Here is a 57,671-nt window from a genome sequence, read left to right as displayed (position 1 = left end):
GAGCAGCGACGAGAGGACCTGCACCGGCAGTGGGTCGGCAGAATCGCGTACGGCGCCGGCGGCGATCACGACGTCGCGCATGTGGTTGTCCATGTCCTGGCCCGGGTCATACCCCCGTCGTTGCGCATCTACCAACCGTTCGACGCCCCGTACGACATTGGCCCGGGGTCCGATTCCACCAAGCTGCCAGTTGTCTTCTACAAGGGCGCCTACTACCTCGTCCGGCCTGCTGATCCAGACGATGCTGACCTCGCCGCCAGAATCGCCATAGGTCCCGAGCGGACGCCAATACCGGAAGATGAGAAGCGGCGACTGGATGGACTGTTCGACCAGGCGCTCGGTATGCTGCTGGCGCGAATCGACGCGGTGGAAGAGAAACTCCGAACGGCCGGCAGGCACTGGCCCGTCCAGCGGGAAGTACTAGAGCGTAAGCTCGCGGTCATCCGTCAAGGGGTCGGCGGGGTAGATCTCGCCGAGCGGCGACGCCCCGAATCGCCCCGGCAGCAGGCCGACACCCTGACGGAATACCGCCGGTACCTCAACAGCATTACCCAGGCCAGCGCGACCGGCTGGAGAGGAGAGGACCCAAGGCCTCAGGGAGGTCGGGTCACCCTCCACCTCCACGCCTTCAACCCAGGTGAAGGGCACGCAGCAGCGTTTGTCCAAGTGGAAAACAAGCGCCTGCGTGTCCGCAATCTGAATACTTTCGCCATGCCGGGCGACCGGATCTCCCTCGATTTCGGGATGGACGGTGAAGAGGTCTTCGCTGTTGCCAGAATTCCCTACCGGGCGCCCGACGGAACCGAGGAATTTATCTACCGGGACTATCGTACGGACTTTACTCCGGCAGACCTGAATACTCTGAATGCGCGGGCAGTGGAGGCCCGGCGGCGGAAAGTGGACTCGGCCCTCAGCCAGTTGACGAACATGAGAACCCAAAAAGGGTCGGCATTCAAGCGTTGGGCGTATGCGGTTTTCCGCATCGGTCGCGCGGACAGCGGCGCGGAGCCGCTCGACGCCTTCTACGGGACGGTGTTGAAAACCCATCGGGAACGGTTGGCGCAGTCGGGCGTCACCACCGTGGCTGGACTGGGCGTGCTGGTGGCCCGCCACCTGGACGCCGACCTCCGCCGGGGTGAGCAGTCGATGTTCAGAGCACTTCTCCCCTATCCGGAGGACATGTCCGAGCAGCGACGGGAGACGCTGCACCAGCACCTGCTCAACAAACTCCTACACCGCCAGCCGGGCTATCCCGACGTCGTGCACGTGGTTCCCCACATCGTGGCCTGGGGTTTGGGTCTGCCGATGGCGATCCACCATCCGTACGGTGCCCCCCCGTACGTCATCGGTCCACCGCCCGATGACGGTGAGGTCCCGCAACCAGTCGTCTGGTTCGACGGCGCCTACTATCTCGCCCAGCCTCGTGATCCACACGATGCCCGCATCGCCGAGGGTTTCCCGTCACCCGCAGCCCTCACCGAACTGCGCCGACTGGACGTGGTGTTCGACGAGGCGCTCGAGGTGCTGAAAACCGAAGTCGACACGGCGGAACAGAACACGGCGATCGGCCACTGGCCGCTCCTGCGGGACACCTTCCAACGGAACGTCGCGGCTATCAGCCAACGCCCCAGCTCCCCCCAGGGGCTCGCCGACGTGCTCGAAGAACACCTCCGATACCGCGACGCCCTCCGCGAGGAGAGCACCTGGGAGGACGAGAACCGTTGGAACCTGCAAGACCCGTTCACCATCCCCGTCCTCGTCGAGGACACCGAGGGTCGTCCAACTCTTCGGCTCCGGCTTGACGGGAACGACACGATCCTCGGATATGCCGATCGAGTCGCCGTCCTGGGCGACAGGGTCGCTGTCGATTTCGGAAAGGTTGACGGCGAGGGTGTCGGTATCGCCAGAATCCCGTACACCGCGCCCGACGGCACCGAGAGGTTCGCCTACAAAGAGATCGGCCGCAGGTTCACCGACAGCGAGCTGGCCGAACTGTGGAGCACGGCAGCCGGCTCAGTGTGGGAGACCGTCGACCGGTGGACGTTCGGCAATTCTTACCACATCACGGCGCCGGTGAGCGAAAGCGGAACATTTGACATCACCTTCGGCGGCCAGCGAGTCACGCTCCCACCGGTCGAGATGGCCGACGGACTTCCGCCCGTCATCGCCGCCGAACTGAGGGAGGGGCGTTTCCGGCTCGGGTACGGCATGGATAGCCGACCCCTGGCGGTCCTGGAAGCACCGGTCGGAAGGAACGGCATCGGAGCGCCCCTGTACCTGGAGCTGTCCTCGCCGGCCCCCACCGCCTACGACATCGAGCGGCTGCGTTCGATGGCGCTGTGGGAATCGGCCGAGCCAGCGGCGCTCCTCGACGAAGTATCCATCGATCTCGTCATGCAGGAGGACAGGCGCACGCCATACCCGCTGCCGCTCACGCTCGGCGATGACAACTCGGGCAGGACGCTGGACGGGCAGGAGGTGGATCTCTCTCCTGGGACGGAAGTCGCCCTGCGGGTCGGCCGATTCCTCCGGATGGAGGAGTCGAACGTCGTCACGAGCATCGTCGCCGCCGTCAAGGCGCCGTTGGCCGACCGGTCCGGATACGCCTACCGGCTCATCGACACGAACCTGTCGAACGAGTGGTTCGACGAGTTCAAGACGCAGTGGGAGACCACCGACAGCGGCAAACGCCCAGCCGTGCCGGAATGGCCGGCGGGCCCACTCGAGAAGCGTCGGCGTACCGGTCGCGGGTTGCCTGGGGGGTCGGCGGCCTTCGGTTGGGGGCCGGGGGAGGGTTCGTTCTCGGCTGGGGTGGGCGTGGAGGCCGGGTCGTCGTCGGGGTGGGCGGCTGGGGTGGAGCCGTCGGTGGAGTGGGTTGATGGTGGTTGGCGTGTGTCGTATCGCAGTGTGGAGGGTTTGCCTTCGTGGGGCGAGATGACGCGGGTGCATTCGGATCGGCTCACGTGGGAGGGTCCGGCGCCGCTGGAGTTCGTGCCGACGCCGGGGGGCGAGCGTCCGTCCCGGGTGGAGACGGCGGGGGAGGACGCGGGGGTCCGGGTCTTCGTCGATCATTGGGTGCAGCGTGGTGAGTCGGGGACGGTGGTGTTCCGTCTTCGGTTGGAGCCTGACGCGAACGTGACTGTGGGATCGATTCGGGGCACGTTGGGTGCGGTTGAGCAGTGGGTGGTGCAGACCAACGCGCGGTTGGGGTCGCGGGCGGTGGCGGTGGTGTTCGATCCGGCCGCGGAGACGGTGGTTCGGCTCAGCCCCCGCGGCAGTGACCTGAAGGACAGTCATCGTGTCTGGGTCAGCGAGGATGGTTCGGCGGGTCGGATCACCCAGTTGCACTGGCTTGCGGATCTTCCGTCCCGCGCTTATGGGCATGAGTTGAAGCACTTCGCCGGGGTGCCGCACCATGGTTCGCCGGGTGATCTGCTCAGGAAGCCCAGGAGCGTGGGTGACGATCATCTGCACGAGCCGGGGTTCACCGCCTGGGAACTCGACCAGATCCGCGATACGGCTGCTTCGTATGTGGCTCCCACGGTCGCGCCCCGGCCGGCCCGGTCGTCCGAGTCGGACTCGGCGTCGTCCGGGTCGGACTTCGGGTCGTCGGAGCGGGTCTCTGGTTCGCTGCCGGGCCGGCCGGCGGCGATGGAATGGCACCACCCGGCCGACTCCGAGGCAGATGCCGATGCCGATGCCGACGGGCAGCCGTCCGATTCAGCGGAATACTACGACCCGTATGGTCTTGTCCCGGAGTTCGCGGATCTGGCGTGGGCGGCGGACCAGTTCGGAGGACTGGACATGTCGACTCCGGCGCTCGACCCGGAGGGGCAGCCGTCGGACTTCGATAAGCAAGTAATTGCGGCGACCGCGCGGTTAGCGCGCTCTGCGTACCATGTCGAGAAGCAGTTCGACGTGTGGGTGGGCGAGGTGTTCGACACTTCCCGCGCGGCGCGAGAGAAAACGGCCAACGCCTTCTACCGTTCATTGTTGGGCACTCCGGAGGTGTCGGCGGTGCCGGGCATCACCGACGTGGCTGGGCTGCGCGTGTTGGCGGCCCGCCGGCTGGCCGAGGACCTTGCGCGGGGTGAGCAGTCGACGTTGAGGGAGTTCCTTCCGTATCCGGAGGGCGTGTCGGAGCAGCAACGGAAAGCCCTGCACGGGGTCTGGCTCGACAAGCTCTCGAACGCCCTGTCCAAAGATTACGAACTCGTGCCTGTGATTCCGCATCTCATGGCCGAGGCGTTGTCCATGTCGATGCGGATCCATCATCCGTTCGACGCTCCGCAGGACATCGGCCCGACGCCCGTTGCTGGTGCCGTCCGGCATCAGGTCGTCTTCTGGAAGGGTGCCTATCACCGCGTCGAGCCTCGTGATCCAGCCGATCCCCGCCTCGACCGTGGCTTCCAGCAGACAGCCGTGTCCGCCGACGACAAGGAGCGTCTGGATGCCCTCTTCCACGACGTGATCGATCTGCTGGAACAGCAGATCGCTGCGGCGGAAGCGAATCCGGCCAGCAGGCACGGACATATCCTGCAGCACGTCTTCCGCCGTAATCTCGCGGGCATCCGTAAGCAGCCCGTCTCCCTGAGCGGCCAGGCCCGCGAACTCTCAGCATATCGTCTATACCTCAACAGTCTCCACGAAGACAGCGGCTGGCGGGACGAGAGCCCGCAACTCGAGTCCTCATTCACCCTCCGCCTAACCGCCATCGAAGAACAGAACGCCAGATACCGCGCACATCTGAGGCTCTGGATAGGTGGCAAGTCTGATGATTTCATGAATGCCACCCAATTTGTCGCCCACGGCGATATGGTCTCTGTCGACTTCGGGAAGGTCGTAGACGGGCAGGGCGTCGGTATTGCCAGAATCCCGTACACTGCGGCCGACGGCACCGAGAGTTTCGTCTACCGGGAGTTGGACCGTAGGTTCACTGACAGTGAGCTGGCCGAGCTGAGGAAAAGAGCACCCGGCCACGCGTGGGAATTCCGCAAGCCGGTGTTCAGTGATTCCTTCCGGGTGAAGACGAAATTGAACAGCCTTGGGCAGTTGAACATGAAATTCAGCCAGGGTGACGAAGCCAGGACCGCCACCAAGAGAGTCTATATCGGACGGGCCAAAATCCCCGATGACATGAAAGATGTGGTTCTCGAAGTCGGGTATGACACTGATAGTCAACCCCTCGCGGTCGTGGAAATTCCGGCCGAGCGGAACGAGGGGCAGGCCCTGTATCTGAGGTTGACCGATCCCGCCCCCACCGCGCGCGACATCGAGTGGCAGCGCAAGAACTCCTTCTGGGATCTGGCGGATCGGTGGGCGCTTGCCGATGAAATCTCTCTCGACGACACCTTGAAGAAGGAAGCCAATGTTCCCGCACCCATCGATCTTCGAGTCGGCGGTCCGGGTAAGACAGTCGATGGGCTGGAGGTGGATCTGTCTGCGGGGGCGGCGATCACTCTGCGGGTAGGAAAGCGGCTGGTCGGGCCAGATGTCGTCAGCAATGTTGTCGTGGTGGTCAAGGCGCCGTTGAAGCCGTTGGATGACGAAGCCAAGGAGGCCTACCGGCGCGCCAATCCGTCGGTGGTCGAGGTGCCCACACATGCCTACCGGCTTGTCAACACGGGCAAGACGGGCGCCGAATTCGATGCGCTGATCGAGCAGCTTCAGGAACGGAAGGAGATGCTCGCCAAGCGCCGGGAGCGCTTCTGGGAGCTGGGGGATCGATGGGAGCTTGCCGACGAAATTTCTTTCGACGACGCATGGGGAAAGGGTGCCAGGCTACCCAAATCCATCGATTATGCGGCCAGCGGTGCGGGCGCGACAGTCGATGGGCTGGAGGTGGATCTGTCTGCGGGGGTGCCGATCACTCTGCGGGTAGGAAAGCGGCTGGTCGGGCCGGATGTCGTCAGCAATGTTGTCGTGGTGGTCAAGGCGCCGTTGAAGCCGTTGGATGACGAAGCCAAGGAGGCCTACCGGCGCGCCAATCCGTCGGTGGTCGAGGTGCCCACACATGCCTACCGGCTTGTCAACACGGGCAAGACGGGCGCCGAATTCAATGCGCTGATCGAGCAGCTTCAGAAACGGAAGGAGATGCTCGCCAAGCGCCGGGAGCGAGGCGAACCGGCAGACACCCCGGCCGCGAAGCGTCGGCGTACCGGGGGTGGGTTGCCTGGGGGGCCGGCGGCCTTCGGTTGGGGGCCGGGGGAGGGTTCGTTCTCGGCTGGTGTGGGCGTGGAGGCCGGGTCGTCGTCGGGGTGGGCGGCTGGTGTGGAGCCGTCGGTGGAGTGGGTTGATGGTGGTTGGCGTGTGTCGTATCGCAGTGTGGAGGGTTTGCCTTCGTGGGGCGAGATGACGCGGGTGCATTCGGACCGGTTCACGTGGGAGGGTCGGGCGCCGCTGGAGTTCGTGCCGACGCCGGGGGGCGAGCGTCCGTTCCGGGTGGTGACGGCGGGGGAGGACGCGGGGGTCCGGGTCTTCGTCGATCATTGGGTGGATGGTGAGTCGGGGACGGTGGTGTTCCGTCTTCGGTTGGAGCCTGACGCGAACGTGACTGTGGGATCGATTCGGGGCACGTTGGGTGCGGTTGAGCAGTGGGTGGTGCAGACCAACGCGCGGTTGGGGTCGCGGGCGGTGGCGGTGGTGTTCGATCCGGCCGCGGAGACGGTGGTTCGGCTCAGCCCCCGCGGCAGTGACCTGAAGGACAGTCATCGTGTCTGGGTCAGCGAGGATGGTTCGGCGGGTCGGATCACCCAGTTGCACTGGCTTGCGGATCTTCCGTCCCGCGCTTATGGGCATGAGTTGAAGCACTTCGCCGGGGTGCCGCACCATGGTTCGCCGGGTGATCTGCTCAGGAAGCCCAGGAGCGTGGGTGATGATCATCTGGATGAGCCGGGGTTCACCGCCTGGGAACTCGACCAGATCCGGGATACGGCTGCTTCGTATGTGGCTCCCACGGTCGCGCCCCGGCCGGCCCGGTCGTCCGAGTCGGACTCGGCGTCGTCCGGGTCGGACTTCGGGTCGTCGGAGCGGGTCTCTGGTTCGCTGCCGGGCCGGCCGGCGGCGATGGAATGGCACCACCCGGCCGACTCCGAGGCAGATGCCGACGCCGACGGGCAGCCGTCCGATTCAGCGGAATACTACGACCCGTATGGTCTTGTCCCGGAGTTCGCGGATCTGGCGTGGGCGGCGGACCAGTTCGGAGGACTGGACATGTCGACTCCGGCGCTCGGCCCGGAGGGGCAGCCGTCGGACTTCGATAAGCAAGTAATTGCGGCGACCGCGCGGTTAGCGAGCTCTGCGTACTATGTCGAGAAGCAGTTCGACGTGTGGGTGGGCGAGGTGTTCGACACTTCCCGCGCGGCGCGAGAGAAAACGGCCAACGCCTTCTACCGTTCATTGTTGGGCACTCCGGAGGTGTCGGCGGTGCCGGGCATCACCGACGTGGCTGGGCTGCGCGTGTTGGCGGCCCGCCGGCTGGCCGAGGACCTTGCGCGGGGTGAGCAGTCGACGTTGAGGGAGTTCCTTCCGTATCCGGAGGGCGTGTCGGAGCAGCAACGGAAAGCCCTGCACGGGGTCTGGCTCGACAAGCTCTCGAACGCCCTGTCCAAAGATTACGAACTCGTGCCTGTGATTCCGCATCTCATGGCCGAGGCGTTGTCCATGTCGATGCGGATCCATCATCCGTTCGACGCTCCGCAGGACATCGGCCCGACGCCCGTTGCTGGTGCCGTCCGGCATCAGGTCGTCTTCTGGAAGGGTGCCTATCACCGCGTCGAGCCTCGTGATCCAGCCGATCCCCGCCTCGACCGTGGCTTCCAGCAGACAGCCGTGTCCGCCGACGACAAGGAGCGTCTGGATGCCCTCTTCCACGACGTGATCGATCTGCTGGAACAGCAGTTCGCTGCGGCGGAAGCGAATCCGACCAGCAGGCACGGACATATCCTGCAGCACGTCTTCCGCCGTAATCTCGCGGGCATCCGTAAGCAGCCCGTCTCCCTGAGCAGCCAGGCCCGCGAACTCTCAGCATATCGTCTATATCTCAACAGTCTTCACGAAGACAGCGGCTGGCAGGACGAGAGCCCGCAACTCGAATCCTCATTCACCCTCCGCCTAGCCGCCATCGAAGAACGGAACGCCAGATACCGCGCATATCTGAGGCTCCGGATAGGTGGCAAGTCTGATACTTTCATGAATGCCACCCAATTTGTCGCCCCCGGCGATATGGTCTCTGTCGACTTCGGGAAGGTCGTAGACGGGCAGGGCGTCGGTATTGCCAGAATCCCGTACACCGCGGCCGACGGCACCGAGAGTTTCGTCTACCGGGAGTTGGACCGTAGGTTCACTGACAGTGAGCTGGCCGATCTGAGGAAAAGAGCACCCGGTCGAGTGTGGGAATTCCGCAAGCCGGTGTTCAGTGATTTCTTCCGGGTGAAGACGAAATTGAACCGCCTTGGTCAGTTGAACATGCGCTTCAGGCAGGGTGACGAAGCCAGGGCCACCAAGAGAGTCCATATCGGACGGGTCAAGATCGTCGACGGAAGTTCTTTTGTCGTCCCCGATGACATGAAAGATGTGGTTCTCGAAGTCGGGTATGACTTTTCTAGTCAACCCCTCGCGGTCGTGGAAATTCCGGCCGAGCGGAACGAGGGGCGGGCCCTGTATCTGAGGTTGACCGATCCCGCCCCCACCGCGCGCGACATCGAGTGGCAGCGCAAGAACTCCTTCTGGGAGCTGGGGGATCGGTGGGCGCTTGCCGATGAAGTTTCTTTCGATGACACTTTCTTGGCGGCCACCATGGGGATGGGCGTCAGAATACCCAACCCCATCGATCTTAAGGCTAACGGTGCGGGCGCGACAGTCGATGGGCTGGAGGTGGATCTGTCTGCGGGGGTGCCGATCACTCTGCGGGTAGGAAAGCGGCTGGTCGGGCCGGAACTCGCCAGCAATGTTGTCGTGGTGGTCAAGGCGCCGTTGAAGCCGTTGGATGACGAAGCCAAGCAGGCCTACCGGCGCGCCAACCCGTCGGTGGTCGAGGTGCCCACACATGCCTACCGGCTTGTCAACACGGGCAAGACGGGCGCCGAATTCAATGCGCTGATCGAGCAGCTCCAGAAACGGAAGGAGATGCTCGACAAGCGCCGGGAGCGAGGCGAACCGGCAGACACCCCGGCCGCGAAGCGTCGGCGTACCGGGGGTGGGTTGCCTGGGGGGCCGGCGGCCTTCGGTTGGGGGCCGGGGGAGGGCTCGTTCTCGGCTGGTGTGGGCGTGGAGGCCGGGTCGTCGTCGGGGTGGGCGGCTGGGGTGGAGCCGTCGGTGGAGTGGGTTGATGGTGGTTGGCGTGTGTCGTATCGCAGTGTGGAGGGTTTGCCTTCGTGGGGCGAGATGACGCGGGTGCATTCGGATCGGTTCACGTGGCAGGGTCCGGCGCCGCTGGAGTTCGTGCCGACGCCGGGGGGCGAGCGTCCGTTCCGGGTGGTGACGGCGGGGGAGGACGCGGGGGTTCGGGTCTTCGTCGATCATTGGGTGGATGGTGAGTCGGGGACGGTGGTGTTCCGTCTTCGGTTGGAGCCTGACGCGAACGTGACTGTGGGATCGATTCGGGGCACGTTGGGTGCGGTTGAGCAGTGGGTGGTGCAGACCAACGCGCGGTTGGGGTCGCGGGCGGTGGCGGTGGTGTTCGATCCGGCCGCGGAGACGGTGGTTCGGCTCAGCCGGTACGGCAGTGACCTGCGGGACAGTGATCGTGTCTGGGTCAGCGAGGATGGTTCGGCGGGTCGGATCACCCAGTTGCATTGGCTTGCGGGTCTTCCGTCTCGTGCTTATGGGCATGAGTTGAAGCATTTCGCTGGGGTGCCGCACCATGGTTCGCCGGGTGATCTGCTCAGGAAGCCCAGGAGCGTGGGTGACGATCATCTGGACGAGCCGGGGTTCACCAGGTGGGAACTCGACGAGATCCGCGATACGGCTGCTTCGTATGTGGCTCCCACGGTCGCGCCCCGGCCGGCTGGGTCGTCCGAGTCGGGCTCGCGGTCGTCGGAGCGGGTCTTCGGCTCGCTGCCGGGCCGGCCGGCGGCGATGGAATGGCACCCCCCGGCCGACTCCGACGCCGACGCGGGCGGGGAGCCGTCCGATTCAGCGGAATACTACGACCCGTCTGGTCTTGGCCCGGAGTCCGCGGACCTGGCGTGGGACCCGTTCGGAGAAATGAATATGGCGACTCCGGAACTCGCCCGGGAGGGGCTGCCGGCGGGCCTCGGGCAGGAAGTGCAAGGGGCGATCCTGCAGTTGGCGATCTCTGCGCACCGTGTCGAGGAGCAGTTCGCCGACTGGGTGAACAAGGTGTTCGACATCTCTGACGCGGAGAAAGTGCCAGCGGCCAAAGCCTTCTACCACTCATTGTTGAACACCCCGCAGCTGTTGGCGATGCCGCATATCACCAACGTGGCTGGACTGCGCGCGTTGGCGGCCCGCCGCCTGGCCGACGATCTCGCCCTGGGTGAGCAGTCGACGTTGAAGAAGATCCTTCCGTATCCGAAGGGCGTGTCGGAGCAGCAACGGAGAGCCCTGCACCGGATCTGGCTCGACAAGATCTCGAACGCCCTGTCCAGGGATTACGAACTCGCGCCTGTGATTCCGCATCTCATGGCCAGGGCGCTGTCCATGTCGATGCGGATTCATCATCCGTTCGATGCTCCGCAGGACATCGCGACGCCCGATGCTGGTGCCGTCCGGCATCAGGTCGTCTTCTGGAACGGTGCCTACCGCCGCGTCCTACCTGTTGATCCGAACGATACCCGCATCGCCAGTGGCTTCCAGCAGACAGCCGTGTCCGTCAACGAAAAGGAGCGTCTGGATGCCCTTTTCAACGACGTGATCAATCTGCTGAAACGCCAGATCGCCATTGCGGAAGCGGAGCCGTTCAGCAGGCACAAGCACATCCTGCACGCCACATTCCACCGTAACCTCGCGGCCATCCGTAAGCAGCCCGTTTCCCCCCGCAGTCAGATCCGCGAACTCGTAGAATATCGCCGGTACCTCAACAGCCTCCGGGAAGACAGCGACAGCGGCTGGCGGGACGAGAGCCCGCAACTCGAATCCTCATTCACCCTCCGCCTGACTCCCAACAGTGACAAGGGTGCCAGCAATAACGCAGATGTGACCCTCACGATGAGGGGCAAGAAATTTGCTGTTCTGAATACCGCCCGACTTGTCGCCCCCGGCGATATGATCTCTATCGACTTCGGCAAGGTCGACGGGCAGGGCGTCGGTATTGCCAGAATCCCGTACACCAACGCCGACGGTGACGAGAGTTTCATCTACCGGGAACTCGACCGTAAGTTCGATGACAACGAGCTGGACCATCTGAGGAACACAGCATTCAGTCTGAGTGATAGGGCATCCGGCCGAGTGTTGGAGTTCGACAAGCCGCTTTTGTTTGACTCCTTCCAGATGGTGACGCCAGTGGACAAAAACGGCGTTTTGGGCGCGCGGGTCACTAAGGGTGATGAAGTCAGGGCCACCCAGAGACTCCGTATCTCACGGACCACATTGGCCGACGGAACTCCGTTTGTCCTCCCCCGTGACGTGGCGAAGGTTGTTCTCGAAGTCGGGTATGACTCCGATGATCGACCCCACGTGATCGCGGAAATCCCGAAGGAGCAGAACGCGGGGCGGGCCCTGTACCTGCGGTTCACCGATCCCGCCCCCACCGCGCGCGACATCGAGCGGCTGCGCAAAACGGATTCCTTCTGGGAGTTGTCGGATCGATGGGAGCTTGCCGATGAAATTTCTTTCGACGACGCATTGGGGGAGCATGCCAGGTTACCCAAACCCATCGATCTTCGGGCCAGCGGTGCGGGCACGACAGCCGATGGGCTGAAGGTGGATCTGTCTGCGGGGGCGGCGATCACCCTGCGGGTAGGAAAGCGGCTGGTCGGACCGGAATTCGCCAGCAATGTCTTCGTCGTGGTCAAAGCGCCGTTGGACGAAGAAGCCAAGCAGGCCTTCCGGCGCGCCCACCCGTCGGTCGAGGTGCCCACGCACGCCTACCGGCTTGTCAACACGGGCAAGACGGAGGCCGGGTTCGATGCGCTGAAAGAGCAGCTCCAGAAGCGGAAGGAGATGCTCGACAAGCGCAGAGAGCGAGGCGAACCGATATACAGGCCACCCGCGAAGCGTCGGCGTACCGGGGGTGAGCCGCCTGGGGCGTCGGCGGCGTTCGAGTGGGGTCCTGGGAAGGGTTCGTTCTCGGCTGGTGTGGGTGTGGAGGCCGGGTCGTCGTCGGGGTGGGCGGCTGGGGTGGAGCCGTCGGTGGTGCAGGTTGACGGTGGTTGGCGTGTGTCGTATCGCAGTGCGGAGGGTTTGCCTTCCTGGGACGAGATGAACCGGGTGCACTCCGATCGGTTCACGTGGAAGGGGCCGGCGCCGCTGGAGTTCGTGCCGACGCCGGGGGCGGAGCATCCGTTCCGGGTGGAGACGGCGGGGGAGGATGCGGGGGTCCGGGTCCACGTCGATCATTGGGCGCACCGTGAGTCGGGGACGGTGGTGTTCCGTCTTCGGTTGGAGCCTGACGCGAACGTGGTGGAGAAATCCATTGTAGACACGTTGGGTGCGGTTGAGCAGTGGGTGGTGCAGACCAACGAGCGGTTGCGGCCGGAGGGTGGGCCGCCGGCGGTGGCGGTGGTGTTCGATCCGGCCGCGGAGACGGTGGTTCGGCTCAGCCCCCGCGGCAGTGACCTGAAGGACAGCCATCGTGTCTGGGTCAGCGAGGATGGTTCGGCGGGTCGGATCACCCAGTTGCACTGGCTTGCGGATCTTTCGTCCCGCGCTTACGGGCATGAGCTGAAGCATTTCGCCGGGGTGCCGCACGATGGTTCGCCGGATGATCTGCTCAGGACGTCCAGGACCGGCGGTGACCATCATCTCCACCAGCCGGGGTTCACCAAGCGGGAACTCGACGAGATCCGCGATACGGCTGCCTCGTACGTCGCGCCCCGGCCGGCGCCTGCCCTGGTCCCGCTCGGTGTGCCCCGCGACGGTCTCGACCTGTTGTCCGCGTTCGTCGCCTCCGAACCGGCCCTGGTCCGCACCGCGCTGGACGCGCGGCTACCAGCGGACCTGCGGGAGTTCCTCTCCGATCCGGCCGGGGTACGGGCCGCTGTCGCCGAATCGGTCCGTACCGGTGTGCCGCAGGGGTCCGAGCTCGGCCGGGTCACCGAGCTGTTGCGAAACCACGTGTCGGACTATCTGGCGGAGAACGCGGGGCGGTTGCCGGCGGACGTGACCGCGCAGCGGCTCGCCTTCCGGCAGCAACACGAGCGGGACGCGGCGGCGCTCAGCCCCGACCAGGCGCAGCAGCGCGTCGATGAACTCGTGGACGCCGGTCTCCTGGACCCGGACATCGCGCGGGCACGTCTCGACGAGATGCGGGTGAATCCGGCGGACGCCGGCCGTCACCTGTTCGAGGTGTTGACCGACCCCGATCGCCAGCTCGACTCCGGGGAACTGGCCGCGGTGAAGGCGGCCGTGCACGACTGGGCGAACCTGTCGGGCAGCGCGGCCGGCCGGTTCCTGGCACCGCTGCTGGCGCACGCGACCGATGCCCGGATGCAGGTCTCCCAGGTCGCCCCGGGCGGGGTGCGCCCGGTGGGCGGGTACGGCCCGGCCGGGGGCACCCCGGTCAACCTGGCCCAATCGGCCGCCGACCCGGAGCGACCGGGCGTCCACTTCGACGCGCTCGTGCCGGAAACCCCTGCGGCGGTCGAGCCGTCGGCCGTACCCCCGCAGCAGGTCGCGCTGACCCCGCAACCGCCGGCCCCGGCCGCCGACGACGGTCGACAGCAGGTCGTCCCGCTGGCCGCGTCCCCGGACGCGCCGCTGGTCCTGATGGCCGAGGGGCTGCCGGACGACCTGCGGCTCCAGCGCGCGGTGGGCGGTGTGCTGCTGCACGACAGGGACGCCGCGCCCGGCCCGATCAGCTCGCGGGTGTTGCCCCCGACCGGTCCCGGCCCGGCCATCCTGCTGCACTCCTCGGTGCTCGACCCGGACCGTCTCGGCGCCGCGCTGGCCGGGATGCGGACGCAGGACGCCACCATGGCCGTCCTGCACTGGCCGCAGGACCAGCCGGTCACCGTGGCCCGGGCGCTGGAGGTCACCGCGCAGGCACTGGGACCGCAGTCCCTGGCGATGCTGTCGGTGCCCCGGTCGGCGCTGCGGGACCGGCCGACGCCCAGCCCGCAGATCGTGCCGCTGGACGCCAACGGTGAGGTGACCTTCTTCAGCGGGCGGCCCGAGCGGTACCTCTTCCTGCCCGAGGTCACCGGCGCACCGCGCCGTCCCGCCCCGTACGGCCTGCCCGAGCAGTCGCCCGGCGTGTACGGGCTCGGCGACGGCTGGGTGGTCTGGGACGGCGGTAGCCACCTGTGGATCGGGCCGGCGACCGAGCTGGACGGGGCGCGGCGGTTGCTGCCGGACACCGGTGGCTGGCTGGCCGAGCCGGTGGTCTTCCTGGGCTGGGCAGCGACTGCGCTGCCGGTCGAGGTGGGTCACCGGGTCGGTCGGATCTTCGGGGGCATGCCCGCTGCCGCGCCGACGCACCTGATCACCTCCGGGATGGGGCTGGACCGGCGCACTCTCGTCCCGTCGGAGGTGTCCGGGCTGCCGGCCGGCGTCCAGTTGAGCCACGTTCCGGGTGGGGTGCTCGCCCACGCCGGTCCACGGCCGCCGGCCGGTGCCACGACCCTGAACTGGTCCGACCTGACCAGCCCGGACCGGCCCCGGCTGGTGGTGGACGAGTCGGTCGGCGACCCGGTCGCCGTCGTGGAGGCCGTTGATCGAGGGCTTCCTTCGGGTGCCGGCCCGCTCCAGGTGTTCGTCGCGCCACCGGCCGCCGGCACCCCGGGCACGCCGTCCGGTGCGGTGGACGCTGCCCGGGTGGCGGAGGTGTTGCGGGAACGGTTCGGCGGGCGGCTGGAACTGGTGCTGCCGGTCTCCGTGGTGGGCCGGCAACCGGCCGGTGCCGACGAGCTGGTCCCGGTCGACGCCCGGGGGCAGGAGACCTTCCCGGCCGCCGCGCACGCCTGGCGGGTGCCGCTGCGTCCGGCACCGCCCCGGCAGCCGGGGCCGCTGGACCTGCGACCGGCTGCCACCGACGGGTACGAGGTGTACCGGGGTTGGACGGTCCGGGAGCAGACCGGGGTCGTCCTGTTCGCGCAGAACGGCACCAGCCCGAACACGCTCTCCCCCGACGCCCTGGCGGCCCCCGCGAGCGGGGTGGCCGTGGTGGTCCAGTCCCGGGGCGGTCCCATCCCGCGCGAGGTGGCCGACACGGTCGCCCGGCTGCTGTCCGGTGTCCCCGAGGTTGACCGGGATGTCCGGGTCTTCGGTAACGCGGCCAGCGCCGGACCGGCCGCGCCCGATCCCGGCGGGTCGTCCGCGTCGGCTCCGGCGCGGCCGGCCGCCCCGGACCGGCGGGCGCTGGCGCTCGGCGATCCTAAGGCCAACCTGCCGGACGTCGACCGTATCGAGCAGGGACTGCGTGCGGAGGTGGCCCGCCGGGGCGTCACCGTGCGGGACAACGAGTGGGAACAGTTGCGTGAGCGGCTGCTCAACAACTACCCGCAGTTGGTCTCCGCGGACGGGCACCTGTTCACGCTGGGCGGCATCGAGGTGCGGGCCCGCCTGCGGCCGGAGGACCCGCAGCTGGTGTCGAACCCGGCCGGCTCGTTCGACACGGAGACGTCCGGTCCGTCGCTGGACGACACCGAGGGCCGGACGAGCGAGAACGGCCGTTTCCACGCCAACCAGTTCACCCAGGGTGTCTTCCAGACCGGTGCGCACAGCCAGTCCGACGGCACCACCACGCGGGCGATGCGGTTGCGGGGTGATTTCAACGTCGACGTGCCGCTCGGCCCGATGACCCGCTGGGGGCCCCGCTTCAACGCCACCCTGAACAAGGTCGACCAGAAGTCCGCCTACCTGATCGACGTGGAGAAGGGCCGGGTGCTCGACACCCGCGCGGATTCGACGTTCTACTCGTACGAGCCGGGGTGGTTGATCGAGGCACGCGGCGACGGGCAGCCGTGGCAGGCGGTGGAGGTGCCGGAGCCGGCGGACGGGCAGGAGGCCGCCCGGCTGGTGGTGGCGATCCCCGACCACCTGCTGGAGAACGCCGGCGAGCAGGTGGTCGCCGACCTGCCCGAGCACCTGCGGGACACCCTGACGCGGGTGCCGGAGCTCTTCTCCGCCAGCAACATCACCGGTCTCAACGAGCTGTACGACCACATCATCGACCGGCTGCGCGCCGACGGCTTCGACATGTCCATCGAGAGCCCGATGCGCAACGAGTTGCAGCGCAAGCTGTGGAACCTGGAGACGCACTTCGACGAGGCGGTGAACAACCGGCGTACGCCGGAGACGGACGGTGACGCCGGCGCGCTGACCCGGGGCTACCCGTTCACCTTGCACGACGACGGGCACGCGGCGGCCAGCATCCGGGTGTACGGCCGTCGTCTCGGCGGCTCCGTGCAGGTGGGCCTCGGCGGCGGCTCCACGCGGGTGGGCGCCAGCAGCGACAAGGCCCACATCGAGCAGGTGCGTAACGGCATAGTGGGGCAGGGCGGCGAGTTCACCCTCGGGCAGTCCGCCGGGCTGTCCCTCGGTGGCGGGGTGGACCTGCCGTTGGCCCGGCGTCTCGACGATCCACAGGCGTACAAGGAGAACGCCAAGCTCGGTCTCTCCGCCCGTGCAGGGATGAGCTGGACCAGCAACGACGGTGGTGGCGTCACGGTGGCGTCGCTGAACGTCGTGGTCAACCGGTACACCGGTCAGACGGTCGGCCACGAGGTGCCCTTCGAGTGGCACGCCGAGGTGGCCACCTCCCGCCGCCCGCGCGAGTGGCCGCATCCGACGCCGGTGGTGAACGGGTCGGCGGTGCTCCGGATGTCCGAGCCGGACGCCTTCGACTACGGGTTCAGCGTCGACGCGGACGCCTTCGCCCCCGATACCGTCCCCGGTCTCGCGGACGGTGACCTGGCGGTGGTGCCCGCAGGCGGACGACCGCGGTCGGTGCCGCACGACCAGTGGCGGCCGAGGTTGCGCAACACCGGCGTGCACCCGGAGGACACCGGCGGCAACCTGCTGCCCCGGCACGTCATCCAGGGGCGGGGTCTGCTGGGTCAGGCCCTGCCGAGGATCGACAAGCCGGCGGTGCGGCGGCTCCGGGCCGGTCTCATGCAGGTGCTGGGCGGTGAGGGGTTCCTTCCGGCGGACGGGGACCGGCCGTGGGCGCACGGGGAGCAGAGCCGGCCGGCGACCCCGGATCCCGGTACGTCCCTCGCGGAACGGCCGCTGCTGGGCCGGATGGTCGACGGGGCGCGGGACGCCTACGACGAGGTCGTCCACCGCGACACCGACGCCACGATCGACAACCTGGACCTGTTCAACAAGATGGTGAGCGGCGACGGCCTGGAGTCGCACTTCGACTCGCTCGTCCAGGACGGCGCCGCGCTCGTCGACGACCCGGACGCGCCCGCACCGGAGGCGGGCATGTCCTTCACCCTGCACAGTTGGCGCAACGCGGTGATGCGTACCGCCGAGGTGACCGTCTTCGCGATCCCCCGGATCACCGCGGACGTGGACGCGGACGGCAACTCGGTGCACTTCGAACGGCTCAGCGACGAGGTGAGCACGGTCACCCTCGGGATGTCGCTCGGCATCGCCGGCCAGGGCGCGAGCGGCAACCAGGGCTGGTCGGTGGAGGGCGGGGTGAACACCGCGCTGCCGCCGAGCGTCAAGGATGTCCGGTCCGTCGGACTCCTCGGCGGGTCGGCGAGCCGCAACGTCGGCGCCGCCGAGCGGGTGACCCGGGTGGTCAACCGGCCGGAGCTGAAGGAGTACGGCGGCCGGGTGATGTTCGTCAACGCGCCGTACGACCTGGGCTACGTGGTCCGGATCAGCGACCGGGACGCCCCGATCGTCTCGCCGGCGCTGATCCCCGCCAACGTGCACGCCGCGCTGCTGAAGTTCAACTCCGACCCGGCCACCTTCAGCGAGGTGGCCCCCGGCGACATCGCACCGTCGGCGCTCAACCAGGGCATCGTGTACTTCGTCGACGCGCACGGCCTGCGCGCCGCGGCGCAGAACCAGTTGCCACGGGACCTGACCCTGGCCGGCCGGCCGATGACCGGGCCGGTGGCCAGCCTGACCAACCACGTCACCTTCCAGGCACGGTTCAAGGAGGCCATGCTCGGCCAGTACGGCGCGACCACCCTGGTCGAGCCCGGCTTCTGGGCGAACACCAACGCCGCGCTCTCGGTCAAGGTGCCCCGGATCCGGGGGGCGCGGTTCGTCGGCGCCACCCCGGACCAGTACGTCACCGGTGCGATCGAGCTGTACCTGGCCGAGACCGTCAACGTCGCCACCGAGTCGTTCGCGAAGGTGTTCAACCTGCCCAACATCGGCCTCGAGCGCAAGTTCGGCCCGCTGAGCGTCGGCTTCGGCGAGTCGGCGGGCGTGCGAATCAGCGAGAGCGAGTCGGCGGAGACCAAACGCGTCGGCGGCCTGGAAATGCTCAAACTGGCCTTCGGCCTGGGGTACGCCTATGAGGCGGAATTCGACGCCAACGTCCGCGCCGGCGTCCGTACGCAGGTCGGGTTCGCCGCCAGCCGGGTCAGCGTGCCACCCGGAGCCGACCTGCGGGACCGCACGATGCTGTTCATCCTGCCCGAGGCGGAGGCCCTGGCGCAGTACGCGGCCGGGAAGCTGCCGGTCAGCGATGTGCAGTTGGTCGACGCGATGGGCCGGTGGTCCCGCGGTGAGCTGGTGCTCAGCGGCAACACCGTGGCGGGGTTGCTCAGCCGGTGGCGTGGCGACCTGGCCGACCGCGTGGCCGGCGGTCTGCCCGACCTCGGCGCGTACCTGATCCAGCACCGGGTCCAGACGTGGGCGCTGACGCTCGCCGACCGGCACGTGGACCTGGCCCAGCGCGGCGCGGTGCTCGACCCGCGCCGCCGCGAGCGGTTCGCCACCGAATTCGGGATCACCCTGGACCCGAACGCCAACCCGTTCAGCGCGTTGACCATGCCGCCCTACCTGACCCGGACCGGTGACCGGACGCTGGGCCACGCGGGCGTCGACGATCTGGTGCTGTTCACCGGGCCGGCCCCGGCGGACGGCGGGCCGCGCCCCACCACGACCGTGCTGGACGCCGTTCGGGAACTGGTGGACGCCGGCCGACCCGGGCTGCTCGGAGCCAGCCACGACAACTGGCCGGGGGCGGGAAACAGCTGGGGCGTGCTGATGGTCTCGCCCGACGAGTCGGTGGTCGGTGCGCTGCCCGGCGGCCTCGAAACGCTCCAGTCCACGCTCGCCGGCCAGCGCGCCAACATCGTGTTCGCCGACATGCTGCACCGCTACAACGGCGTGACGTTCTACCTGGTCGACCAGCGCAACCCGGTGGCGGCCCGGATGTTCAAGCTGAAGGTCTCGGGCACCCTGGGCGGCCGACCGCGGTACACCGGCTGGAGGGCCGACTACGGCATCGAGAACTACGAGCACGCCTACGGCGCCACCGCTCGCATCGTCGGACAGGCGCTGGGCTGGAACCTGACGCCGGCCCGGTTCGGCTTCTCGGTCGACGGCGTCCCGGTGTCCACCGCCGCGTCGCTGTCGTTCGCGCCGGGCGGAGGGCGCGGCGTCAAGGGTGCCGCGCAGGTCGTCCGGGAACGCACCGTCTACGACTGGACGGGGAACTACGAAGCCGAAGACGACATCGGCCTGACCATGGAGCTCAGCCGGGTGCAGATGCACGGCTGGCAGCCGAGCTACCTGGTGAACCACGTGATGACGGGTCTGAACAACGCGGCGGACTGGGCGTTGCACCGCGCGCCCGCCGGTTTCGCCGACTGGATCTCCCTCGCGCCGGTGGAGCCGGTGCTGACCCGTCACTACGAGGGGCGGATCGACTTCAAGGTGCCCCGGGGACTGGCCGAGGCCACCCCCGTCCCCCGGTCGCCGCAGCTGGACCTGCGCGCGCTGCCGTCGCTGCCCGGCGACGCCTACGTCAGCGGCGCCCTGGTCGACGACCTCTACCCGGCCGCCCGGCACCTCATGGGCAAAGTGCTCGGCCCGCAGGCCAACGCCGAGCTGTACCGGGGCAGCGTGGCGCTCGACGGCCTGCTGTCCCGGCTCAACGTCGACAACCACCTCTCGGAAGGGCTGGACGACGGCGGATACCTGCTCGGCTCGCACCTCTTCGTCGCTGGCGCGTCCAACAACCGGGTCGCCATGCGGATGTACGTCAAGCTGCACTCGCTGGAGATCATCAGCGAGCTCGCCACCACCGGCACCGGCCGGTACGCCAAGTTCGCGTTCACCACCTCGGCCACCCAGTCGCGCAACCGGTGGCGGCCCAACGTCGACGTGGGGATATCCCACGGCGCGCCGATCGGGAAGACGAACATCGGCCCGCAGGAGGAGTCGACGGCCGCCGGCGGGATCTCCACCGGCGCGAACCGGACCGCGCCGGCCAGCCACAGCGCCACCTTCGACGACACCAAGCGGCTCGAGAACCACCTCAAGATGCAGGGGCGGACGTACCTGGTCCGGATCCGCACCCAGGCGCGTTTCGTCGCGGTCCCGCACCGGCACAGCGTGTTCGACCGCGACGCCGGCCTGGCCCCGATCGAGCCGGCGCGGTTCGAGGCCGACGACGCCCCCGGCACCGGTTGGATGAGCGGCGACGGGTTCTACGAGATGTTCGCCGACGAGGTACACGAGCTCCAGCGCGCGCTCTCCGAACGGTACGACTGGAAGGCGAACAACCCGGCCGACTGGCCCGCACCAGCGACCGACGCGCCCCCGATCGGTCTGGAGGGTCTGCTGCAACGCGCGACCCCGGCGGGCATGGCCGCCGCCCCGGTGGCCGGCCGGGTCATCGACGCCGGCACCTTCGACCCCGGCCAGGCGCCCCAGCACGTGGCTCTGCTGATCCGTGACCAGCTCGGCAACCACTACGACCCGGTCAGCCCGCTCCAACTCACCGCCAGTGCCGCCGAGCAGACCCGCCGCCGGTACGAGGTGGTACTGGACTGGGCGGTGGGCCACCTCCAGCGGCTCAACGCCACGCAGCAGGCCACCGCCGACCTCGCCGAGCTGACCGCCTGGAAGAACCGGGTCGGCAAGCTCGCGGTCGGCGCCGTGCTGCCCGCCACCGACGTGCGGCAGTTCGCCGAGCGGATCCCCCAGATCGTCGAGCGGGTGCAGGCGGTGCAGCCGCCCGGCTCCGCGCCGATCACCCCACCGGAGGAGGTGGAGCTGCTCGCCCAGGACCCGCGCACCGTGGCCCGGGTGGTGGCGTCCGAGCTGAAGACCCACCTCGACCTGACCGTCACCGATGACCAGGGCGCGGCCAGCCGGTACCGGATCGACCCGCAGGGCTGGATCGTCGAACTGCGGGAGGGCCCGGACGGCACGTTCGCCCCGGTCACGGCTGTCCAGGTGATCCACGGGCTCGACCGGGATCTGAAGTTGCGGGCCGCCAGGGCCGCGATTCGCGTGTCGCAGCAACGCGAGATCTACCGCGGGCTGCTGGAACGTACCCCGGTGCAGATGGACGCGGCCGCGGAGCTGGGTCCGGAGCTGGAGACGCACATCCGGCAGGTACGCGACGACGCCGACGGCCTGGCCCGTGAGTGGACCACCGAGGGCCTGCCCGCCCGATCGGCGAACCCCCTCGGGGCGCACGTCGCCCGGCACGACACCGACAGCCCGCAGACGCGGGCCGGTCAGGCGCGGCGGCTGCTGGCCTCCGTCCTGCCGCCGGGATGGACCACCACCGGGCCACTACCCGAGGTGCCCGCCACGCTGCGCCCCGGCACCCGACTGTGGATCACCCGCCCCCAGGGTGCCTTCGCGGCTCGTGTCGATGCCGACGGCACCTACCGGCTCTACGACCCGCTCGCCATCGAGCCGGCCGAGCGGACCCTCACCGCCGAGCAGTTCCAGGAGGCGGTGACCCTCGCCGCGTTCCCGGTGGTCAGCGAACTCGCCACGCCGAAGCCCGTCACCCTCGTGGAGCCCGACGTGCTGACGAGCTGGCTGCTCCAGGACGGCGACTGGGCGGCGTCCCGGCAGTTCGCGGAGGACAACCTCGGGGTGCTGCGCGCCGACCCGACCGCGGCGCGGCTGACGCAGGACCAGCAGCAGGCCCGGCCGGCGTCACTCCCGACCGCGCCGGCCCGGCCCGACGCGACCCGGCCCGAGACGGCCCCGGCACCTGCCGGCGATCCGGTCCTCGACCGGCACCGTGCCCTGCTCGACGCCATCCGGGCCGGACAACTGACCGCCGCGTACGACTACCTCGACGCCGCCGACGCGGCGGCCCGGCACCGCGTGCTCGCCGACGCGGTGGCCGCCGTGGTGCCGACCGACCCGAGCGCTCCGACCGACCCGGCCGCCCCGGCCGGGCTGCGGGCCCTGGCGGACCTCGTCGACGCCGACCCCCGGGTGACCCGACCCCGGCCGGGGCCGGAGGCCGTCTCCGACGCCGGCATCCTGCGGGCCGTGGCCGACATCCTCGACCCGGCCGTCGGCGCGCTGGACACCTTCCGGGCCATCGCCTCCGCCGCGTGGACCATCTACCCCCCGCAGAACTGGCCGGACACCCTGCAAACCCTGACCGAGTTGCCCGCGGCAGCCGGCCGGGACGCGGCGACCCTACGCGGCGCGCTCGACGTCGTCGAACGGATGCGCTACCACGGCGTCGCCGGACTGCTCGACGGCCTGACCCCGGACGAGGCCAGCCGGGTCGCCGCCGCCGTGACCGCGTCCGGGACGACCGCGACCGACCTGGCCCACGCGTGGCGGGACGTCTCCACCGCCGCCGACCTGATCCCGGCGCTGCCCCCACCAGCCGCCACCTGGGCCGGGACGGCGGACACCGTACTGCCGCCGGCCGACGTCGTGCACCATCCGATGCCCCCGGTCACCGCCGCCCTCGACGAGTGGCTCGCCATCGACAACTGGGACGACTCCCGCGCCTTCCTCGACGACCACGGGGCGGAGCTGCTCTCCGACCGGGCGCACAGCGCGCTGCAGATCCGCCGGGCGGGACTGCCCCACGACGTCGACCTCGCCGCCCGGGACGCGCTGCTCACCCTGGCCCGCTACGGCCACCTCGACGACGGATACCGGTACCTGCTCGGCCCCACCCCGCCGGCGTCGGCAGCGGCCGGGACCCCGAACCCGCTGCCCGGAGCGCCGACCGGGCGGCAGGAGTTGCTGACCAACCTGCTGGCCCGGCCGGACGTGGCCGACCCGGCCGCCGTGTCGGCCCTCGGCTACCTGGCCGCCACCCTCGACGGTCCGGTCGACGCCGTGGACGCGGCGATCCTGCACCTGACCGCCGACGCGCTCGCCGGCCTGAACATCGCCGACGCCGCCGTCACCACGCTGGTGCGGGACGCGCGTCAGACCCTCTCCGCGCCGCAGCGGCAACAGTGGGCCGAGACGATCCGCAACCTCGCTGACAACGCCACCGGCACCCGTGGGCCGGCACTGCGTCACCTCGCCGACCGGCTGTTCACCACGGCACCGGATCCCGATCCGGCCCCGGACGTTTCGGACGATTCGGACGCCGAGGTGGCCCGGGTGCGGCAGGTGACGCGGGAGCGCCTCCAGCAGGCCACCCAGGAACTCCAGCGCACCGTCGACGACCTCCACCAGGCCCGCCGGGACGAGGCCGTCGCCCACGGTGCCCGGGACGCCGCGGAGGCGTCGCTCGACGCCGCCAGGACCGCCGTCACCCGGGCCGAAGGCGAACGGGCCCGGCTCGAGGTGAACATCGACCACCTCGACCGGTCGATGCCGGAACTCGAAGGGGAGGTGACGCGACGGGAGAGGCTGGAGTCAGCGGCCCGGCAGACCGTCGACGACCCCGCCACCAGCCGGGACGAGTCACGGCTGGCCGCCGCCCGGGCAGAGCTCGACCAGGCGCGGCGGGAACTGGACGCGGCCCGGACGGCGCTGGAGAAGGCCACCGGCGACCTCCGGGACGCGGGAGCGGATCTCGACCGGGTCCGCGCGGAGCTTCCGGACCTGCGCCGACAGGTCGAGACCGCGAGCGAGGAGTTCCGGGCCCGCGACGTCTCGGCGCAGGCGCACACCAACACGGTACGGATGCTCGACGAGGCCAGGACCGCCCGCGAGGCCGCCCGGGACGCGGCACAACAGCAGGTGGACGCGATGGCGTTGCCGGTCCCGCCGGTCCCGCGCGGCACCCCGGTCGTGGACGTGGACGGGGCGTTGGCCGAGATCGCCCGCTCCGGCCACGGCCGGTCCGTCGTCCCGGAACTGGAACGCACGGTACGCACCCTGCACGGCGGCACGGTCCCGGCGCGCGTGGTGCTGAGCACCGACCCGACCCGGCAGGCCGACAACGCCGCGACCGCCCCGGCGGACGAGACCGCCGTACACGAACGGGACCGGGTACAACTGGCCCGGGACCTCGCCGCGACCCTGGCGGTCCCGGTCGAACTACGGGTCGACGGCGGCACCAGCGCCGAGCCGCCGTACCTCGCCTACCCGGGTGGAGAGGTGGTGCGGCTGGACATCACCGGCCGCCCGGAGACCCTCGACGACGCCCTGCGGCGGCTGCCGCAGCGCGTCCAGGACGACCTGGCCGCCCACCGGGGCCGGCCCGACGTGAACTCCCGGCTGGAGATCCTGCACGAGGCGGAGATCGAGTCGCGGCAGGACTTCGCCACGGCGGTGGCCGCCCTGGTGGAGAACCTGAACCGACACCAGGGATACCTGGCCCACCGGTGGGTCACCCAGGCCGTCCCGCCGGTCGACGCCGCCGGCCTCCGGGCCTTGGCCGACGGCCTGGACACCAGGGCCTGGCCGGAGCCCACCAGCACGCCGCCGGCCGGACCGGTGGAGACCGGCCGCCCCGACGCCGTGGCCGCCGCCTGGCTGGCGTACACCCCGCAGTACCGCGCCGACATGCTCGCCGACATGCTGGACGCCGTCCCCGGGCTCGGGTTCACCGTGAGCCGACCGACCCGTGAACTGCCGGCCGACCAACGCCCGGGTGCCCGGGTGCTGGCCGTGGCCGGGTCCACGGCCGCCGCCGGGGTGGTCCTGCCCACCACGCAACTGCACTGGTACGAACCCGCCCGCAACCAGATCCACACCGGCAGCATGCAGATGCTCGGCACCTGGGCCAAGGGCCGGGCCGGCCAGGGCGCCCGACCGGACGACATCTGGTACATCGTCCTGACACCGGACGGGACCGACCGCCCCCGTGACCCGTCGGCCCTCGCGCACCACGTGGACGTGGCAGCGCGGACCACGTCGACCCCGCCGGTCGAGCCGGACCCTTCGGCGGGCGTGGCCGGTGCGGTACGCGGTGACGTGTCGCTGCCGGGGGGTGCGGCGGCGTTCGAGTGGGCTGGTGCGGCTTCGGCCGATGGCGGGGTTGGGTCGTCGTCGGGGTGGGCGGCTGGGGTGGAGCCGTCGGTGGTGCGGGTTGATGGTGGTTGGCGTGTGTCGTATCGCAGTGCGGAGGGTTTGCCTTCGTGGGGCGAGATGACGCGGGTGGAGTCGGATCGGTTCACGTGGCGGGGTTCGGAGCCGTTGCGGTTTGTGGAGACGCCGGGGGAGGGGCGTCCGTTCCGGGTGGAGACGGCGGGGGAGGACGCGGGGGTCCGGGTCCACGTCGATCACTGGGTGCACCGTGAGTCGGGGAACGTGGTGTTCCGTCTCCGGTTGGAGCCCGACGCGAACGTGGTGGAGGGTTCCATCCTGCGCACGCTGCGTGCGGTCGAGCAGTGGGTGGCGCAGACCAACGAGCGGTTGCGGCCCGAGGGTAGGCCGCAGGCGGTGGCGGTGGTGTTCGATCCGGCCGCGGAGACGGAGGTTCGGCTCAGCCGGTACGGCAGTGACCTGAGGGACAGTGACAACGTCTATGTGAGTGAGGATGGTTCGGCGGGTCGGATCACTCAGTTGCATTGGCTTGCGGGTCTTCCGTCTCGTGCTTATGGGCATGAGTTGAAGCATTTCGCTGGGGTGCCGCATCATGCTTCGCCGGGTGATCTGCTCAGGAAGCCCAGGAGTGTGGGTGATGATCGTCTGGACGAGCCGGGGTTCACCGCCTGGGAGCTTGAGCAGATCCGGGAGACGGCTGCTTCGTATGTGGCTCCCACGGTCGCGCCCCGGCCGGCGGCGATGGAATGGCACCACCCGGCCGACTCCGAGGCAGATGCCGATGCCGACGCGGGCGGGCAGCCGTCCGATTCAGCGGCATACTACGACCCGCACGATCTTGGCTCGGAGTTCGCGGACCTGGGGTGGACGGCGGACCCGTTCGGAGGAGTCGACATGTCGACTCCGGTGCTCGACCCAGAGTGGCAGCGGGCTCAGACGCTCGACCCGGAGGGATCATCGTCGGCCCTCGACTACGAAGTGCAACTGACGATCCTGCGGCTGGCGAATTCTGCGCACCGCGTCGAGGAGCAGTTCGACGAATGGGTGAGCGACGTATTCGACATTTTTGACGCGGAGGATGTGCCAGCGGCCAGAGCCTTCTACCAATCATTGTTGAACACACCGGTGGTGTCGGCGAAGGGCATCACCACCGTGGCTGGGCTGCGCGCGTTGGCGGTCCGCCGGCTGGCCGAGGAGCTCGCGCAGGGCGAGCAGTCGACGTTGAACGAGTTCCTTCCGTATCCGGACGGCGTGTCGGAACAGCAACGAGACGCCCTGCACCGGATCTGGCTCGGCAAGCTCTCGAACGCCCTGTCCAGGGATTACGAACTCGCGCATGTGATTCCGCATCTCATGGCCAAGGCCTTGTCCATGTCCATGCGGATCCATCATCCGTTCGATGCTCCGCAGGACATCGGCCCGACGCCCGATGTTGGTGCCGTCCGGCATCAGGTCGTCTTCTGGAACGGTGCCTACCACCGCGTCCTACCTTTTGATCCGAACGATTCCCGCCTCGACGGTGGCTTCCAGCAGACAGCCGTGTCCGCCAACGAGAAGGAACAGTTGGATGCCCTTCTCGCTGAGCTGAAACGCCAGATCGACACGGCGGAAGCGAATCCGACCAACAGGCACGGACATATTCTGAAGTTCACCTTCAGCCGTAACCTCGCGGCCATCGGTAAGCAGCCCGTCTCCCCTCGCACGCAGGCCCGAGAACTCGTAGAATACCACCGATACCTCAACAGCCTCCGGCAAGACAGCGGCTGGCAAGACGAGAGCCCACAACTCGAATCCCCCTTCACCCTCCGCCTGACCGCCGCTGATTACAGGGGCGACAGCAACCACACGCATTTGAACGCCTCGGTGGGCGGCAAAGTTGTTTCTCTCCTGCTTACCACCCAACATGTCGCCTCCGGCGATATCATCTCTATCGACTTCGGCAAGGTCGGCGAGGAGGGCGTCGGTATCGCCAGAATCCCGTACACCGAGGCCGACGGCACCGAGAGGTTCATCTACCGCGAACTCGACCGTAAGTTCGATGACAACGAGCTGGCCGAACTGGGCAACAGAGCATCCGCTCTGAGGAATAGAGTCTCCGGTCTGAGGGATGGAGAATCCGGTCCGAGCAATAGGGCCTCCGACCGAGTGTTGGAATCCGTCAAGCCGTCGTTCGTTGACTCCTTCCAGATGTCGACATCATTGAGAAGCGGCGTCTTGGGCGTGCGGTTCGGTGAGGGTGATGTAGGCAAGGCCAGCCAAAGAGCCCTTATCTCACGGACCACATTTGCCGACGGGACTCGGTTTGTCGTCCCCGATGACATGAAGGATGTGGTTCTCGAAGTCGGGTATGACTTGGATAGTCAACCCCTCGCGGTCGTGGAAATTCCGGCCGAGCGGAACGGGGGGCAGGCCCTGTATCTGAGGTTGACCGATCCCGCCCCCACCGTGGGCGACATCGAGCGTCTGCGCAAGAGGGAATCCTTCTGGGAGTCGCGGGATCGATGGGTGCTTGTCGATGGAAACTCTTTCGACGACGCATTGACGGACCGTGCCCGGTTGCCCAAACCCATCGATCTTTCGGCCAGCGGTGCGGGCGCGACAGTCGATGGGCTGGAGGTGGATCTGTCTGCGGGGGCGGCGATCACCCTGCGGGTGGGAAAGCGGGTGATCGGACCGGAACTTGCCAGCAATGTCTTTGTGGTCAAGGCGCCGTTGAAGCCGTTGGACGACGCGGCCAAGGAGGCCTACCTGCGCGCCAACTCGGTGGTCGACGTGTCGGAGATACCCACACACGCCTACCGGCTTGTCACCACGGGCAAGACGGACGCCGATTTCGATACTTTGATCGCCCGGCTCCGCACGCGGCAGGCGATGCTCGACAAGCGCAGAGAGCGAGGCGAATCGATATACCAGCCATACGCGAAGCGTCGGCGTACCGGGGGGTCGTCGTTGCCTGGGGGGCCGGCGGCGTTCGAGTGGGCTGGTGCGGCTTCGGCCGATGGCGGGGTTGGGTCGTCGTCGGGGTGGGCGGCTGGGGTGGAGCCGTCGGTGGTGCGGGTTGATGGTGGTTGGCGTGTGTCGTATCGCAGTGCGGAGGGTTTGCCTTCGTGGGGCGAGATGACGCGGGTGGAGTCGGATCGGTTCACGTGGCGGGGTTGGGAGCCGTTGCGGTTTGTGGAGACGCCGGGGGAGGGGCGTCCGTTCCGGGTGGAGACGGCGGGGGAGGACGCGGGGGTTCGGGTTCACGTCGACCATTGGGTGCATGGTGGGTCGGGGACGGTGGTGTTCCGTCTTCGGTTGGTGCCTGACGCGAACGTGGCGGAGGAAGCCATTCTGGCCACGTTGGGTGCGGTCGAGCAGTGGGTGGTGCGGACCAACGCGGGGTTGGGGTCGGGGGGTGGGTCGCGGGCGGTGGCGGTGGTGTTCGATCCGGCCGCGGAGACGGAGGTTCGGCTCAGCCGGTACGGCAGTGACCTGAGGGACAGTGACAACGTCTATGTGAGTGAGGATGGTTCGGCGGGTCGGATCACTCAGTTGCATTGGCTTGCGGGTCTTCCGTCTCGTGCTTATGGGCATGAGTTGAAGCATTTCGCTGGGGTGCCGCATCATGCTTCGCCGGGTGATCTGCTCAGGGGTTCCAGGCGTGTGGGTGATGATCATCTGAACGATCCGGGGTTCACCGCCTGGGAGCTTGAGCAGATCCGGGATACGGCTGCTTCGTATGTGGCTTCCACGGTCGCGCCCCGGCCGACTGGGTCGTCCGGGTCGGGCTCGGGGTCGTCGGAGCGGGTTTCCGGTTCGCTGCCGGGCCGGCCGGCGGCGATGGAATGGAACCCCCCGACCGACGCCGACGCTGACGCGGGCGGGCAGCCGTCCGATTCAGCGGAATACTACGACCCGTTCGATCTTGGCCCGGAGTTCGCGGACCTGGGGTGGACGGCGGACCCGTTCGCCGGAGCCGACATGTCGACTCCCGTGCTCGACCCGGAGGGGCAGCCATCGGGCGGGCAGATGTCGGACTGGGAAAAGGAAGTGGAGGAAGCCACCAGCTACTTGAAGCGCGCTGGAGCCGCTGCCGAGGCGGCGTTCGGCAGGTGGGCGCGCGAGGTGTTCGAATTCGATCCCGCAAACCTTGACTGGAGGCCGAACTACGTCTTCAACGAGTCGGTGTTGAACACCTACCGGGAAGACTTGGGGAAGAAAGGCATCACCACCCCGGCTGGATTGAGCGGATGGCTGGCCCGCCAACTGGCCAAGGAACTCGCCCCGGGCGGATCGCCGAGGATCAGGGAGCTTCTTCCGTATCCGGATCCGGAGAACATGTCCGAGCAGCAACGAGACGCCCTGCACCGGATCTGGATCGACAAGATGGCAAACCCCCGATCCGTGGGTTACGAAGTCACCCATGCCGCTCTCCATCTGCTGGCCATGGGATTGGACCAGCCGATGCGGCTCTACCATCCGTTCGGCGACCCGTACGACGACATCGGCCCGCCGCCCGATGACGGTGCCATCCCACGCCCCGTCGTGTGGTGGAAGGGTGGTTACATCGTCCTCAAACCTCGTGACCCGGCCGATGCCGACATCCTCGCCCGCATCGCCAGCGGCTACCAGCGGGAGTGGCCCGACCACGCACGGTCGCGATGGGACAGCCTTTTCAGCGGGGCGCTCGGTCTACTGAAAGCCAGAATCGACACGGCGGAAGCGAATTCTCCGGAGCCTCACCGGTCCCTCCTGCGATACAACCTTGACCGCGACCTCGCGGCCGTCGGTAAGCGCCTCTTCTCTCCTCGCCGCCAAGCCGAAGAACTTGACGCATACCACCGATACCTCACCGGCCTCAGCGACGACGCCACCTGGGCAGGTGACTACCGATGGGAACTCAAAGACCCGTTCACCCTCCGCATCGCTGCCCACGTCAAGGCCAACAGTGGCGCGTACGCGGAATTGCGCTTCCGGCTGGGCGGCAAGGACGTGCAACTCACTCGTGTCGACCACGTGGTCCTACCGGGCGACATGGTCGCTGTCGACTTCGGGTCGGCCAACGGGGAGGGTGTCGGCATTGTCAAGATCCCGTACCTGGCCGACGGCGTCGAGAAGTTTGCCTACCGCGAGATCGAGCGCAGATTTTCTGACAGCGATCTGGCTGAACTGAGGGGCAGGGCGCACGGCCATGTGTGGCAACTCGACGAGCCGGCGATCAGCTCCGTCTTTCACATCGCGGCGGGCTTGGACCCCAAGACGGGTGTATTGACCCGCTCCTTCGGCCAGGGCTCGGAGGGCGACAAACTCCAGAGAGTCCGGATCCCGGTCGTCAAAGTGGCCGACGGAAGTCCATTTGTCATCCCGAGGAACATGAAGGAGGCCATTCTTCGACTCGGGTACGGCCCGGATGGTCGACCCATCGCGGTCGTGGTGATGCCGGCTGAGAAGAGCGGGGTTGGGCGGGACCTGTATCTGCAACTGGTCAATCCTGCCCCCACCATCGACGACATTGAGTTGCTGCGCAAAACGGCGCTGTGGGAACGTGGGTATTGGTGGAGCATTTCCCGGGCGAGATCCTTCGCTGACACAATTGGCTCGCACAGTCGATTGCCTGGTCCTCTGGGTTTTTCTCTCGGCGGCGGAACCTGGGCCAGGACGTCAGATGGGCGGCAGGTGAATCTCGCCCCTGGGACGCCGATCACCCTGGAGGTGGGGGAGCGGCTCCGGCCGGTCGGCAAGGACGACGTTGTCGAGAGCGTCAAAGAGGTTGTCGTCGTGGTCAGGGCGCCGTTGGTCCCTGAACCGAACGCGCCGGTGTCCGAACCCGAACACGTCTTCCGGCTCTTCGTCAGGGATGCGGCGGATTACGACGCTCTCGTAAAGCAGCTCGAAGACCGACAGACGATGCTCGACCGGCGCAAAGAGCGAGCCGAGTCGGGAGCTCGGCGGGCCCCGAAGCGTCCGCGCGTCCAGGATGGGTCGTCGCTGCCCGGCCCGGCGACCGCGCCACACCAGCCGCCACCCCCACCGGATGTGGCTGGTGAGGCGGGACGTGGTGGCGTGCTGCTGCCGAGTCAGTTGTCGCCGGCTGAGGTGTCGGTCTGGTTCCCGTGGCTGGGCAGTGTGAACCCGGGTCGTGCTGACGATCCGGACAGTCCGAACTCGCGGAGGCGGGATTCCGCGACGAACTGTGTGTTGGCGGCGGTCGGTACGGACATGTCGTTGGCGGATGGGGCGGGTTGGCAGGTGCCGCCGGAGGTGCCGTCGCCGGTGGTGTGGTTGCAGCGGTTTGCGGGTCGGCCGTTGGTGGAGGTGGCCGATTACGACGCGGTGGTGGAGGTGATGGCCGGGGCGGAGCCGGGTGCCCGGGGTGTGCTGGTGACGACCGGTGTGGGCGACGAGGTTTCCCATGCGGTGAACGTGGTGCGTACCTATGACGGGAAGGTGGTGTTCCTCGACGGTCAGCGGGGTGAGCTGGCGCGGGGGCCGGTGGAGCCTGGCCGGTTGCGGTTCGTGGCGACCACCGACGGCGTGGGCGTCCCGCGCCCGCCGGCGGGGGTGGCAGACGCCGCGACCGTGACCGTCCCGGAGCATGCGGATCTGGCCGGGATGGACGGGGCCGCCCGGCCCCCGTCGGAGTCCGTTCCGGTTCCTGCGCCGCTGCCGTCCCTGCCGGCCGGGCTGCTGCGCTCGGACGCGTGGGATCGGTTGTTCACGCAGTTCCTCGACAGGGCGGGGCACGAGGTCATGGTGCTGCTGGGTGAGCAGACACCGGACGGAGTCCGCCACCATCTGCGCGACTCGTTCGGCTACTTCATCGACAGAACCGACGTCCTCGACGAGGGAAGGGCCGGTCTGTCCCTGGACGACAGGGCGTTGTTGCGGCAGGCTCTGGATGCGCGGGGGACGTCGGTCCCTCGCCTCACGGGGGCGCTACCACACCTGCTGTCCGAGGCGTTCTCCGTCAACGTCACCGTGGCTCCGGTCGGGTCCGGACCTCACGGGAACGACGGTGTCGCACCCTGGCATGACCGGACTGTCGCACTGGACCTTCCCGTCGCCCACCTGTCCGCCGTGCCGGACAGGCGGGGCCCGCTGATCGGCCACTTGGGCGAGGTGTTGGCGGTGACGTCGTGGCAGGCGGTGGAGGGCCCGCGGGTGGCCTCCGTCGACGTGGCCGGGGCGGTGCGAATCTGGGACGTGGACGGTGAGGTGGTGCTCCGGAGGTTGGAGGGCCACCACTCCGGGGTGTTGACGTCGTGGCCGGCGGGGGCGGGCCGGCGGGTGGCCTCCGCCGATGTGGCCGGGGCGGTGCGGGTCTGGGACGTGGACAACGGTGTGGTGCTCCGGGAGTTGGAGGGTCACACCGGCGCGGTGGTGGCGTTGACGTCGTGGCCGGCGGGGGCGGGCCGGCGGGTGGCCTCCGCCGATGTGGCCGGGGCGGTGCGGGTCTGGGACGTGGACAACGGTGTGGTGCTCCGGGAGTTGGAGGGTCACACCGGCGCGGTGGTGGCGTTGACGTCGTGGCCGGCGGGGGCGGGCCCGCGGGTGGCCTCCGCCGACGCGGCCGGGGCGGTGCGGATCTGGGACGCGGACAACGGTGTGCTGCTCCGGGAGTTGGAGGGCCACGACGGCGCGGTGGTGGCGTTGACGTCGTGGCGGGCGGGGGCGGGCTCGCGGGTGGTCTCCGCCGACGTGGCCGGAACAGTGCGGGTCTGGGACGCGGACAACGGCGTGGTGCTCCAGACGTTCGAGGGCAACGACGGCTTGGTGCGGGTGTTGACGTCGTGGCAGGACGAGTCGGGCTGGCGGCGGTTGGCTGCTGGCGACGTGGCCGGGAGAGTGCGGATCTGGGACGTGGACCGCGGGGTGGTGCTCCAGACGTTGGAGGGCCACGACGGCGTGGAGGCGTTGACGTTGCTGCCGGAGGGGCCGGGCCGGTGGCTGTTGGCTGTCGGCCAGAGGCGGGCGGTGCGGTTGTGGTCCCTGTCGGACGGGGTTGCCTGGCCGGCGGGGTTGCCGCTGGTGTCGGGGGAACGGTTCCGGACAGAGTCGGGTCGTGGGTCGGTGGTGGTGTATCCGGAGGGCGTGAGCACTGGGATTGATGTGGAGCGTCTCGCTGCGGTGGCGCGGGAGCAGGCGGTGACGGATGCCGAGGCGTGGGCGGCGAGGACGGGGCAGGATCGGCCTGCGGGTGATGCGGTCTGGCGGGTGGTGTTGGCGTTCGAGGACCGTGCGCATGAGGACGTGCTGGCTCTGGCGGAGCGGTTGATTGACGGCGAGTTGGGCGTGGAGCTGCCGGAGGCGGCGGTGATCGAGCTGTCGCCGTACAGCGCTTACCCGTCCGGTGTTCCTGTGGTGCAGCCACGGACGTTGGTCGAGGTCGCGGCGTTGCGGGCAGCGCGTGGCGAGTCGGGGGCGGTGGCGATCCTCGGGCGGCATGTGGCGGACGTGGGCGCGGGGGTGCTCCCGCACGGTCTGGTCGCTGTCGATTTCTCGGGTCGGGAGACGTTCCCGGCGTTGTTGCGGGAGGTCCAGGCGCGTCCGGTGAATGAGGACGCTGACCTTGAATATCGGGGCCGTCGGAGGCTGGAGGGATTGCCCGTTCACCATGGGCCGTATCTCCTGTCTTTTGATCGGGATTGGGCGCGGTTGGGGCAGCGGGCGTTCTCGTATTTCCGGAATTGGGTGTTCCTTCCGGGTGTGCCGTCGGAGCGTGGTTTGCGGGTGACGCAGTTGCGGCGCGCGGAGTTGCTGGTAGGGGAGATCACGGAGGCGAGCCCGGCGGGGGTGCCGGATGTGGGTCCGGGGTGGGTGCCGGATGGCGCGCGGGTGTTGGTGGTGGGTGTGCCGGGGCCGTATCCGGGCGATCCCAAGGCGGTCGTGCCGTCTTTGTTCGACTTCCTGAATGGTGCGTTGCCGCCGGCGGCGTCGGGGTTGCGGGAGCCGGTGTATGTGGTGGTGCACGGGTTCGGTGGGTGGACGTCGACGGTGGTGTTGACGCATACGGCCGAGGATGACCTGTGGCCGGTGCGGATGGAGGAGTTGGCCACCGGCGAGCCGGCGGGTGGGGGCCTTCGGGCGGCGCGGGATCTGGTTGAGGCGGACGGGTGGACCCGCGTGTTGGCCGAGGTGGAGGGGATCGCGGCGGCGGTGGGGGCGGCGGCTCCGGGTCGGGTGGGTTGGGCCGGGGAGTTGAGGGCGGCGCTTCCCGATGTGGTGGGTGGTCCGGCGACTGTGGACGGGCAGCGCCGGATGGGTGAGCGGGTTGACCAGTTGGTGGCGTTGGGTGAACGGCTGGTCGGGCTCACGCGCGGGTGGACGGGTGAGGACGCGTTGCCGGTGGGGACGGATCGGCCTGATCTGCGGCTGGAGAGGTGGGTCGGCGACGAGCGCAACCGGCGGCTGGCGGTGGCGTTGGTGGCCACTGACGACGTGGTGGACGAGGAGGTGGTGGAACGGGTCGAGGATGAGATCGACCGGGTGTGGGAGACGGTGGTGGCTCCGGTGTCGGCGGTCCGGGCGGACGGGGGGGTGCCGGAGGCCGCCTCGGAGGTGTTGCGGGCGGTGTATCTGGGTGCCTGGGTCTTCTATACGGCACCGGGCCAGCCGGTGGTGACCGAAAGACCTGAAAACCCCCGCGAGAACCTGCCGGAGGGGGTTCAGAGCGAAAACGGTCGGCGGATTGTCGATCTGTCCGCTGTGCGGGATCTGGGATTGGCGGACTTCGACCGGTTCCTGACGGAGCATGGCCAGGACGTGGCGTCGTTGTGGTCGGCGGACGGTGCGGCAGAGCAGGTTTCCGAGCTGCGGGCGGCCCTTGGGGTGTCGCCGCCGCTGCCCCACCTGCGTGCGGTGGGGCGGGTGCCGGAGGTGTCCGAGCAGTGGCGGGCGGAGTTGTTCTCCGCGGTCAGCGCGTTCGGTCTGGCGCGGCAGTGGGTGGAGGAGCAGGTCTCGTCGTTGCCGGCGGCGGCGGTGCCGGGGCAGGCCGGGGACGGTGCAGCCGGGTCGGGTGAGCAGGCGGTGCCCGTTTCCGACGACGGGGTCGCCACTGCGCGGGCGGATCTGATCGGGCGGTGGCGAGATCTTGCCGACGGCCACGCGAGGCGGATGGACGCCGCTGACCGGGAGTTGCGGCGGATGACCGCCCCCGGTCAGGACGACAGCCCGGCGCGGTCCGCCCTGGCGGGGCTGTCCGACCGGTACCTCCAGGAGATGCAGGGTCTCAGCCGGGCGCGGATGCACCGCACCGTGGACGCCTACGTGGAATCGTTGCCCGCGACCGAGCTCGGGGGGCTGGGGGACCGGGTCGGTCAGGTCGAGACAGCGGCCGCAGAGCTGGACCAGCACCTCGGACAGGCGCCTGACCCATCTTCGGTGGACGTGGTCGACGGTGTGGAGCTCCGGACGTTGGAGGGTCACACCGGCGCGGTGTGGGCGGTGACGTCGTGGCAGGGGGAGCCGGGCCCACGGGTGGCCTCCGCCAGCGACGACGGAACGGTACGGATCTGGGACGCGCTCACCGGTGCGCCGCTCCGGACGTTGCGGGGCCACACCGACGGGGTGGTGGCGGTGGAGTCGTGGCAGGCGGGGCCGGACCGGCGTTTGGCCACCGCCGACATGCAAGGGGCGGTGTTCGTCTGGGACGCGGTCACCGGTGCGCGGCTCCTGACGTTGCGGGGCCACATCGGCCCGGTGTGGGCGGTGACGTCGTGGCCGGGGGAGCCGGGCCCACGGGTGGCCTCCGCCAGCGACGACGGGACGGTGTTCGTCTGGGACGCGGTCACCGGTGCGCGGCTCCTGACGTTGGGGGGCCACACCGGCGGTGTCGGGGCGGTGGCGTCGTGGCAGGCGGGGGCGGACCGGCGGTTGGCCTCCGCCGACTGGGCGGACGGGACGGTGTTCGTCTGGGACGTGGCCAGCGGTGCGCGGCTCCTGACGTTGCGGGGCCACACCGGCGGTGTGGTGGCACTGGCGTCGTGGCAGGCGGGGCCGGACCGGCGGTTGGCTTCCGCCAGTTGGGACGGGACGGTGCGGGTCTGGGACGCGGTCACCGGTGCGCCGCTCCTCACGTTGCGGGGCCACGCCGGCGCTGTGGTGGCACTGGCGTCGTGGCAGGCGGGGTCGGAGCGGCGGTTGGCCTCTGCCAGTGAGGACGGGACGGTGCGGGTCTGGAACGTGGTCACCGGTGCGCCCCTCCTGACGTTGGAGGGCCACACCGGCGGGGCGGTGGCCGTGACGTCGTGGCAGGCGGGGTCGGAGCGGCGGTTGACCACCGCCGATGCGCACGGAACGGTGCGGGTCTGGAACGCGGACAGCGGTGCGCTGCTCCGGACGTTGGAGGGCCACACCGGCAGGGTGCGGACGGTGACGTCGTTGCAGGGCGAGTCGGGCCGACGGGCGGTGGTCTCCGCCGGTGACGACCACACGGTGCGGTTGTGGTCCCTGCCCGATGATGCTGGCGGGCCGGCGGGGTTGCCCGGCGTGCCGGATGGGCCGGTTGATGGGGGGAACGACTCCGACGCGGGCGGGTCGGACTCGTCGGCGGATGTGGCTGGTGGGTCGGAGCGCGGGGATGTGTTGCTGCCGAGTCAGTTGTCGCCGGCTGAGGTGTCGGTCTGGTTCCCGTGGCTGGGTGGGGTGAATCCGTACCGGGGTCGGGGGGAGCAGTTCGCGACGAACTGTGTGTTGGCGGCGGTCGGTACGGACATGTCGTTGGCGGGTGGGGTGGGTTGGCAGGTGCCGCCGGAGGTGCCGTCGCCGGTGGTGTGGTTGCAGCGGTTTGCGGGTCGGCCGTTGGTGGAGGTGGCCGATTACGACGCGGTGGTGGAGGTGATGGCCGGGGCGGAGCCGGGTGCCCGGGGTGTGCTGGTGACGACCGGTGCGGGCGACGAGGTTTCCCATGCGGTGAACGTGATGCGCACCTATGACGGGAAGGTGGTGTTCCTCGACGGTCAGCGGGGTGAGCTGGCGCGGGGGCCGGTGGAGCCTGGCCGGTTGCGGTTCGTGGCGACCACCGACGGCGTGGGCGTCCCGCGCCCGCCGGCGGGGGTGGCAGACGCCGCGACCGTGACCGTTGCGGAGCATGCGGACCTGGCCGGGATGGACGAAGCTGCCCATGCGTCGCCGCATTCCCCCGGTCAGATCCCCTCGCCGGAGAGTTCCTCGTCCGAGGACCTCCCCGCGGAGGGCTCGACGATCGACTTCCGGAAGGCCAAGGAAGACTGGCACAAGATCGAGTACCGCATGTCCCGCTACGACAAGCTGTGGAACAACCCCGAACTGAGAGCCGCCTACGAGGACTTCAAGAAGCAGATGAAGCTCGAGCTCCGGCTGAAGGCTGAGGGCCGGACCAACGACCAGATCGACGCCGAGGTCGTCAAGCAGTTCGGCTCTGACCGGGTCGCCCCGTTCGCGCAGTTGATGGCGGACAATCACGCTTTCTCGGCCCCGGCCAAGTGGTGGTTCAACCACCAGCACGACAGCGACTTCGACGACCAGTTCCGGGAAGCCGTCCAGCAGTTCCGGTCGAAGCTCGCCCTCTGGGGCAAGATCGGCCCCGCCGTCGCCGAACGGATCACCGAGCAGAACGGCAACCGGATGCTCGAGGCGACGCCCGGTGGGCAGATCTTCGACAACATCATGCTCGGCACCGGCAGCTTCTTCAACTACCCGCCCGGCTTCAACCGGATGTGGGAACAGTTCTCCCACCAGCTCGTGGCAGTCACCGACGGGATGATCGACGCCCACGTGTACCGGGGGGTGATGGTACCGAGCGTCCTGCACAACACCGAGGCGAAGATCCTCTTCGAGAAGGTCGACCGGCGCGAGATCGAGGGTCTTCGGGTCGTCGCCTGGGAGTTCGTCGCCGACAACACAATCGAGAAGGCGGGTGAGTACGTCGTCCGTTCCCAGGGGTCCTACGACGAGCGGGTTCCGAAGCTCGAGAAGGGCAAGACCTCGAAGACGTTCGACATGCGCCAGCAACAGCTCTACGAACAGCTCACCTACCGCCGGGAGGAGTACAACCGGATCGGGCTGCAGGACTCGCTTCCCGAGCTCCCGCCGAACGAACGGAAGGACAGCAAATACATCTTCGTGGTGTCGGACGCGAACCAACCCCATGTCGACGAGAGCCCGGAGAGCCTCACCAGAAAATTGTCGATGGCGCGGGAGAGCCAGACCGCCGACAACCCGTTGGCCCGACTGGACCAGATGCTGGCCGTACTCGAGTACGCGCAGAACAACGAGGGGCCCTCGGATAGCGGATCCTCGTTCGTCGATCTCACCACCGGCCTCTCGCGGGCGAACACCGGCACGGCGGCTGGCAGCCTGTCCAGCTCGATCGCCAGCATTCTCGTGCCCCCGACCCGGCGCAACACCGCGCTGGACCCGACCGACGCCGAGCCCGGCCCGTTTCCGGAGGACCCGAAACCGAGCCCGTTCGGATCCGACTACTCGCCCAGGCTGGATGCCGTACCGGAGGAGTGGCCCCCGCCGGCCGACCCCGGCAGTCCGGTCGACGCCGAGGGCCGGGCCGCCACGTTCGGAGGTGGCGGCGCCACGTCATCCGCGACGGCGGACGCGACGCCGACCGGAAGCACGCCGAAGGTCGAACGGCCGCGGCTGACGAGAACACCCTTGCCGCACCCCCGGCCGAGGCCCAGAACGACGAGCGTGTACCAGCTTGAGGCATCGTCCGGTGGCCCGAGCGCGGGTCAGGTCGGGGCTCCGTTGCGGTCGTACCAGCGGCTGAGCGTCGTCAGCACGAGCCGGGACAGCCAGCCCACCGAGGCGGACTTTCCCGCGCACGTTCCGGCACAACAGGTGGTCACCCACAGGCATCCACCGCTGCGGCTGTCCGACGACGGCACGCTCGCCATCAACGGCATCGCCTCGGTCAGCGGTGCCCGCCCGGTGACCGAGGCGACGGAGTTCTACGCGACCGATGAGGTCATCGACGCGGCACGGCGCGGGCTGGCGAGGGCCGGGGCCAACGTCAGGCTGACGGTGGACAGTGCCGTGACCGTCACGGTCGACCACGGTGGTCGACCGGTGACGCTCCGCAGGGTGAGCGCGGACTTCGACAACCCCCCGCCGGACGTCTGCGTCGACTTCGCGAGCGTCGTCCTCGGTGGCGTACCCGACGGGGTGGTGTTCCGAGCCGAGGGCCAGACCTTCCTGGCGGAGACCGACGCCGGGAACGGGAGCGAGTTGCTGGGTGTGCATCATCTCGCCGAGGGGGTGGCTGCCGTCGCTGCCGGCGACCTCCCCCTCGCCGCCGTCGACCCGGGATGGGCGGCGGCCAGGATCGCGGCCGACCGGCGGTTGACCGGCGGCGTCACACAACCCCCACTTCCTGGTGCCGCGTACGGTGCCGCGCTCCGGAACGATCCGGCGAGCCGCGCCGAGCACGCCAGACTCAGCCAGGTCGCGAGGCGGATCGGCATCAACGAACATGCCTGGCCCAGGATCGGCGAGGCCTACGCCACCAGCGCCATCATGTCTCAGGGTGCCGACGGCGAAGCCTCGATGACGACGGACTTCGCCCGTGGCGGTACGGTCGCCAACGCCTACGGCTACCACTTCGGAGCGGTCGTCGCGCAGAGCGCCGACGGAAAGACCCAGATCACCTTGGAGAACTACGTCCGTCTCGGTGGGCGCAGACGTGCCGTCGACGAGGCGATCGAACGAACACTGGCCGCGTATCGCGGTCGGTTCGACACCGTCAAGGCGACGCTTGCACGGGCGGTGGCGGATGGTGGCGGCGACCCCCAGGCCGTCGACGCGCTGCAACGCAGATTGGACCTGGCGGAGGCACTCGCCATCGTCGAGAAGTCGGGAACCGAGGCGGCCGGGTCTGACGCGGTGGCGTGGCAGTCCGCTCGCGCCGCGATGGCGAAGTTGATGGATCTGCCGCGGGCGAGCGACATGTGGCATTTCAAGATGTTCAGCCAGCGCCCCGGCGAAACCTTCCACGAGCAGAGGGCGGTGCTCTACGACGCCGCCGTGCCGGTTCCGCTGACGAACCCACTCACCACCGTCGTCGTCGGCGGCTCCACCCTTCCCGATCCGATGCGGATCAGCTTCGATCCAGGGTCCAAGACTCCGGGACCGGTCGAACTCAACATGCTGCGATCGGTCTCGCGGCAGACCAGCAAGCTCGCGGTTTGGCGGCACGACAACGGCCTTCCCCTGCCCACTATCGGTGTCACCGGATACGGCAACGGCACCCGCCTGTGGCCCGGTAGCGCGGTGGCCACCGGATGGGAACGGGCGAACAGCGTCATCGACGTCCTCAGTCGGCACCTGGCCCAGGACCTGACCACGCTGCTCGATGGCGGGCAGGACGTGACGGCGGCCGACATCGTGCTCACCTCGGACTCTCAGGGTCGTGACCTGGGCGACACCGTCGCTGACCGGGTCACGGAGGCCGACGACCTCCGCCGGGCCGACGTCGTCGTCCATGTCCCGTCCCCGCATCCGGCGTCCGCCGGGTTGGCCGGCCGGGCGACGGGAGACGAGTTGCTGCCGGGTGGGTTGTCGCAGGCCGAGGCGTTGAGTCGGTTCCCGTGGCTGCGCGAAGTGAACCCGCACCGGGGCCGGGGGCAGCAGTTCGAGACGAACTGCGTGTTGGCGGCGATCGGCACCGACCTGTCGTTGGCTGATGGGGTTGGGCACCAGGTGCCGCCGGAGAAGGCCAGCCCGGTGGCATGGCTGGAGCGGTACGCGGGCCGGCCGCTGGTGGAGGCGGCCGACTACGCGGCGGTGGTGGAGGTGATGAAGGCCGCGGCGCCGGGGGCCCGTGGTGTGATGGCGGTGACGGGTGAGGGCGACCGGATCTCACACGCGGTCAACGTGGTGCGGACCGACGACGGGAAGGTGGTGTTCCTCGACGGTCAGGAGGGTGGGCTGGCCCGGGGGCCCGCCCGACCCGGTCGGGTGCGGTTCGTGGCGACGACCGACGGGGTGGGTGTGCCGCGGGCGCCCTCGACGGCGGGAGAGGACGCGACCGCGACGGTTCCGGCAGGGGAGGATCTGGCCGGTGCCGGCGGGGGCAGCGCCCCCGCGCCCTCCACGGCGGCCAGCCCCGCCGAGGGCGGCGACGTGGCGGCGACGCCGGCCGGCAGCACGCCGGAGGTCGACCGGCTGAACCGGGAACTGGCCGGCATCCGGGACAGGACCGCTGCCGTCGAGAGCGACCTCGCCGCAGCCCGGAGCGAGCTGTCGTCGGCGCGGGAGGCGGTGGCGCGTCAGGTCGAGGCCCGCCCGGCCGTGCCACCGGCGCCCGCAGCACAGGCGCTGACTGACGGAAACGAGACGCAGGCGGCGGAGCGTGCGGCGTGGGAACGGCTCACCCGGGCCCAGGACCGGGTGGCCGAGCTGGAACGGCAGCGCGGGACAACGCAGAAGCTGCTGGAACAGGCGGTGCGGGCGGCGGACCGGACGCGGCAGGCGCTGGAGCAGGACGCCGCCAGCCGGGAGGCGGACTGGCGGACGGCGGCAGAGCAGTGGACGGACGGCCTCCAGGCGTTGCAGGTGGGCCAGGCAGCGGCGGCGGACCGGGCAGCGGAGCGGAGCCGGCAGCGGAACGCGGCGCTGGTGGCTGCCGAGCAGCTCGCGGACCAGTGGGCCGGTGAGCGGGAGGTGGCCCGGCAGGAGGCGGCCACCCGGGCGGCCCAGCGCCTGGTGGCGGGGCAGGAGGCACGCGAGCGGGCGGCGGCACGCGAACAGGCCCGGCGGGACGAGCAGGCCCGGTGGGACACCTGGCAGGGCGTACAGGGGGCACTGGCGGCCCGGAAGGCGGTCCGCGATGCCGCGCGGGCGGAGGCCGACCGGCAGGAGCAACGACGCCAGGAGCAGGAGGCGCGGGCTGCGGAGGAGGAGACGCAGCGACAGCTGGCGGACCAGGACCCCGGGCAGCAGCACCTCGCGGCGGAACGTGCGCAGCAACGGCAGGTAACCGCTGCGGCAGCGCAGTGGCGCGCACGGGAGCGCGAGCTGGCCGAGGGAGCGGCGAAGCTCCGGCAGGACCAGCAGCGTGCCGACGACCAGTTGGCCGAGCAGGCGCAGCGGCGGTGGGAGGAGGACCGGCGGAAGGCCGAACTGGCGGAGGCCGAACGGGTCCGGGCGGACGAGGACGCGCGGCGGCAGGAGGACGAGCGGCAGCGGGCCGACCTGCGTGCGGTCGAGGCGGAACGCGAGCGCGTCGAGGCGGAGCGGGAGCACGCCGACGACGCGGAGCGCCGGGCGGAGACGTGGCGTCAGGCCGAGCTGAGGGACGCGGTCGACGCGGCGGCGCGTACGGCGGAACGCACCCGGTTGGCGCAGCACGTCGCCCACCACCAAGGGCAGCTCGACCGGGCCCGGAATGCGGCGGCCGACGCGCGTACGGCCTGGGAACGTGCGGTCGGGGAGCGGGATCAAGCCGACGCGGCCCGGACCGGGGCCACGGGAACGGCCAGGGACGTCGAGCCGGCGACGCCGTGGTACTTCGCCGCCGGTGCCCTCGGTGAGCTGAGTGTCTCGGCGGTGCGGCACCTGACGCCGCAGCAGGTGGCGGAGACCCTCGCGCAGTTGATGGACGACCTGCCGTCCGGGGTGCCGACCGGGGCCGCCGACGACATCGAGTTGGGCGCGACCGACTGGCTGGACCTGGGCAACGCAGCCATCCACGCACGGGTGTCGGCGGCGCTGTACGCGCTGCTGACGGCACCGGATCCGGCGGACTCCCGCGCGGTCGAGGAACACCGGGAGCGCTGGGAGCAGGTGCTGTTCTCCGGGGTGACCCTCAGCGCCGGCGGGCGACTGGTGTGGATCCGTCCGGTGCCGTACGGTCCGCGACCGTCGCCCGCAGGGGATGCCGGAGGCACGCGGGTGTACGGAGTCTCGTTCGGCTCGACCAAGGCCGGCGACGGCACGTCCGTGTCCAGCGGACGGAAGATCGACGGTGGGCTGGAGGAGACCTTCGACCTCTCGACCGGGCACGCGTCCAGGTTGCTCGCGAACCTCCCGTCCGTGTCGATCAAGAGCGAGCGCCAGCACGCGATGTCCCGGGAGACCCGGGTCATCTGGGGCCGGAAGATGTACGTGACCCAGTCGACGTCGTTCACCAGCGGAGTGTCCTTCCAGGTCTTCGTGAACGGCGTCGAGTGGGGACGGGCGTCGGTGCCGGCCGAGACCGGCCTCCTCGACATCTCCCTGCCCACCCTGTATGCCAACGGCAGCGCCGGGCCGAACCCGGCGGCCCCGCTCGCGCCGTCGCCACCCGAGCCACCGACACGGTCGACGTCGCAGGCCCGGGACGTGCTCAACGCGATCGACCTGACCCCACTCGTGACCGGCTGGCACCAGGCACTGACGGCTGCCCTGCCGGCCGACACCGCGGCGAGCATCGCCGACAAGGTCACCCGCCAACTGCTCAACGAGCGCACGACGCGCAACCGTAGTCGCTGGGTACTGTCGAACGGGGACATGACGGACACGATCGACGAGCGGCGCACGTTCCGCAGGTTCCGCGGCTACGTCGACACGAAGGCGGTCATGCGGGAGTTGCAGCTGGTGGGGATCACCGAGGGCGTCACGGTCCGGGACGACCTCGGGGTGATCGCGACCTCCGGCGAGGAGGTGTCGGACACCAGCGGCGCCGGCCTCGACGTGGACGCGGCGCTCCTCGGACTGACCCACGTGGCGGCCGACCCGGGTGGCCGGGAGGAGGCCGCCGACAAGACGGCCGGTGGCTTCTCGTTCGGCTTGGGCGGCGAGTCCGAACGCGAGTCCGCGCTGGAGGTGGGCGGCAAGGCGCTGAACCACACGGTGCTGAACCGTAGGGAGGACCAGGCGCGTTACCGGGTGGTGTTCGACCTGACGTTGACCACGCACGGCGATGCTACGGTGGCGCCGGTGACCCGGCGGGTGGTGGCGGAGCTGGGCGTGCCGGTGAGCGAGGCGCAGCAGTTCGAGCGCAGCGTCTTCGGGACGGTCTTCACCCCGGAGTTCGGTGGGCCGGGCACGGGGCGGCCACGGGCGCTGATCACGCCGGCCGCCGCGACCCCCGCACCGGCTCCGACCCCGGCGGACGAGATCGCCGTCCGGTTGTCGCCGCCGGTGCTCTGGGCGCCGCAGGCGCGGCAGCCCTACGTGCCGCCCGCCGGCCCGGCGCCCCGCGAGCCGCTGGCGCTGGCGATGCGGCGCGGCCAGGGTCTGGGCATCGCGGCGAACATGCCCGGGTCGGAACAGGTCGCCGACCTGGTGGAGTCGGTGCTGCGACAGAAGTCGGGGCGCGCCGACATCGGCGCCGTGGTGCGCCGCACCGTCCTGGCGAAGGTGGGCCGGGCCGCGATGGAGGCCGATCCGACGCGGACGCAGGCCGGGAAGAAGTTCACCGTGCGGGTCGGCGGCGAGCGGTACCAGATCCTGGTGACCGAGCACCGGCGGGAACTGCTGGACAGTCCGGAATACCCGATGACGGTCAACGCCCGTGCGTTGACCGGAGCCACCACGTCGGCTTCCCGGTCGACCGAGGGCAGCGTCGGCGGCCGGTTGGGCGGTCGGGTGTCCAAGCCGGTGGGCACCGTCGAGCAGTCCGACCGGAACGGGCAGACGCCGGAGAGCGGGACGGAACTCCAGGGGAGGGTGTTCTTCCCACGACTCGGCGTGACGGCGGAGCACACCCGGTCGAAGGAGCACGAGCTCAGCCAGGTGATGCAGGAGTACCGCCGGACCGAGACCCTCGGAGACGTCGTCGACCATCGCTACCGTACGGCGTTCGAGGTAATGATCCGCGCGCAGACGGAGAGCGGCTGGGGACCCCGCGAGACCTGGCTGGTCGGCGCGGGACACGGCGCCGAGGTGGCGACCCACATCGCGGTGCCGGTCGAGCACGTGCCGCGTGATCCGCGCACCGGCGAGGAGCGGACCGTCACGACGGCGCAGCTCGACGCCGCGGGCGTGACCCGCACGAGCCCGCGACCCGACTCCGCGTGGGCACCGGCCGGCCAGCCGCCGCACCTGCCGTTGGACGTCCAGGGCAGCGCCGGCATGTATGCGGCCTTCCGGTACGTGCCCGAGCTGCCCGCCACTGCGGCGCGGCTGTACCAGCAGGTGAACGGCCTGCCCGACGAGTGGTTCGACGAGCCGATGAACTGGCCCGACGCGATCTTCGATCTCGGCGCCGGCTCGGAACTGGCCGCCGGGTTCCCGGAGGCGGTCGAGGAGCACGGGTGGGAGCTGCGACTGCCCGCCCACGACGGGTACCAGCAGACCGTCCGGATCCGGGAGCGGTTCTTCGCGGCGGGCCTGACGTACCAGTACAGCAGCGACGGCATCGACAGCGCGGACGGTGTCGAACTCGAGCAGTACCGGCAGTCGGCGATCAGCCATGCCGCCGGGACGAGCAACGCACTCAGCCTCGGCGGCAAGGCCGGAGTCGGGGGCCAGTACCTCAACCACGCGACCGCCGCGAAGAAGATCGGCCCGGACAGCGACGGCCCGGACCGGGGCGGCTCGGACCGGGGCGGCTCGGACAAGGCCCACGAGCGCGGCCGCTTCGGGGGCGGCCTGTACGCCGAGGGCGGGGTGTCGTTCGGCGGCTCGGACGGTAGGGACTACGGCGCCATCGACATCACCCGGGCCACCTACAACGACGTCGTCCACGCCTATCACGGCCGGGTGGTCTTCGAGGTCACCGCCCTGCGTACCCGGGGCGGCGAGACCACGGCCACCGCTCCCGTCTACCTGGACGCCGACGACGCGGTGGATCTCCTGGTGACCGATCGTGCGGCCGAGGATCTGGGGCTGTACCGGCCCGGGCCGCAACCGCCCGACCCGCCGCCGTCCCGCGAGATCATCGACCCTGAGCTGTTGCCTGCCGTGGGGCACCCCGAGCGGCTGCGGGCCAACGCCGTGCTGGACACGATCCTGCAACGGCTGCGGCAGCGTGGCCTGTTCGCCTCCGGCGACGGTATCCCCGACCACCTGCGGCGCGCGCTGGTGAAGCGGTTCTCCTCCCGCAACCTGGAGACGCAGTACCTTCCCCTGTCCGGCGAGGGCGTGTACGGCTGGTTCCCGGTGCCCACGCCCTACCACACCACGCAGTACCTGTGGGTGCGGGTCAGCGCCACCCCGTCGGCCGCGCAGTCGAGCGACCGCCCCCGCGAGCGGGTCAGCCTCACCCTGCGGGGGGAGACGCACGACGCCCAGTCCAACACGGCAAGCTACGGAGCGTCGTGGGGCGGACTCGTCAACCTCTCCGGCCGGGCCGCGTTGAACGACGAGGGCAACGTCCTCGGCGGGCACGGTGACTACGGGCAGGAGAGCGCGAACTCCAGTGAACGCGGCACGCAGTCCGAGTCCAAGGACATCTTCCGGACCGGACCCAAGAAGTCGCACGAGGTCGAGTACCCGTTGGACTTCACCATCGACATGACGCTGACCACGGAGATGCCCCAGGCGGTCACGTACGTGCTCGACTCGGTGCGCAACGTGCTGTTCGGGGGCGCCTGGCTCGCCGGCCTCTGGCAGCCGAACCTGGAACGGTCGGTCCGCGACCTCTGGGACAACCTGCCCGGGATCGGCTGGCAGGAGCAGATCCAGGTCGCCGGGGACGTCCGGCTCATCGTGCCGCGCTACCTGACCCGGCCGACGGCCGAACAGCCGGGGAGCTGGCAGGGGCAGGGGCTGGCCCTCGTCGTGGTCCCAGCCACGACCGGCGCAGGCCGGCCGATACCTCGGTGGGCGGAACCCAGGCCTCACCGGCCCCGGTTGAACGACGACCTGGCCGGTGACCGCAACCTCCATCCGTGGCGGCTGCACCGGGTGGCCCGGGAGTTCGAACGCTGGGCGGCGCTGACCACCCAACCGCCACGGCTGCGGCAGGGCCTGGACCTGGGCACCGACGGCGCCTGGCGGGTGCCGGGCGTGCACGGGGGCAGCGACCTCGACCGCCTGGTGGCGCACCACGCGTCCGAGATGATGCTGCGATCGCGTCTCGAGCCGCTGCTCCAACACCGTTACCAGGTTCCGGGCACCGGCATCACTCTCGGGTTGGACATCCGGCGGGCGGAGCTCTACGTCGACAAGGACGGGCAACCGCTGGCCTTCGAGCAGAAGGCCCGGCGGTACCAGCAGAACGAGGCCGGCCCGATCAACAAGGGTGACTCCTCCTCGGGCTGGGAGTTCTCGTTCGGCCCGCAGACCGGCGATCGCACCGGCGGCATGAAGAAGCTCGGCTGGAACGGCGACGGCGTCGGTGTCGGTCGCGAGGACGGCGAAGCCCACGCGGCCGAGATGAGCGAGGTGAACGAGCGCAACGTGGAGGCGAAGCGGGCGTTCCACCAGTACCGCTACGACGTCACGGCGGTCATCTACGGTCCGTACGGGACCCTGCTGGTCGACGTGGAGCGGGGCCTCTACCTCATGCGTGAGCAGGCACTGACGGCTCCGGTTACCATCGCCGCCTAGACGGCCGGGCGCTCCGGCTCAGGGCCCTGCTGTCACCTCGTCACGGGATCACCGTCAACGACCCGTCAACGAGCGGTCACGACCGTGATGTAGCCGGTCGAGTACACGCTCGTCGCGCTGTTCGGTCCCAGCGTGACGTTTCCTGCCGGCACCTGCTTGGCGAACACGACGAAATAGGGCTGGGCCGTGTCGGTGGTCTTGATGGTCATGCTGGTGGGCGCGAAGCCCTGCTGGTTCAACCACGCCGGCCACCAGTTGTCGACATTCGGTGCCCCACGACTGTCCATGGCGACGTACACGGTGGCGTTGCGCGCGACATTGAAGACCAGGTAGTCCGCCGGCGACGTCATCCGCTTGTCGTTGCTGGAGCCGGGGATCAGCACTCCTCCGTTGAGCGGCCCCGGAATGCTCGAGATCTTGATTGTCCGGTCGACGAAGTGCTTGGCACCGACCTCTGCCGGGCGAACCGTGGACAGCTTCGACGGCTTGCCCACCCGGACGTCCGTGAGTGCGAGCACCGACTGGTTGGGCTGCGTGCTGGGGGTGGCGGACCGGGCGGGCGGAGGGCTGGAGGGCCGTGCCGTCGTGCTGCGCGGGGCGGAAGTGGCGCTCGTGGTCGGGTCCGGTGCCTGCGACGGGCTGTTCGGCGTGGTGGTCCTGGACGTCGCGTTGGGTGACGTCGGGTCATCCGGCGTCTCGGTCCCGAACACGACCGCCGCGCCCACCAGGGTGAGGACCGCGCCGAGCGCGACGGCGACGCGCGTGATCGCGAGCCGTGACCACCGTCGCGGCGCCGTGGGCGGTGGGGCCGCTGGGGGTGTGGGCCCGGCGGGGCCGCTGGCCGGGCTCACCGGCGCAGCCGCCGGCGGCTGCGCCGGCGCCGGCGGCTGCGCCGGGTGCTTCGCGTCGCGCCTGGCCTTGGGCGTCAGCACGGCCGTGGCTGCGGCCGTGGTTGCGGCCCTGGCCGCGGCGGCGAATGCGGCTACGGCTGCGGCTGCGGCTGCGGGCTTGCGCGCAGGCGCGGGTGCGGGTGTGCCGCTGTCACGTTCGGCTGTCGCGGGTGGAGCCTCGGCCCGGACCGCCGCCGCTGCGGTGACCGGCGCGGTCACGGGCCGCCGGGGTGCCGGAATGGCACGCGCCTTCGGGCGGGGTGCGGCGCTGAGCATCGCGGCACCCAGCGCGACCGCGTGCTTCGGATGGGTGTTGATCATGATCGGTCGCCCCAGGGTGTCCCTCAGCAGCCGGTTGACCAGGGGAATCTGGGACGAACCGCCGACCAGAAGCACGGCGGTGAGATCCTGCAGGGTGATTCCGGCGGCGGTCAGGGTCCGCCGGAACGTCTCGATGGTGGTCTCCACGGGCGGCGTGATCATGTGCTCGAACGCTTCCCGGGTCACGGTCACGTGCCGTACCGCCTCGGGCAGCGGCACCTTGATCTCCGCCTTGTCGTGGGTCGACAGTGCCTCCTTCGCGAGCATGCAGTTGCGCTGGAGGGCGGCCAGGACGGACGTGGTGCCGGGATCGGCCGGGTCCAGCGCGGTGACCGCACCGTCCAGTTGGCGGTCCACGTGGTCCATGAGCGCCTGGTCGAAGTCGGCGCCACCGAGCCATTCGATGCCCTCGGGGGTGCCGATGATCTCCAGCCCGTCCCGGCCGTTGCGGACCACCGCACTGTCGAACGTGCCTCCACCCAGGTCGTAGACCGCGAGCAGGCCGTCCGGGGGCAGTGGCTGGGTGGAGCAGTAGTACGTGGCCGCGGCCACCGGCTCCGTGGTGGTGATGACGGTCGGACCGTCCGTCCCGGCCACGGATTCCGACTCGGTCTGCGGACGGGACAGGCCGGCCAGGTGCGGGATGGCGGCGAACTGCTCGCGCCGGTACGGGCCCCACACGGCCGGATGGGTGAGCACGATCCGGTCGGGCGGGCCGCCCTGGGCCTCGCCGACGGTGTCCAGCACGGACCGGAGCAAACCGGCCATCAGGGCGGTGGGGGAGTACGGTGCCCCGTCCAGGACCACCGGGGTGGGATCACCCAGGCGGCGCTTGAACTCCCGCGCCGCCCGGCCGGGGTGCTGCAGACCGAGGCGGTCGGCGGGCTCACCGGTGAGCAGCACGCCCTTCTCGTCGAGAAAGGCGACGGACGGGGTGACGATCGCCTGCCCCGCCAGCGGAGCCATGTTCACAGTCCCGGTGGAGGCGACGGCTGCGGCGGTAAAGCTGGTACCCAGGTCGATACCCATGCTGTACATATTCAGGATCCCCCTCGCCGAGCCCGCTACCACGCAAACGTCATAGTCGGCTGCAACAGCGCCACCACGATACGCCGCTGTCTTCGGGGATCACAAGATCGTCCGCCCAGCCTGCTGGGCGTTGCTGCCGGTGGCGGAGCCTGCGCCGTCCACCGGATCCTGGCGTCCCACGAACTGTGACGACCACGAACCGGTCGGGATCGTGGCCGTCGTCATTGCTGGTCGTGCGGTGTTGCTGTCGGCGACAACCGACATCTCTGTCGGTGTTGCCTGGTTTTGAGAGGTGCCCCCGGCAGGATTCGAACCTGCGCCCCCGCCTCCGGAGGGCGGTGCTCTATCCCCTGAGCTACGGGGGCTCAGCGACCGGGAAAGCGTAGCAAACGCTTCCCGGAACCGCCCAATCGGTATCGGGCGATCCGTCCGCTGGCTGGTGTGACGTTACGTCGTACCTGGTCAAACACGGTGTCCCGGCAATCCGTGCCGGCCCGCCGCCGCCCGCGTCGAGGACACTGCCGTCGGCGGAAGCTCTCGGTCTCCCGCCCGCCCCGGGCGGCGGCGGGGTCGGGTCAGGCCGCCGGTCCGAGGCGACCGGGTCGGGCGGCCACGGCACGCCCGCAGCTGGGCAGCGGGTGCAGCACGATCCGTCGGGGCAGCCGCCGGGGCCACTCGTTCCTCGGCCAGGACCCGTCCATGATCACGTGCACCGTCCGCTCCTCCGTGCCGCTGAGCCGGAGCACGAAGTCCCGGGGGAGTGGCGGGTCCACCGACGGCGTGGTGATCATGAAACGGACCCGTCCCCGGGAGGAGACCGCGGAGACCACGTCCGCCGCCGGCATGGTGCCGCGCAGGCGGACCCGACCGAGCCAGTAGACCTCCGCCAGGTGCTCCTGGGCGGCCCGGGTGATCGCCGGGTACTCGGTGCGGACCCAGTGCTCCACCGCGCCGACGCAGAGCCCGCAGGCCCGTTCCCTCGGCTCCCGGGGGCCCAGCCCCCAGGCCCGCAGGTAGGCCCCGACCGCCCCGGTGTCCATGGACCGGTCGTAGCGGCTCTGGATGAGGCTGGTGAGGCTCTGCCGCGTCCACAGCTCCTCGTCCAGGCCGAACTCGTCGGGGTGGACACCCCGCAGGGCGTCGATCAGGTCGAGTTCCTGTTCGCGGCTGAGCGATCCCGGCTCGCCCGACCGCTGTCCGCGACGGACGGCTGCCACCGTTCCGTCACCGCCGATAGTGTGGCGCCGGCACCAGCTGGTGACCGAGCGTCGTGCGTCTCTGAGTGCAACCCCCACGTCCTGCGCAACGACCCCGAATCACAACTGGTCACGATATGTGGGTAGAAAAAGCTTGAAGCGACCGAATCGGGCAAAAGGTTCGCAAGTTGTGCGGTGTCGTGGGTGGCGACGGTAACGGGATCCTGTCGACCGTCGTCCGCCCCGGAGGGTGCTCTCGCCCCGGGACGACGATCGCCGCCCCGCCAGGCGGGACGACGATCGTCGGAGCGTGGGCGAGGTGGCTCAGCCGCGCAGCCGCGCCAGTGCGTTCTCCAGGTTGGTCAGGTCCTTCTGTTGGGTGTTCTTCATGGTCCGGGCGCTGCGGACCACGTCGGGTTCGTCGGTGGCCTTCACCACCTCGTCGATCATGTGCACCCCGCCGATGTGGTGCCTGATCATCATCTCCAGGAAGAGGACGTCCAGCTCCCGGCCCTGGGCGGCGCGGAGCTTCGCCATCTCCTCCGGGGTGGCCATGCCCGGCATCAGCCCGTTCTCCATCATGTCGGCGCCGTCCGGCACCCACGACATCCGCGGCCGGGAGCCGGTCGGGTCCAGGCCCCAGGAGCGCAGCCAGGTCTGCATCGTGCCCATCTCGCCCTGCTGGCCGGTGGCGATGTCGCCGCCGATCTGGCGTACCTCGGGGTCGGTGCCCTGGTCGAACGCGATCAGCCCCATCTCCACCGCCTGGGCGTGGTGGGTGGTCATGTCCCGGGCGAAACCGGCCTCCGCCGAGGCGTCGCCGGGCCGGGTGAGTCGGGGGGTGAGCAGGCCGCCGGTGTACCCGAGGAGGAGCCCGAGCACGACGGCGACGGCGAGCGCGACGGTGCCCCAGCGCCGTGTCGGGGCCGTCCCCCGACCGCCGTCACCGGCGGCCGGAGTCGCGTTCTCCCTGGTGGTGGCCGTGGTCATCGGTTCAGCCCTGCGTCATCGGGTCGCCGAGGTCGCGCGGAGCGGCACCGGTCGCGGTGATGCCCTGACCGCAGTTGGCGTTCGGGCCCTCGACCGAGGCGTTGATCCGCAGCGTCTTGATGAACTCGTCGATCCGACCGTCGTCGGCGTTGTCGACCTTGAGCTGGTACCCCCAGGCCTGGAGCGAGATCGGCTTGTCGATCCCCTGGAACGGGCTGAGCAGCATCTTCTCCTGGCCGCGCACCCGCTCGGCCAGCTTCTCGACCTGCTCGGCCGGCAGGTCGGGGCGGTAGGTGATCCAGATCGCGCCGTGCTCCAGGCTGTGCACCGCGTGCTCGTTGGCGATCTGCGCGTCGTAGACGTCGCCCTGGCAGTTCTGCCAGGCGGCGTTGTGCGGGCCGGCGACCGGCGGGAGGACCGTGTACTGGATGGCGCCGGTCTGGTGGTTGCCACCCTTGACCAGATCCGGGTCGCTCTTCCGGAAGTTGCTGATGCCGTCGATGGCGGCGGCCCGATCCTCCCACGGCTTCGAGCCCTGGAAGGCGGCCCAGCCGCCGTAGCCGATGATCGCGGCGGCCAGCACACCGACGGCGACGAAGAGCGCGATCGGGCCCCAGGAGCGACCCTGGCTGACCTTCACCGGGGCGATCGGCTTCCGGGGGCCCTTGCCGGCCCCTGCCGGGCGGGTGCCCCCCGCCGGCCGGGCGGCGTCGGTCTTCCCACCGGCCGACTTGCCGCCTGACGCGGGCCTACCGGCCGCCGGCTTCTTGCCGGTGCTGACCACGGACGGACGGCGCTGGTCGCCGCCCGGGGTGCTGATGCTCATGGTGCCTCGTCAGGTCGGTCGGTCAGGAGGGCGTGGCGGGCCGATGACGTGCAGGGTCGCCCACGAGTGACCGAGTCTACCCCCGATAACATGGTTCGGTGACTCCCGCAGAACTCGCCGAGGTCGTCCTATCCGCTGCCCACGCCGTCTTCACCGACCGTGGGCTCGACCGCTCCGCTCTGCCCGAGCGGACGGCGGTGGAACGACCCCGAAACCCGGAGCACGGCGACTACGCCTCCACCCTGGCACTCCAGCTCGCCAAGAAGGTCGGGCAGCCGCCACGGGAGCTCGCCGCCGCCCTCGCCGAGCAGCTCGGCCGGGCCCCCGGGGTCAAGTCGGTGGAGATCGCCGGCCCGGGCTTCCTGAACATCCGGCTCGACGCCGCCGCCGCCGGGGTGCTCGCCCGCTCGATCGTCCAGGCCGGTCCGGATTACGGCCGCAGCGACCGGCTCGCCGGTGAGCGGATCAACCTGGAGTTCGTCTCGGCCAACCCGACCGGCCCGGTGCACATCGGCGGGGTCCGGTGGGCGGCGGTCGGCGACGCGCTGGCCCGGCTGCTGCGTGCCACCGGTGCCGACGTCGGCACCGAGTACTACTTCAACGACGCCGGCTCCCAGATCGACCGCTTCGCCCGGTCGCTGCTCGCCGCCGCGAAGGGCGAGCCGGCCCCGGAGGACGGCTACGGCGGGGCGTACATCGCCGAGATCGCCGCCGAGGTGCTCACCCGGCGGCCGGACGCGCTCGGCCTGGACGACGCGGCGGCCCAGGAGGTCTTCCGGGTCGAGGGCGTCGAGCTGATGTTCGCCGAGATCAAATCGTCGCTGCGCGACTTCGGGGTGGAGTTCGACACCTACTTCAACGAGAAGTCGCTGCATGACCGGGGCGAGCTGGACCAGGCCCTGGACCGGCTGCGTGAGCAGGGTCACGTCTACGACACCGAGGGTGCCGTCTGGCTGCGGACCACCGACTTCGGCGACGACAAGGACCGGGTGCTGCGCAAGTCCAACGGCGAGTGGACGTACTTCGCCGCCGACTGCGCGTACTACCTCGACAAGCGGGAGCGCGGCTTCGAGCGGGTCGTCATCATGCTCGGCGCGGACCACCACGGCTACATCGGCCGGATGAAGGCGATGGCCGCCTGTTTCGGCGACGACCCGGCCCGCAACCTGGAGATCCTCATCGGCCAGCTGGTCAACCTGGTCCGCGACGGCGCGCCGGTGCGGATGAGCAAGCGGGCCGGCACCGTGGTCACCCTGGAGGACCTGGTCGACGCGATCGGCGTGGACGCCTCCCGCTACGCGCTGGCCCGTTACTCCTCCGACTCGATGATCGACATCGACGTGGAGCTGTGGACCCGGGCCACCCGGGACAACCCGGTCTACTACGTGCAGTACGTCGCCGCCCGGACGGCCAGCGTCGGCCGCAACGCCGCCGAGGTGGGCCTGGCGCGGGGCGACGCCGAGGCGTTCCGCCCCGAGCTGCTCGACCACGAGAAGGAGAACGAGCTGCTCAAGGCGCTCGCCGAGTTCCCCGCCGTGGTGGCCACCGCCGCCGAGCTGCGCGAGCCGCACCGGGTCGCCCGTTACCTGGAGGACCTCTCCGGGGCGTACCACCGGTTCTACGACAACTGCCGGGTCCTGCCGCGCGGTGACGAGGACGTCACCGACCTGCACCGGGCCCGGCTCTGGCTCAACGACGCCACCCGCACGGTGATCGCCAACGGGCTGCACCTGCTCGGCGTCTCCGCCCCGGAGAGGATGTAGCACCTCATGCGAGCGCGAGGAGTGAGCTTGCGAGCCCTGCAGTCGCGAAGCGGAGATCAGGTAGTGCGAGCGCGAGGAGTGAGCTTGCGAGCCCCGCAGTCGCGAAGCGGAGATCAGTAATGCGGGCACACGAGGCCGGTGCGCTGCACGGCGACATCGGCAGCCGGGGACCGGCGTGGCTGCGTACCCCGACCGACGTCAACGCCCTGGTGCCGCAGCTCTGGCCGCGCAACGTGACGCGCGGCGCGGACGGCGCGCTCACCGTCGCGGGCCTGGACGTCCGGACGGTCGCGGCCGAGTTCGGCACCCCGGTGTACGTGCTTGACGAGGACGACCTCCGGTCACGCTGCCGCGACTTCCGCTCCGCCTTCGCCGCCGAGGACGTCTACTACGCGGGCAAGGCGTTCCTCTGCCGGGCGGTGGTCCGGATGGTGGCCGAGGAGGGCATGTACCTCGACGTCTGCACCGGCGGCGAGCTGGCGGTCGCGTTGGCCGCCGGCATGCCGCCGGAGCGGATCGGCTTCCACGGCAACAACAAGTCCGTGTCCGAACTCACCCGGGCGGTGGACGCTCGCGTGGGCCGGATCATCCTCGACTCGTTCGACGAGATCGACCGGCTCACCGCGCTGGCCCGCGAGCGTGGGGTCCGGCCCCGGGTGCTGGTCCGGGTCACCGTCGGCGTGGAGGCGCACACCCACGAGTTCATCGCCACCGCCCACGAGGACCAGAAGTTCGGCTTCTCCCTCGCGGGCGGGGCCGCCAGCACGGCGGCCCTGCGGATCCTCGACGAGGACGTGCTGGAGCTGCGTGGCCTGCACTCGCACATCGGCTCGCAGATCTTCGACACCGACGGGTTCGAGGTCTCCGCCCGCCGGGTGCTCGGGCTCCAGGCGCAGATCCGCGACGCCCGGGGCGTGGAGCTGCCCGAGCTGGACCTCGGCGGCGGCTTCGGCATCGCGTACACCACCCAGGACGACCCGGCCGCGCCCCAGGAACTGGCCAAGCGGCTACGCCGGATCGTCGAGGCGGAGTGCCTGGTGCAGCGGCTCGCCGTGCCGCACCTGTCGATCGAGCCGGGCCGTGCGATCGTCGGCCCGGCGGTGTTCACCCTCTACGAGGTCGGCACGGTGAAGTCCGTGCCGCTCGGCACCGTCAACGGCGCAGTCGACGGACCTCAGCGTTGCTACGTCAGCGTCGACGGCGGGATGAGCGACAACATCCGGACCGCCCTCTACGACGCCTCGTACTCGGCGACGGTGGCCTCCCGGGCCTCGTCCGCAGAACCGCTGCTCGCCCGCGTGGTGGGAAAGCACTGTGAGTCCGGGGACATCGTGGTGAAGGATGAATTCCTGCCCGCCGACGTGCGGCCCGGAGATCTTGTCGCGGTGCCCGGTACCGGCGCCTACTGCCGGAGCATGGCCAGCAACTACAACCACGTGCCCCGACCCCCGGTCGTGGCCGTGCGGGACGGCCAGGCCCGGCTGATCGTCCGGCGGGAGACGGAAGCGGACCTGCTGGCATTGGATGTGGGATGAGTTCACCCCTGCGTTTGGCGATACTCGGCTGCGGCACCGTGGGCAGCGAGGTGGTCCGGCTGCTGCACGAGCAGTCGGCTGACCTGGCGGCCCGGATCGGCGCGCCGCTGGAGATCGCCGGGATCGCCGTACGCCGGCTCGGCCGGGACCGGGGCGACCTGCCGGTGGCCCCGGAACTCTTCACCACCGACGCGGTCGGCCTGGTCAAGTCCGACGACGTCGACGTGGTGGTCGAGGTGGTCGGCGGCATCGAGCCGGCCCGGAGCTGGCTGGTCGACGCGCTGCGGGCCGGCAAGAGCGTGGTGACCGCCAACAAGGCGCTGCTCGCCGAGGACGGCGCGTCGCTGCACGACGCGGCGGCGGACGGCGGCGCGGACCTCTACTACGAGGCCGCCGTGGCCGGGGCCATCCCGCTGCTGCGTCCGCTGCGCGAGTCGCTGCACGGCGACCGGATCAACCGGGTCACCGGCATCGTCAACGGCACCACCAACTTCATCCTCTCCGCCATGGACGCCACCGGTGCCGGCTTCGCCGAGGCGCTGGAGGAGGCGACCGAACTGGGGTACGCCGAGGCCGACCCGACCGCCGACGTGGAGGGCTTCGACGCGGCGGCGAAGGCGGCGATCCTGGCCTCGCTGGCGTTCCACACCCGGGTCGGTGCGGCCGACGTGCACCGGGAGGGGATCACCGAGGTCACCGCCGCCGACATGGCCAGCGCCAAGGCGATGGGTTGCACGATCAAGCTGCTCTGCATCGCCGCCCGGGGCACCGACGCGGCCGGCCGGGAGTCGGTCAGCGTCCGGGTGCACCCGGCGATGATCCCGCTCAGCCACCCGCTGGCCAGCGTCGGCGACGCGTACAACGCGGTCTTCGTCGAGGCGGAGGCGGCCGGGCCGCTGATGTTCTACGGCCGGGGAGCCGGCGGCGCGGCCACCGCGAGCGCCGTCCTCGGCGACGTGGTGGCGGTCTGCCGCAACCGGCTCGCCGGGGTGCGCGCGCCCAGCGAGTCCGCCTACGCCGACCTGGCGGTCCGGCCGATGGGGGAGGCGCTCACCCGGTACCACGTCAGCCTGGACGTGGCGGACAAGCCGGGTGTGCTGGCCGCCGTGGCCGGCGTCTTCGCCCGGCACGACGTGTCGATCGCCACGGTGCGGCAGGCGCCCGCCGGCACCGAGCCCGCCGGCCGGGGC

The 57,671-nt window shown here is 69.9% G+C and carries 8 protein-coding genes and 1 tRNA gene (2 of these 9 running past the window's edge); 4 read left to right on the top strand and 5 right to left on the bottom strand.

The window, feature by feature from the left end; genetic code table 11:
- Positions 1 to 47,931, top strand: the 3' portion of a protein-coding gene (locus GA0074694_RS00835) for a toxin glutamine deamidase domain-containing protein (RefSeq protein WP_091450922.1). 9,399 nt of this gene lie to the left of the window's left edge; only the last 47,931 of its 57,330 coding nucleotides appear in the window; the start codon falls outside the window, past its left edge; it ends in the stop codon at positions 47,929 to 47,931.
- A 65-nt stretch (positions 47,932 to 47,996) separates the two neighbouring features.
- Here the strand turns inward: GA0074694_RS00835 and GA0074694_RS00830 are convergent, their stop codons facing one another.
- The 5 genes from GA0074694_RS00830 to GA0074694_RS00810 form a co-directional block, all read right to left on the bottom strand.
- Positions 47,997 to 50,171 carry an Hsp70 family protein gene (locus GA0074694_RS00830; protein WP_176737737.1) on the bottom strand — a complete coding sequence of 725 codons (2,175 nt, stop codon included), beginning with the start codon at positions 50,169 to 50,171 and terminating at the stop codon, positions 47,997 to 47,999.
- A gap of 293 nt (positions 50,172 to 50,464) precedes the next feature.
- Positions 50,465 to 50,536 (bottom strand) — tRNA-Arg (locus tag GA0074694_RS00825).
- 210 nt (positions 50,537 to 50,746) lie between these two features.
- On the bottom strand, positions 50,747 to 51,466 hold the full coding sequence (locus GA0074694_RS00820) for a winged helix-turn-helix domain-containing protein (RefSeq protein ID WP_091450915.1): 720 nt from the start codon (positions 51,464 to 51,466) through the stop codon (positions 50,747 to 50,749).
- 225 nt (positions 51,467 to 51,691) lie between these two features.
- Positions 51,692 to 52,357, bottom strand: coding sequence for a DUF305 domain-containing protein (locus GA0074694_RS00815; protein ID WP_091450912.1), 666 nt, complete (start codon positions 52,355 to 52,357; stop codon positions 51,692 to 51,694).
- 4 nt (positions 52,358 to 52,361) lie between these two features.
- Positions 52,362 to 53,183, bottom strand: a complete 822-nt coding sequence (locus tag GA0074694_RS00810; RefSeq protein WP_091450909.1) for a thioredoxin-like domain-containing protein — start codon at positions 53,181 to 53,183, stop codon at positions 52,362 to 52,364.
- 98 nt (positions 53,184 to 53,281) lie between these two features.
- Here GA0074694_RS00810 and argS point away from each other — a divergent pair, with 98 nt between their 5' ends.
- From argS to GA0074694_RS00795, 3 genes are all read left to right on the top strand, one after another.
- Positions 53,282 to 54,946 (top strand): arginine--tRNA ligase, encoded by a 1,665-nt coding sequence (gene argS, locus GA0074694_RS00805; RefSeq protein WP_091450906.1) that lies wholly within the window; start codon positions 53,282 to 53,284, stop codon positions 54,944 to 54,946.
- A gap of 119 nt (positions 54,947 to 55,065) precedes the next feature.
- On the top strand, positions 55,066 to 56,481 hold the full coding sequence (gene lysA, locus GA0074694_RS00800) for a diaminopimelate decarboxylase (protein WP_091450903.1): 1,416 nt from the start codon (positions 55,066 to 55,068) through the stop codon (positions 56,479 to 56,481).
- Between the two features lie 8 nt (positions 56,482 to 56,489).
- Positions 56,490 to 57,671, top strand: the 5' portion of a protein-coding gene (locus GA0074694_RS00795) for a homoserine dehydrogenase (protein ID WP_176737911.1). It continues 132 nt past the right edge of the window; the window shows 1,182 of its 1,314 coding nt (coding positions 1–1,182); its start codon is at positions 56,490 to 56,492; its stop codon lies off the right edge, out of view.

Origin of the sequence: Micromonospora inyonensis, assembly GCF_900091415.1 — a bacterium.
In the GTDB taxonomy this organism is placed as follows: domain Bacteria; phylum Actinomycetota; class Actinomycetes; order Mycobacteriales; family Micromonosporaceae; genus Micromonospora; species Micromonospora inyonensis.
The sequence above is the reverse complement of the archived record's forward strand: the minus strand, read 5'-3'. Positions and strand labels throughout refer to the sequence as shown.

Coding starts and splice junctions, on each gene's coding strand:
- GA0074694_RS00810 (WP_091450909.1), bottom strand. CDS start 53,183: ATGAGCATCAGCACCCCGGGCGGCGACCAGCGCCGTCCGTCCGTGGTC.
- GA0074694_RS00815 (WP_091450912.1), bottom strand. CDS start 52,357: ATGACCACGGCCACCACCAGGGAGAACGCGACTCCGGCCGCCGGTGAC.
- GA0074694_RS00830 (WP_176737737.1), bottom strand. CDS start 50,171: ATGGGTATCGACCTGGGTACCAGCTTTACCGCCGCAGCCGTCGCCTCC.
- lysA (WP_091450903.1), top strand. CDS start 55,066: ATGCGGGCACACGAGGCCGGTGCGCTGCACGGCGACATCGGCAGCCGG.